38 protein-coding genes and 3 pseudogenes (1 of these 41 cut by a window edge) are annotated in these 57,671 nt (G+C 60.1%); 34 read left to right on the plus strand and 7 right to left on the minus strand.

Going from position 1 to position 57,671, the window contains the following annotated elements; translation table 11 throughout:
- From ACA044_RS00785 to ACA044_RS00805, 5 genes are all read left to right on the plus strand, one after another.
- Nucleotides 1-1,324, plus strand: partial view of an efflux transporter outer membrane subunit gene (locus ACA044_RS00785; RefSeq protein ID WP_497444737.1) — the 3' portion only. Its footprint begins 245 nt before the window's first position; the window shows 1,324 of its 1,569 coding nt (coding positions 246-1,569); its start codon lies beyond the left edge, outside the window; its stop codon occupies nucleotides 1,322-1,324.
- 126 nt (nucleotides 1,325-1,450) lie between these two features.
- A complete protein-coding gene (locus tag ACA044_RS00790; protein ID WP_497444738.1) occupies nucleotides 1,451-2,233 on the plus strand; it encodes an efflux RND transporter periplasmic adaptor subunit in 783 nt (260 codons plus the stop codon).
- Complete coding sequence (locus tag ACA044_RS00795) at nucleotides 2,230-3,549, plus strand: efflux RND transporter periplasmic adaptor subunit (protein ID WP_497444739.1); 1,320 nt, start codon at nucleotides 2,230-2,232, stop codon at nucleotides 3,547-3,549. Before ACA044_RS00790 ends, ACA044_RS00795 begins: the two co-directional genes overlap by 4 nt.
- The gene (locus ACA044_RS00800) at nucleotides 3,550-5,646 is read left to right on the plus strand and encodes a site-2 protease family protein (RefSeq protein WP_497444740.1); all 2,097 of its coding nucleotides are present in this window, start codon (nucleotides 3,550-3,552) and stop codon (nucleotides 5,644-5,646) included. It begins immediately after the preceding gene.
- A gap of 12 nt (nucleotides 5,647-5,658) precedes the next feature.
- Entirely contained in the window at nucleotides 5,659-6,156 is a 498-nt protein-coding gene (locus ACA044_RS00805; protein ID WP_497444741.1) for a GNAT family N-acetyltransferase, read from the plus strand.
- A gap of 145 nt (nucleotides 6,157-6,301) precedes the next feature.
- Here ACA044_RS00805 and ACA044_RS00810 read toward each other — a convergent pair whose 3' ends face one another.
- Together ACA044_RS00810 and ACA044_RS00815 are read right to left on the minus strand one after the other, a co-directional pair.
- Nucleotides 6,302-6,613, minus strand: a complete 312-nt coding sequence (locus ACA044_RS00810) for a DUF6916 family protein (protein ID WP_497444742.1) — start codon at nucleotides 6,611-6,613, stop codon at nucleotides 6,302-6,304.
- Between the two features lie 55 nt (nucleotides 6,614-6,668).
- Entirely contained in the window at nucleotides 6,669-7,256 is a 588-nt protein-coding gene (locus tag ACA044_RS00815; protein ID WP_497444743.1) for a phage tail protein, read from the minus strand.
- A 287-nt stretch (nucleotides 7,257-7,543) separates the two neighbouring features.
- Here ACA044_RS00815 and ACA044_RS00820 point away from each other — a divergent pair, with 287 nt between their 5' ends.
- The 7 genes from ACA044_RS00820 to ACA044_RS00850 all read left to right on the plus strand — a co-directional run bounded on the left by ACA044_RS00820 (nucleotide 7,544) and on the right by ACA044_RS00850 (nucleotide 21,883).
- Nucleotides 7,544-9,115, plus strand: coding sequence for a glycosyltransferase family 39 protein (locus tag ACA044_RS00820; RefSeq protein WP_497444744.1), 1,572 nt, complete (start codon nucleotides 7,544-7,546; stop codon nucleotides 9,113-9,115).
- Between the two features lie 149 nt (nucleotides 9,116-9,264).
- Nucleotides 9,265-10,110, plus strand: a complete 846-nt coding sequence (locus ACA044_RS00825; protein WP_497444745.1) for a sulfotransferase family protein — start codon at nucleotides 9,265-9,267, stop codon at nucleotides 10,108-10,110.
- 51 nt (nucleotides 10,111-10,161) lie between these two features.
- A complete protein-coding gene (locus tag ACA044_RS00830; protein ID WP_497444746.1) occupies nucleotides 10,162-18,024 on the plus strand; it encodes an Ig-like domain-containing protein in 7,863 nt (2,620 codons plus the stop codon).
- Nucleotides 18,025-18,065: 41 nt separating this feature from the next.
- Nucleotides 18,066-19,580, plus strand: a complete 1,515-nt coding sequence (locus tag ACA044_RS00835) for a TolC family protein (protein ID WP_497444747.1) — start codon at nucleotides 18,066-18,068, stop codon at nucleotides 19,578-19,580.
- Entirely contained in the window at nucleotides 19,564-20,169 is a 606-nt protein-coding gene (gene cysC / locus ACA044_RS00840; protein WP_497444748.1) for an adenylyl-sulfate kinase, read from the plus strand. Before ACA044_RS00835 ends, cysC begins: the two co-directional genes overlap by 17 nt.
- Nucleotides 20,166-20,951, plus strand: coding sequence for an aspartyl/asparaginyl beta-hydroxylase domain-containing protein (locus tag ACA044_RS00845; protein WP_497444749.1), 786 nt, complete (start codon nucleotides 20,166-20,168; stop codon nucleotides 20,949-20,951). Before cysC ends, ACA044_RS00845 begins: the two co-directional genes overlap by 4 nt.
- Nucleotides 20,939-21,883 (plus strand): sulfotransferase family protein, encoded by a 945-nt coding sequence (locus ACA044_RS00850; protein ID WP_497444750.1) that lies wholly within the window; start codon nucleotides 20,939-20,941, stop codon nucleotides 21,881-21,883. The genes ACA044_RS00845 and ACA044_RS00850 overlap by 13 nt, the downstream gene beginning before the upstream one ends.
- Nucleotides 21,884-22,002: 119 nt before the next feature.
- Here the strand turns inward: ACA044_RS00850 and ACA044_RS00855 are convergent, their stop codons facing one another.
- Both ACA044_RS00855 and ACA044_RS00860 read right to left on the minus strand, forming a co-directional pair.
- The gene (locus ACA044_RS00855; protein WP_008009522.1) at nucleotides 22,003-22,761 is read right to left on the minus strand and encodes a slipin family protein; all 759 of its coding nucleotides are present in this window, start codon (nucleotides 22,759-22,761) and stop codon (nucleotides 22,003-22,005) included.
- 2 nt (nucleotides 22,762-22,763) lie between these two features.
- The gene (locus ACA044_RS00860) at nucleotides 22,764-23,312 is read right to left on the minus strand and encodes an NfeD family protein (protein WP_497444751.1); all 549 of its coding nucleotides are present in this window, start codon (nucleotides 23,310-23,312) and stop codon (nucleotides 22,764-22,766) included.
- A gap of 211 nt (nucleotides 23,313-23,523) precedes the next feature.
- Here ACA044_RS00860 and ACA044_RS00865 point away from each other — a divergent pair, with 211 nt between their 5' ends.
- From ACA044_RS00865 to pgaD, 8 genes are all read left to right on the plus strand, one after another.
- The gene (locus ACA044_RS00865) at nucleotides 23,524-23,991 is read left to right on the plus strand and encodes an aminoacyl-tRNA deacylase (RefSeq protein WP_497444752.1); all 468 of its coding nucleotides are present in this window, start codon (nucleotides 23,524-23,526) and stop codon (nucleotides 23,989-23,991) included.
- 133 nt (nucleotides 23,992-24,124) lie between these two features.
- Nucleotides 24,125-24,370: a DUF2789 domain-containing protein gene (locus ACA044_RS00870; protein ID WP_497444753.1), complete on the plus strand. Its 246-nt coding sequence runs from the start codon at nucleotides 24,125-24,127 to the stop codon at nucleotides 24,368-24,370.
- Nucleotides 24,371-24,543: 173 nt separating this feature from the next.
- Complete coding sequence (locus ACA044_RS00875) at nucleotides 24,544-25,179, plus strand: NADH:ubiquinone oxidoreductase subunit N (RefSeq protein ID WP_497444754.1); 636 nt, start codon at nucleotides 24,544-24,546, stop codon at nucleotides 25,177-25,179.
- 299 nt (nucleotides 25,180-25,478) lie between these two features.
- Nucleotides 25,479-26,984 carry a YdgA family protein gene (locus tag ACA044_RS00880; protein WP_497444755.1) on the plus strand — a complete coding sequence of 502 codons (1,506 nt, stop codon included), beginning with the start codon at nucleotides 25,479-25,481 and terminating at the stop codon, nucleotides 26,982-26,984.
- Nucleotides 26,985-27,401: 417 nt separating this feature from the next.
- Nucleotides 27,402-29,882 carry a poly-beta-1,6 N-acetyl-D-glucosamine export porin PgaA gene (pgaA, locus tag ACA044_RS00885; RefSeq protein ID WP_497444756.1) on the plus strand — a complete coding sequence of 827 codons (2,481 nt, stop codon included), beginning with the start codon at nucleotides 27,402-27,404 and terminating at the stop codon, nucleotides 29,880-29,882.
- Between the two features lie 12 nt (nucleotides 29,883-29,894).
- Nucleotides 29,895-31,892, plus strand: coding sequence for a poly-beta-1,6-N-acetyl-D-glucosamine N-deacetylase PgaB (gene pgaB, locus ACA044_RS00890; protein WP_497444757.1), 1,998 nt, complete (start codon nucleotides 29,895-29,897; stop codon nucleotides 31,890-31,892).
- Between the two features lies 1 nt (nucleotide 31,893).
- Complete coding sequence (gene pgaC / locus ACA044_RS00895) at nucleotides 31,894-33,249, plus strand: poly-beta-1,6-N-acetyl-D-glucosamine synthase (RefSeq protein WP_497444758.1); 1,356 nt, start codon at nucleotides 31,894-31,896, stop codon at nucleotides 33,247-33,249.
- Complete coding sequence (pgaD, locus tag ACA044_RS00900; RefSeq protein WP_497444759.1) at nucleotides 33,246-33,773, plus strand: poly-beta-1,6-N-acetyl-D-glucosamine biosynthesis protein PgaD; 528 nt, start codon at nucleotides 33,246-33,248, stop codon at nucleotides 33,771-33,773. The genes pgaC and pgaD overlap by 4 nt, the downstream gene beginning before the upstream one ends.
- Before the next feature lie 49 nt (nucleotides 33,774-33,822).
- On the opposite strand, the gene ACA044_RS00905 is transcribed toward pgaD, so the two are convergent.
- The gene (locus ACA044_RS00905; RefSeq protein WP_497444760.1) at nucleotides 33,823-35,352 is read right to left on the minus strand and encodes an FAD-dependent oxidoreductase; all 1,530 of its coding nucleotides are present in this window, start codon (nucleotides 35,350-35,352) and stop codon (nucleotides 33,823-33,825) included.
- A 140-nt stretch (nucleotides 35,353-35,492) separates the two neighbouring features.
- Between ACA044_RS00905 and ACA044_RS00910 the strand changes: the two genes are divergently transcribed.
- The 6 genes from ACA044_RS00910 to ACA044_RS00935 all read left to right on the plus strand — a co-directional run bounded on the left by ACA044_RS00910 (nucleotide 35,493) and on the right by ACA044_RS00935 (nucleotide 39,600).
- Complete coding sequence (locus ACA044_RS00910) at nucleotides 35,493-36,053, plus strand: YbhB/YbcL family Raf kinase inhibitor-like protein (protein ID WP_497444761.1); 561 nt, start codon at nucleotides 35,493-35,495, stop codon at nucleotides 36,051-36,053.
- A gap of 88 nt (nucleotides 36,054-36,141) precedes the next feature.
- Nucleotides 36,142-37,878, plus strand: coding sequence for a vWA domain-containing protein (locus ACA044_RS00915; RefSeq protein ID WP_497444762.1), 1,737 nt, complete (start codon nucleotides 36,142-36,144; stop codon nucleotides 37,876-37,878).
- A gap of 17 nt (nucleotides 37,879-37,895) precedes the next feature.
- Complete coding sequence (locus ACA044_RS00920; protein WP_497444763.1) at nucleotides 37,896-38,477, plus strand: RNA polymerase sigma factor; 582 nt, start codon at nucleotides 37,896-37,898, stop codon at nucleotides 38,475-38,477.
- Nucleotides 38,474-39,094 carry a hypothetical protein gene (locus ACA044_RS00925; RefSeq protein ID WP_497444764.1) on the plus strand — a complete coding sequence of 207 codons (621 nt, stop codon included), beginning with the start codon at nucleotides 38,474-38,476 and terminating at the stop codon, nucleotides 39,092-39,094. The genes ACA044_RS00920 and ACA044_RS00925 overlap by 4 nt, the downstream gene beginning before the upstream one ends.
- Before the next feature lie 21 nt (nucleotides 39,095-39,115).
- Complete coding sequence (locus ACA044_RS00930) at nucleotides 39,116-39,385, plus strand: hypothetical protein (protein WP_497444765.1); 270 nt, start codon at nucleotides 39,116-39,118, stop codon at nucleotides 39,383-39,385.
- Nucleotides 39,382-39,600: a hypothetical protein gene (locus ACA044_RS00935; RefSeq protein WP_497444766.1), complete on the plus strand. Its 219-nt coding sequence runs from the start codon at nucleotides 39,382-39,384 to the stop codon at nucleotides 39,598-39,600. The genes ACA044_RS00930 and ACA044_RS00935 overlap by 4 nt, the downstream gene beginning before the upstream one ends.
- A 63-nt stretch (nucleotides 39,601-39,663) precedes the next feature.
- Here the strand turns inward: ACA044_RS00935 and ACA044_RS00940 are convergent.
- Nucleotides 39,664-39,783, minus strand: a pseudogene (locus ACA044_RS00940) (DUF3077 domain-containing protein); the annotation flags it as partial.
- Nucleotides 39,784-40,016: 233 nt separating this feature from the next.
- On the opposite strand from ACA044_RS00940, the gene ACA044_RS00945 reads away from it, so the two are divergent.
- The 4 genes from ACA044_RS00945 to ACA044_RS00960 all read left to right on the plus strand — a co-directional run bounded on the left by ACA044_RS00945 (nucleotide 40,017) and on the right by ACA044_RS00960 (nucleotide 51,071).
- The gene (locus ACA044_RS00945; RefSeq protein WP_497444767.1) at nucleotides 40,017-40,457 is read left to right on the plus strand and encodes a hypothetical protein; all 441 of its coding nucleotides are present in this window, start codon (nucleotides 40,017-40,019) and stop codon (nucleotides 40,455-40,457) included.
- Nucleotides 40,458-41,369: 912 nt separating this feature from the next.
- Entirely contained in the window at nucleotides 41,370-43,076 is a 1,707-nt protein-coding gene (locus tag ACA044_RS00950; protein ID WP_497444768.1) for a ShlB/FhaC/HecB family hemolysin secretion/activation protein, read from the plus strand.
- Between the two features lie 25 nt (nucleotides 43,077-43,101).
- Nucleotides 43,102-50,829 (plus strand): two-partner secretion domain-containing protein, encoded by a 7,728-nt coding sequence (locus ACA044_RS00955; RefSeq protein WP_497444769.1) that lies wholly within the window; start codon nucleotides 43,102-43,104, stop codon nucleotides 50,827-50,829.
- Nucleotides 50,826-51,071, plus strand: coding sequence for an Imm74 family immunity protein (locus ACA044_RS00960; protein WP_497444770.1), 246 nt, complete (start codon nucleotides 50,826-50,828; stop codon nucleotides 51,069-51,071). The genes ACA044_RS00955 and ACA044_RS00960 overlap by 4 nt, the downstream gene beginning before the upstream one ends.
- A gap of 206 nt (nucleotides 51,072-51,277) precedes the next feature.
- On the opposite strand, the pseudogene ACA044_RS00965 reads toward ACA044_RS00960, so the two are convergent.
- Nucleotides 51,278-51,730: pseudogene (locus ACA044_RS00965) on the minus strand (transposase); the annotation flags it as partial.
- A 372-nt stretch (nucleotides 51,731-52,102) separates the two neighbouring features.
- On the opposite strand from ACA044_RS00965, the pseudogene ACA044_RS00970 reads away from it, so the two are divergent.
- The 4 genes and pseudogenes from ACA044_RS00970 to ACA044_RS00985 form a co-directional block, all read left to right on the plus strand.
- Nucleotides 52,103-56,056, plus strand: a pseudogene (locus ACA044_RS00970) (DUF637 domain-containing protein); the annotation flags it as partial.
- Between the two features lies 1 nt (nucleotide 56,057).
- Complete coding sequence (locus ACA044_RS00975) at nucleotides 56,058-56,378, plus strand: MafI2 family immunity protein (RefSeq protein WP_497444771.1); 321 nt, start codon at nucleotides 56,058-56,060, stop codon at nucleotides 56,376-56,378.
- A 30-nt stretch (nucleotides 56,379-56,408) separates the two neighbouring features.
- Entirely contained in the window at nucleotides 56,409-56,885 is a 477-nt protein-coding gene (locus tag ACA044_RS00980) for a hypothetical protein (RefSeq protein ID WP_497444772.1), read from the plus strand.
- A 9-nt stretch (nucleotides 56,886-56,894) separates the two neighbouring features.
- On the plus strand, nucleotides 56,895-57,527 hold the full coding sequence (locus ACA044_RS00985) for a hypothetical protein (protein WP_030132570.1): 633 nt from the start codon (nucleotides 56,895-56,897) through the stop codon (nucleotides 57,525-57,527).
- The last annotated feature ends 144 nt before the right edge of the window (nucleotides 57,528-57,671 follow it).

Genomic DNA, 57,671 nt, shown 5'->3' on the forward strand with positions numbered 1-57,671 from the left:
CGCCAGTCAGGTCGCTCCCAACAAAATGGACGAACGCTGGTGGGAGGTTTTCCACGACTCGAAACTCTCGGCCCTGACTCAACGCGCCTTGACCGACAACCTCGACCTGAAACTCGCCAGCAGCCGCTTGCAGCAAAGCCGCGCCGCGCGCCAGGTGAGCACCGCCAACCGCTATCCCAATACCGCCGCCACCGGCAGCTACGGGCGTAAACGCAGCAGTGGTGAAGGCCTGAACGATCCGTCGGGCAATAATGGCGACTCGGCGTTCAACCTGTGGGACGCCGGTTTTTCCGCCTCCTGGGAACTGGATTTCTGGGGCCGTGTGCGCCGCGAAACCGAAGCCGCCGACGCCACTCTGGAAGTGGCGGAAAACGATCGTCGCGGTGTGCTGCTGTCGGTGCTCGCCGAAACCGCTCAGGACTACATTCAATTGCGCGGTGTGCAAAGTACCCGGGCCGTCACCGAGCAGAACCTCGACGTCGCCCGGCACAGCCTGAAACTCTCGCAATTGCGCCTGGCCGATGGTGTGGCGACGGATCTGGACGTCGCCGAAGCCGCTGCGCAAGTGGCGGCTATCGAATCACGTTTGCCGGCACTGGAGCAGCGTCAGTCGCAACTGATCAACGCACTGAGCCTGTTGATGGGCGAACCGCCGCAAGCGCTGTCCGCCGAGTTATCCACAGACACTCCCGTGCCGCAAACCCCGCGTCAGGTCGCCATCGGCTTGCCGTCGCAATTGGCCGAGCGCCGCCCGGACATCCGTCAGGCAGAAGCCCGTCTGCATGCCGCTACCGCCAGCATCGGCGTGGCCAAGGGTGACTTCTATCCGCGAATCACCCTGTCGGGCAACATCGGTTCGCAAGCCCTGCAACTGAGCGATTTCGGCTCGTGGGGCTCGCGCTCGTTCGGCATCGGCCCGCAATTGAGCCTGCCGTTGTTCGACGGCGGTCGCCTGCGCGGCATGTTGCACCTGCGCGAAGCCCAACAACAGGAAGCTGCGCTGGCCTATCAGCAAACCGTGCTGCGGGCCTGGCATGAAATCGACGATCAACTCACCGCCTACAACGCCAGCCAGTTGCGCCGCGACAGCCTCGCCGAAGCCGTGCGCCAAAACCAGATCGCCCTGCGCACCGCGCAACAGCAGTACGTCGAAGGCGTGGTGGATTTCGTCAACGTCCTCACTGTGCAAGGTGAATTGCTGGCGACCCAGCAGCAGTGGGTCGAAAGCTCGACCGGGGTGTCGTTGGCGATGGTGGGTTTGTACAAGGCGTTGGGTGGGGGATGGGAGTCGGTGTATCCGGTGGCAGAGATGGCACAGCGCTAATCTGGGGGATTTGTAAGGCAATTAATACTGATCAGCGAGCACGCTCTTTCAACCAATGATGGCCATCCAGCTTGACGCTCATCCCCGCTGTCATAGACTCCGCTCATCCGTCAGGGAGTTACGGTTATGCGGCGTTTTCGTATTTGGGTTATTGGATTGACCTTTGTAACGTGCGTAGTACAGGCGCAAACGCCTACGCCAGACGATCCCTTGCTGGAAAGCAGCGCGGTCGGTGGGAATACGTCAGCCAGCAGTGAAGCCCGTGGTGTGCTGCGAGCCCGGGATCAGGCGGTGCTCGCCAGCGAGTTGTCGGGGCGGATTGTCGAGTTGCCGTTCAGTGAGGGCGAGTCGTTCAAAAAGGGCGATACCCTGGCACGGTTTGACTGTTCGGCTTATCAAGCGCAGCTCAACGCGGCTCAGGCCGCCAACCGGGGCGCCGGTGAGGAGCTGGCCCATAACAGGCAACTGGCGGCGTTGAATTCGGTCGGGCGCTTTGAAGTGGCGCGGGCCGAGGCCAAGGTCAGCGAAACCCAGGCGCAATCTCAGGTTTATCAGGTTCAGGTCAAGCGTTGCAGCGTGGTCGCGCCGTTCGATGGTCAGGTCGTCGAACGCAAGGTCAAACGCTACGAAAGCGTTGCCGCCGGTACACCGTTGCTGGACGTGGTCGATAACCGCACCCTGGAAATTCATCTGTTGGTGCCGTCGCGCTGGATGGGCAAACTCAAGCCCGGCCAGACGTTCAGCTTTGTTCCTGATGAAACCGGTCAGCCGCTGGATGCCACGGTCAAACGCCTCGGTGCGCGAATCGATGAAGGCAGCCAGACCTTGCTGCTGGTGGCGGCGCTGCCCAACGCCAACGGTCTGTTGGCCGGCATGAGCGGAACGGCGCATTTCGCGGAGCTCAAATGAACGCCCCGGTGACGGGTGGCGCCGAACAGGTGTTTGCAAGGTTTCTTGACCTCGAACGCCAGACCCGCGCCGCTCGCAATCCTTCGCAACTGGCTTACAGCCTGGTCAATGACGGCCAGGCGCTGTTCGGTTTCCGCCATGCCGCGCTGCTGATCGCCGGCAAGGTACAGGCGGTGACCGGCGTCAGTGCCGTGGACCCGAATGCGCCGTTCGTGGCGTTTGTCGAGCAAGCGGTCGCGCAGCTGTTCAAGCTTGGAGTGCTGAAGCAGGCGCGGGTGATCACGCCCGATCTGCTCAGCGAATCCATTCAGGCCGACTGGCAAAGTCTGTCAGCCGCTCAGGTGTTCTGGTTGCCGCTGATCGATCACCAAGGCGAGGTGTTCGGTGGTTTGTGGCTGGCGCGGGATGTGCCGTGGAACCCTTCCGAGCAAGTGCTGCTATCGCAACTGGGCGACACCTACAGCCACGCCTGGCTGGCGCAGCAGCCGCGCAAACCCTGGCGACTGCGCTGGACGCGCAAGCGACAGGTGACGCTGGTCGCCGTGTTGTTGCTCGGGTTACTGATTCCGGTTCGCCAGTCGGTGCTGGCACCGGCTGAAGTCGTCCCATTGGGTGGCCGGGTGGTTGCGGCGCCGTTGGACGGGGTGATCGCCGAGTTCCTGATCAAACCCAACCAGACGGTGAAAACCGGCGACCTGCTGCTGCGCTTCGAAAGCACCACGCTCAAGGCTCAGGCCGATGTGGCCGGGCGCGCCCTGGGCGTTGCCGAAGCGGAACTCAAGGCCAACTCTCAACGCTCCTTTGCCGATGCCGAATCCAGTTCGAAAATCGATCTGCTGGCGGCCCGCGTCGAGCAGAAACGCGCCGAACGGGATTACGCCCGTGAACTGCTCAAACGCAGCGAAGTACGCGCCGAGCGGGACGGCATCGCGGTGTTCGCCGACGCCGAGCGCTGGACCGGCAAACCGGTGCAGACCGGCGAGCGGCTGATGGAAATCGCCGACCCGAACCAGGCCGAATTGCGCATCGAATTGGCCGTGGGCGATGCGATTGCCCTGGAACCGGGGGCGCAGGTCGCGCTGTTTCTCGACAGTGATCCGCTGCAGCGGCACCTGGCCAGACTCGAACGTTCGGCCTACGAAGCGCAGCCTACCGCTGCCGGGCAACTGGCTTATCGACTGGATGCGACGTTCGATGCCGCACCGCCACGCATTGGCTTGCGCGGCACCGCGAAAGTCTTCGGCGACCGTGCGCCGCTGGCGTTGTATCTGTTGCGTCGACCGCTGGCCGGGTTGCGTCAGAGCGTGGGCCTTTAGATGAGCCTGCCGAGCCTGCGGGCAGACCTGCAATTGTCGGCGGCGGCCCCCGCCCTGGACGGATCGCCGCGCTGGACCTTGGCCGACCCGGTGCGCGGGCGTTATTTCAAACTGGGTGCGGCGGCGATGCGCTTGCTGCGCCATTGGTCCTTGGGCGATCCCGAGCAAGTGCTGCGTGCCGCCAACCGCGAGCCGGGGTTGCCGCTCGATGGCGCGGCGCTTGAGCAATTGCTGGAGTTTCTGCGGGGCCACGACCTGATCAGCGCCCTCGACCCGTCGCAGCGCGCCAGTTACAGCCTGAAGGCCGCGGCTCAGCGCCAGAGCCTGTGGCAAATCCTGCTGCATCAATACCTGTTTTTCCGGATTCCGCTGTGGCGCCCGGACGCCTTTCTCAATCGCGTCTGGCCGTGGCTGGAGCGTTTTGGCCCGCGCGCATTGCGCTACGGATTGCCCGCGACGCTGGGGCTCGGGGTGTTTCTGGTGTCACGGGACTGGCAGCGATTCATCGCCACGTTTCCGCACCTGTTCAGCATCGGCGGGGCACTGGCGTTCGCTGTGGCGCTGTTTTTTGCCAAGCTGTGCCACGAGTTCGGCCATGCTTTCATGGCCAAACGCGCCGGTTGTCGGGTGCAGAGCATGGGTGTGGCGTTCATGGTGCTGCTGCCGATGTTTTACACGGACGTCAGCGACGCCTGGCGGGTCAACGATAGACGTGCGCGGTTGCTGATCGGTGCCGGCGGGGTGCTGGCGGAACTGGTGTTGGCGTGTATCGCGCTGCTTGCCTGGTCACTGCTGCCTGACGGCCCCGGGCGCACGGCGGCGTTCATGCTGGCCAGCGCGACTTGGATCACCACGCTGGTGATCAACCTCAACCCGTTCATGCGTTTCGATGGCTACTTCTTGCTCAGCGATTTCTGGGAAGTGGACAACCTTCAGGGGCGGGCCTTTGCCTTGTGCCGCTGGCGGCTGCGCGAGTTTTTGTTTGGCTACGCGGCCCCGGCGCCGGAGCCGTGGTCGCCGAAGATGCAGCGGCGTTTGCTGATCTGGGGATATGGCGCGTGGTTGTGGCGCGCGGCGCTGTTTTTCGGGATTGCGCTGGTGGTTTATCACCTGTTCTTCAAGGTATTGGGGATCTTCCTGATGCTGGTGGAACTGGTGTGGTTCATCTTCCTGCCGATCCTGAGCGAGTGGCGGCAATGGTGGAGCCGTCGCGAACAGGCGCATGCGCCTCGGGTACTGCTCAGCGGCCTGACGTTGCTCGGGTTGTTGTTGCTGCTGGCGTTGCCTTGGCGCAGCGCGGTGGAGTTGCCGACGATGCTTGAGGCAGGACGCGCCAGCGCCCTGCACGCGCCGGTGGCGGCGCGGGTCAAAACGGTGAATGTGCACGATGGCCAGGTCGTCGCTCCAGGTGAGGTACTGATTGAGCTGGAATCACCGGATCTGGACTCACGCCAGGCCATCGTCCGTCGCGAAATCCAGATCCAGCAGTTGCAGATGCGTCGTCAGGCCGGCCGCAGCGAAACCGCCGCTGACGCCGGAATCGTCGAACAGCGCCTGGCCGAAGCCGTGGCCGAATATCGAGGCCTGGCCGCTCAACGCGAACGTCTGCTGCTGCGCGCACCTCACGCCGGCAAGGTGCGTGATTTGCTGCCGCAGTTAGTGGTCGGTCGCTGGCTTTCGACCAAGGATCCTTTGGCACGGGTGGTCGAAGACGGCGCCCGGTTGCGCGGTTATCTGGCCGAAGCCGAACTCTGGCGTGTTGCCCCGGGAGCCCGCGGACGGTTCATCGCCGATGACCCGATGCACCCGGCAATCGCCGTGCAATTGAGCGAAATCGACACCAACGGCGTGGCTTATGTCGATCAGGAAGCGTTGACTTCCGATCATCACGGGCCGATTGCCGTGCGCCGGGATCAGCATCAGCGTGCCGAGCCGGTACAAGCGCAGTACGGCGCGCGGTTGAGCATCCTCGAAAATACGCCGACACCGGTGCAACCCTTGCGCGGCATTGTGGTGTTGCAGGGCAGCGGCGAGTCGTTGCTGGGCGTTGCCTGGTGGCGCATGGCGGCCTTGGGTGTCAGGGAAAGCGGTTTTTAAGGGAGAGCAGCGATGGCGAACAGCGATTCAGTGACAGCGGACGGTTTGGTGGTCAGGCCTTCGCGGACCAGCGATGGACCTTTTCAGCACAGCCTTTACCAGTCGGCGCGGCCGGATTTGCAGTGGGTCGACGGTGAGCAGGAGGTGGTTGAGCAGGTGGTTGCCCAGCAATTCAAGGTGCAGGAACAAGGGCTGGGGGAGAACTTCCCCAACGCCATGCATTACGTGATCGAGAAACTCGACACGGCCATCGGCGCGCTGACCACTGACTTCGGCCCCAATGAAATTCGCGTGCTGTACCTGGCGTTTATCCCACAGGCCCGAGGCAAGGGTTACGGTCGGACGGTACTGCAAGGCGTGCAGAAAGCCGCGCAACAAATCCGCTGCCCGGTGGCGACGGTGGTCTGGGCCAATAATCCCCATGCGCGCCAGCATTACCTGGCGCTGGGATTTCAGGTTGAAGAGCGCAGCCCGGCGGCGGAGCGGTTGGTGTGGTACCCACAGGGTTGAAAACACCGTCGATCAAACTGTGGGAGCGGGCTTGTGTGGCGAGGGGGCTTGCCCCCGTTCGAGTGCGCAGCGCTCGCAGATACTGGGTCCGCTGCGCGGCCCAACGGGGGCAAGCCCCCTCGCCACAAGCCCGCTCCCACATTGTTCAGTTGAACGCGATGTAGAAGTACCCCAGTTGCGGATCACGCCCCATGGCCGGTACTCGCGAAACAAAAATATTGTCTACCTGGCCCAGTTCCGGCAACTCCATCGCACACAACCCATCGACAAAATCGGTGGGTTGCAGGCTGTTGAACTCGACGCTGAACGGCATGCGCTCGCTTTTTGGCATCTGTGAGCGGGGCGTTTCTTCAAGGGTATCGATATGGATCGGCAATTCACTGCCATCGGGCAGCCGCAACGTCCCCGTCTTGCCCAGCAGTGCCTGAAAGTGTTGGCTTTGAACCTGTTGCAGCATGGCATCACTCCATCAAGCAAAAGTGGCCGGGGGATTTGAACCCCCGGCCAAATCCTCAGTTACGCGAAGGGAACAACCCATTCAGGGCGACGCTGAAGTTGAGCACCAGGAACGGGTTCATCACCGCCATGGGCAAACCGTTGCCGGCGGACGAGATTTCCCCCGTCACCGCGCTGGCTACGCCCTTGAGCGGCACGGCCGCGGCACCTTGCTGGTCGGAGTAAATACTCGCCGAGCCGGGCCCGCCGCCCGAGGCGCCGATGTACGAGTTGGTCGCAGTCGGGTTGGTGACCGGGTTGCTCGCCGGGCTGGCCAGTTGCAGGGTGGTGGTGGCCGTGAGCGCGGACAAGGCGTGGGTATGGTTGGGCAGGTTATTGATGGTCGCGGTGACGTTCTCAGTGCCGGAGACTTCGCCGATGACGCGTGGGGTCAGGCCCAGGCCATTGCCCTGGGCCATCGGCAGACGGCCTTGCAGGTTGGGCAGCATGAAATTGGTGGTGCCATTGCCTCCATAGTAGGTTCCCAGCAGTGAGAAAAGCGCTTGGTATTGTGAGATCCCCAGCGTCTGGCCGTTGCACAGGGCCCAGCCGTTAGGGGCGAAGTTAAAGGCGAAAGGTTGGATAGTGCCCATGAATACTTCCATTGTTCCTCATCCCTCAGGTTAGTGTCTGAAGCGTCACGTTGCAGGCCCGGTTATCCGGGTGATTGTTGTGATTCAGCCGACTCCATTCATCTCCGTGGCTGGGTCACGCCACGCCAAAGCGTAGACGTTGATCGGAATGATTGCCGGACGTCGTCCGTCGCAAGGCCAGCATCGACGACGGCCCCGCGCCTGTCCTACAGTGCTTGGGACGCTGGGTATTCACGGCGTCGCTCACTGGGTCGAAGCCCACCGGATCGAAGCTCACTGGGTCGAAAAAAGGGGAGGCAATGGAGGCGCGCAGAGAAACACCGCTGGGCGACACCCAGGACCCGCACGCAACGCCGGGGTCGTGGGCGGCTGCCCGCCGCTTGCTTCGATGGGCGCGGGAGCACTGGCTGTTGCCGATCCTGGCATTGGCCGCGCTGGTGCGTTTTTACGACCTGACGGCGGCGGCGATCTGGGGCGACGAAGGTTCCAGCCTGTTGCTGAGCCAGTATTCCCTGGCCGGAATCTGGCAGCACGCGGCCCATGATGTTCATCCACCCCTGTATTTCATGCTGCTGCATGGCTGGATCGAGCTGTTTGGCGACGGCATTTTTTCGATTCGCAGCCTGAGTGCGCTGCCGGGAATTGCCACGGTGGGGCTCGGCGTCTGGCTGGTGGATTTGCTCGCTACCCGCCGCGCCGCGTTGCTGGCCGGGGTCCTGCTGGCGCTGCTACCCACGGCAGTGCGTTACAGCCAGGAAGTGCGGATGTACTCGCTGCTGGGCCTGTGGCTGATCGGAGCCACGATCGCCCTGATGTATTGGATCAGGCAGCCGCAACGTACCCGCTATCTGGTGATTTACACCCTGCTGATGAGTGCGGCGTTCTACACCCATTACTTCACGGCGCTGTGCGTGCTCTGCCACTGGCTGTATCTGGGACTGATCCGCGTGCAGCCAGGGTATCGATTGCGGCACATTCAGCGCTCCGGCTGGTGGCTGGCCAATGCGGCCATTGTGGCGTTGTACCTGCCATGGGTGCCCAACCTGATCGATCTGCTCCAGCACATGGATCAGCTCAAGGCCAATGGCGATGTGGGCTGGGAGGCGCCCGTCACGCTCGGTTCATTGCCTTCGATGATCTGGTCGTTCCTGATCCAGGACGAGGGCGAGAACCTGCCCATACTGATTTTTATCACGCTGCCACTGGCGCTGTCGGCCCTGGCGGGCGTGGCGCTGGTGCGGGACCGTAGTGTTTTCCGTGGCAGTGCGCTGGCGGTGATCTACACCGTTCTCCCCTTGTTGCTGGTGTTTGCGGTTTCGTTCGTATCGCCGGTGTTCATCGAGCGTTACCTGACCGCTTATGCCCTGGGCGTGCCGATGCTTGTGGCGCTGGCCGTCGATCGCTTGTACGCAGACTTCAAGGTATTGGCGCTGGCAGTACTGATGCTGTTTGTCGGCCTCGAGATGGTGGGTTTGAAGAACAATGCCACGGTGGATACCGACGATCAGATCAGCGTCATGGTCAACTACGTGAACCAGCACTTCACCCTCGGCGACCGGATCGTCACCAGCGACATGCTCTGGTACCTGAGTTACGTCTATTACAACCGGACAGACACCCAACCGTTGCTGTACACGCCGCCGTTGGCCGATGGCAGGTCGAGCCGGCCGAACGCTTACGGTTTCGGCACGTTGGTGACCAATGATGTCTATCTGGATAACCTTGGCAGCTTGCCCAAAGACATTGGTCGGGTGTGGTTGATTGGTACCGTCGATGTGCCGGACGAGTTCGCCCCTTTGCCTGTGGGCTGGCAACGTGTCAGCGAAACCCGGGCGGGAGGCGCCGAGGCGCGCTTGTATGTACTGAAATAACCATGATTCAGCGCTTAAACGATTCATCTTGCAGGTCGTTATATAAATCTCTTTTTCCAGTCGATTTAGCTCCGATTTGATATCAAAGCACCACTAGTCGCAACGCTATTCATGGTCTACGCTCCCTCGTACAAAGGACTGAATGACGGGTGAATGGATTGCAACAGTTCCACTTTATCTCCGGCTTGCCGCGCTCAGGCTCGACCCTGCTTTCTGCCATTCTTTTGCAGAACCCTCGCTTTCATGCTGGCATGACCAGCCCCGTTGGCGCGCTATTTTCCGGTGTTCTGGAACAATGCAGCGCCGGCAGCGAATTTGGTGCGGTGATCGACACCGACCTGCGTCGTCGTCTGTTGCGCGGCCTGTTCGATTCTTTCTACGCCGACAAGGCCGACAAACCGGTGGTGTTCGACACGAACCGCCTGTGGAGTTCGCGCCTGCCGGCGATCAGTGATCTGTTCCCCCAAGCCAAGATCATTGCCTGTGTGCGCAATGTCGCCTGGGTCATGGACAGCCTTGAGCGCCTGTACCGCGCCAACCCCTTCGAAAACACCAAGCTGTTCGGCGATGCGGTCGAGCGCAACACGGTCTACAGCCGCTGCGAAACCCTGGCCCAGCGCAATCGGTTGGTGGGATTTTCCTGGGCCGCCCTCAAGGAAGCCTATTACGGCGAACACGCCGACTCGCTGTTGATCATCGATTACGACCTGCTGAGCCAGGCACCGGAGCGGGTGATGCGGCTGGTCTACGACTTCATCGGTGAACCCTGGTTCGAACATGACTTCGATCATTTGGCCTACGACGCACCGGAGTTCGACCAGGCCCTCGGCCTCTCGGGGCTGCACAAGGTGAAGGCCAAGGTCCAATTGCAGTCCAGGCGCACGATCCTGCCGCCGGACTTGTTCAAGCAGTACGCAGAGTTGTCCTTTTGGCTCGATGGCTCAGCCAGCGCCGCCAATGTCATTCGTATGAAAGCCGACGCCGCGATCAGTTGATCGCGGCGTTTTCATTGATGCGTCAACAAAGTTCGAGTCCGGGTGAGCAGCATGTGGTGGAGCAAAGGCAAGTCGCGGGTTACCAAAGGCGCACGAGCGCTGGCCTCGCCAATGATTATGTCCCTGGAACCACGCATGCTGTTCGACGGCGCGGTGGCCGCCACGGTTGCCGACACCGCCCAGGCTGACAGCCATACCACCGCCGAAGCAGTCAAGGCGCCGACTGCCGACCAGCCGCTCGCCAGCAAAGACACCCACGGCCAGGCCGATGCCACGCCAGCACCGGCCCCCGCTGCAGTGCCGGGGCAGAGCGTGGTGTTCGTCGATTCACGGGTCAAGGACGCCGACAGCCTGCTTCAGGGCGTCGCGCCCGGCACTCAGGTGATTGAGCTGGATGCCACCAAAGATGGCCTGCAGCAGATTGCCGATTATCTGGACGGCCATCAGGGCATCAGTTCGGTGCAGATCATCGCTCACGGCAACGCGGGTGATCTGTGGCTGGGCAATAGCTACCTGTCGGCCGACAACGTCGCGGCCCGCAGCGCGGTGCTGGCGGAAATCGGCAAGGACATGAACGTCGGCGGCGACATTTTGATCTACGGTTGCTACACCGCCGAAGGTGAGCGGGGCTTGAGTTTCGTCGACTCCCTGGCGCAAATGACCGGCCGCGACGTGGCCGCTTCCAGCAATCGCACCGGGCTGGGCGGAGACTGGGACCTGGAAATCGCCACTGGCAACATCGAAAGCGCCAACGTCCTCTCGACCACGGCCATGAGCGACTATCAATGGGGCCTGGCCACCTGGACAGCCACCACCAACGCCAACACGGGCGTCGGCTCGTTGCGTGCTGCCATCGCCTCGGCGCAGAACGGCGACATCGTCACCTTTAACAGCAGCATGACGGTGCAGCTGACGTCCGAACTGCTGATCAACAAGAACATCACCGTTGATGGCGACTTGAACAACGACGGCGCGGCTGACGTGATTCTCGATGGTCAGTACAGGACCCGAGTGATTGAAGTGACGTCTGGCAGTACCGTGACGCTCGATGGTCTGGTGATCACCCGTGGCCTGGTGTCGGGTACGGGCGGCAACGGTGGCTACGGTGCCACGGGCGCGATGGCCGGGGGGATTTTCAACGCAGGGATTCTGACCCTGAGCAACGTTACCGTGACCTCCAACGCTGCTTCCGGTGGTGGTGGCGGCGGCGGTGTAACAAGCTCGTTTTACGGCGGTGGCGGTGGTGGTGGTGGCGGTTTGGGCGGCCAGGGCGGCGGGCATGGCGGTTCGGCAGGTCCGGGTACCGGCACGTTGGGCGGCGGTGCGGGCGGCGGTGGCGCAGGTGGTTACGGCGGCGGTTATGACGCGACCCACATGGGCGGTCGCGGCGGTACCACCACTGGCGGAGCCGGCGGGCTGGGTGTTTCCTATTACAGCAACGGCGGTAACGGTGCGACGGCCACCAATGGCACGATTTCCATTGGTGGCGGTGGCGGCGGCGCCGGTTGGGACAAAGTGGGTGGCGCCGGCGGCAACGCGGTGGGCGGGATCTACAACGCCAGCACCGGCACCATGACCATCGTCGGCACGTCGACCATCAGCAACAACATTGGCGGCGGTGGCGGCGGTGGCGGTGGCGGTGGCCAGGGCAGCAATGCCAGCAATGGCGGCGTGGGCGGCCGGGGCGTCGGTGCGATCTGGAACAAAGGCACGCTGCTGATCACAGCAGCCAACTTCGCGGCCCTGGCCGGTAATGCTGCGGCCAGTGGTGCTGGTGGTGCCGCGCTGGGCGGGGGGACAACCGGCACCTCGCCGACCTCCGTCGCGACAATCTATAACGACGGTGGTGTACTCAATACCGCGTATTCGCCGCCGCCGACCGCAACCATTGTGGTGGCTGACACCACACTGAGCATCGGCGAAACGTCCTTGGTGACGATCACCTTCTCCGAGGCCGTGACCGGTTTCACCAATGCGGACCTGACCATCGCCAACGGCACCTTGAGTGCGGTAAGCAGCGGCGATGGCGGCATCACCTGGACGGCCACGTTTACACCGACCGCCAGTATTTCCGATACGACCAACGTCATCACCCTGGACAACACCGGGGTGATAAACGGTCTGGGCACCGCCGGCGTCGGCACCACCAATTCCAATAACTACACGGTCGACACCGTACGCCCGACCGCCAGCATCGTGTTTACCGATACGGCCCTCAGGGTCGGCGAAACGTCGCTGGTGACCATCACCTTCAACGAAGCGGTCACCGGCCTCACCAATGCCGACCTGACCATTGCCAACGGTACCTTGAGCGCGGTGAGCAGCGGCGACGGCGGCATCACCTGGACGGGGACCTTCACCCCGACCGCCAGCATCACCGATGCGACCAACCTGATCACCCTGGACAACACCGGAGTCAGCGACTCGGTAGGCAACGCCGGTAGTGGCACCACCGATTCGAACAACTACGCCATCGATACCGTGCGGCCGACCGCGACCCTTGTGGTGGCCGATACCAGCCTGAGTATTGGCGAAACCTCGCTGGTGACCATTACCTTCAGCGAAGCGGTCAGCGGTTTCACCAATGCCGATCTGACGATTGCGAACGGTACGCTCACTGCGGTGAGTAGCAGCGATGGCGGCATCACCTGGACGGCGACCTTTACCCCGACGGCCAGCGTCAATGACACGACCAACCTGATCACCCTGAACAACACCGGGGTCAGCGACCTGGCGGGTAACGCCGGCAGCGGCACCACCGATTCCAACAACTATGCGATCGATACACTCCGTCCGACCGCCACCATCGTGGTCGCGGACACGGCGCTGAGAATCGGCGAAACCTCGTTGGTGACCATCACCTTCTCCGAGGCGGTGAGCGGCTTTACCAATGCCGATCTGACGATTGCCAACGGCACGTTGAGCGCGGTGAGCAGCAGTGACGGCGGCATCACCTGGACGGCGACCTTCACACCCTCCGCGAGCATCACCGACACGACCAACCTGATTACCCTGGACAACACCGGGGTCAGCGATGCTGTCGGTAATGCCGGCAGCGGGACTACCGACTCCAACAACTATGCGATCGATACCGTGCGGCCAACGGCAACTATCGTGGTCGCAGACACGGCGCTGAGAATCGGCGAAACCTCTCTGGTGACGATCACCTTCAGTGAAGCGGTGAGCGGTTTCACCAACGCTGACCTGACCATTACCAACGGCACGTTGACCGCGGTGAGCAGCAGCGATGGCGGCATCACCTGGACCGGGACCTTCACGCCCTCCGCGAGCATCAACGACACCACCAACCTGATTACCCTGGACAACACCGGCGTGGCTGATCTGGCGGGCAACGCCGGCAGCGGCACCACCGACTCCAACAACTACGCCATCGACACGCTGCGCCCGACCGCCACGATCGTGCTGGCCGATACGACACTGACAGCGGGTGAAACCTCGCTGGTGACCATCACCTTCTCCGAGGCGGTGACCGGTTTCACCAACGCCGACCTGAGCATCGCCAACGGCACGTTGACCGCGGTGAGCAGCAGTGACGGCGGCATCACCTGGACCGCAACGTTTACCCCGACCGCAGGCATCATCAGCGCGACCAACGTCATCAGCCTGGCTAACACCGGCGTGGCCGATCTGGCGGGCAATACCGGCAGCGGGATCAGTTCTTCGGGCAACTACGCCATCGACACCGCCCCGCCGACCGCGACGATTGTGGTGGCGGACACTGCGTTGAGAATCGGTGAAACGTCACTGGTGACCATCACCTTCAACCAGGCCGTGACCGGTTTCACCAACGCTGACCTGACCATTGCCAACGGCACGTTGAGCGCGGTGAGCAGCAGTGACGGTGGTATCACCTGGACCGCCACGTTCACCCCGACTGCCAGCATCACCGATACGACCAACCTGATCACATTGGACAACACCGGCGTGCAGGCTGCGGCCACTGGCAACGTGGGTAGCGGCACTACCGACTCCAACAACTACGCCATCGACACCGTGCGGCCGACGGCAACCATCGTGGTCGCAGACACGGCGCTGAGAATCGGCGAAACCTCTCTGGTGACGATCACGTTCTCCGAAGCGGTGAGCGGTTTCACCAACGCCGACCTGACCATTGCCAACGGCACGTTGACCTCGGTGAGTAGCAGCGATGGCGGGATCACCTGGACCGCCACGTTCACACCTTCCGCGAGCATCAACGACACGACCAACCTGATCACCCTGGACAACACCGGCGTGGCCGATCTGTCGGGCAACGCCGGGAGCGGCACCACCGACTCGAACAACTACGCCATCGACACGGTGCGCCCGACCGCCACGATCGTGCTGGCCGATACCGCGCTGACAGCGGGCGAAACTTCGCTGGTGACGATCACCTTCTCCGAGGCAGTGACCGGTTTCACCAATGCTGACCTGACGATTGCCAATGGCACCTTGAGCGCGGTGAGCAGCAGCGACGGGGGCATCACCTGGACCGCTACATTCACCCCGACCGTCGGCGTGAATGACTCGAGCAACGTCATCACCCTGAACAATACCGGTGTGACCGATGGGGCGGGCAACACCGGCAGCGGCACCACCAATTCCGGCAACTACACCATCGATACGGTGCTGCCGACGGCCACCATCGTGGTGGCCGACACTGCGTTGAGAATCGGTGAAACGTCACTGGTGACCATCACCTTCAACCAGGCCGTGACCGGGTTCACCAACGCCGACCTGACGATTGCCAACGGTACATTGACCTCGGTGAGCAGCAGCGATGGCGGCATCACCTGGACCGCCACCTTCACCCCGACTGCGAGCATCACCGATACGACCAACCAGATCACATTGGACAACACCGGCGTGCAAGCTGCCGCCAGCGGTAACGTGGGCAGTGGCACGACCGACTCCAACAACTACGCCATCGACACCGTGCGGCCGACGGCAACCATTGTGGTCGCGGACACCGCGCTGAGAATCGGCGAAACCTCTCTGGTGACGATCACCTTCAGTGAAGCGGTCAGCGGTTTCACCAACGCTGACCTGACCATTACCAACGGCACGTTGACCTCGGTGAGCAGCAGCGATGGCGGCATCACCTGGACGGCGACCTTCACGCCTTCCGCGAGCATCAACGACACGACCAACCTGATTACCCTGGACAACACCGGCGTGGCTGATCTGGGGGGCAACGCCGGTAGCGGCACCACCGATTCCAACAACTACGCCATCGACACGGTCCGCCCTACCGCGACCATCGTCCTGGCCGACCCTACCCTGAGTGCCGGCGAAACCTCGCTGGTGACCATTACCTTCTCCGAGGCGGTGAGCGGTTTCACCAACGCGGACCTGAGCATCGCCAACGGCACTTTGACCGCGGTGAGCAGCAGTGACGGCGGCATCACCTGGACCGCGACCTTCACGCCAACCGTCGGCGTGAATGACTCGAGCAACGTCATCACCCTTAACAATACCGGTGTGACCGATGGGGTCGGCAACACCGGCAGCGGCACCACCAACTCCGGCAACTACACCATCGATACCGTGTTTCCGACAGCCACCATCGTGGTGGCCGACAATGCGTTGAGCATCGGTGAAACGTCGCTGGTGACCATCACCTTCAGTGAAGCGGTGACCGGTTTTTCCAATGCCGACCTGACCATTGCCAACGGCACCTTGAGCGCCGTCAGCAGTGGCGATGGCGGCATCACCTGGACCGCAACCTTTACGCCGACCAATGCCATCTCCGATACCAGCAACGTCATCACCCTGGACAACAGCGGTGTGCAAAACGGCTCGGGCAACGCCGGTAGCGGCACCACCGATTCCAACAACTACGCCATCGACACCGTGCGGCCAACGGCAACCATCGTGGTCGCGGACGCGGCGCTGGCGGTGGGTCAAACATCGGTGGTGACCATCACCTTCTCCGAGGCGGTCAGCGGTTTTACTACGGCCGACCTGACGGTGAGCAACGGTACCCTGAGCAATCTGAGCACCAGCGATAACATCACCTATACCGCAACCCTGACGCCGACGGCGAGCGTCACCGATTCGACCAACCTGATTACCCTGGACAACACCGGGGTGATCGATGTGGCCGGCAACACCGGCAGCGGCACCACGGATTCCAACAATTACGCCATCGACAGCCAACGCCCGACCGCCACCATCGTGTTGAGCGATACGACCCTGAAACCGGGGGAAACCGCCCTGGTCACCATTACCTTCAGCGAGGCGGTAACGGGTTTCGACAACAGTGATTTGAGCATTGCCAACGGCACCTTGAGCGCGGTGAGCAGCAGTGACGGCGGCATCACCTGGACCGGGACATTCACTCCGACTGCCGGGATTACCGACGCCAGCAACATCATCACCCTGAGTAACAGCGGCGTCTCGGACGTGGCCGGCAATACCGGGGCGGGCACCACCAACTCGGCCAACTATGTGGTGGAAACCCAGGTACCGACCGCTACCATCGTGGTTGCCGACAATGCCCTCAAGGTCGGTGAAACTTCGCTGGTGACGATTACCTTCTCTGAAGCGGTCAGCGGTTTCAGCAATGCCGACCTGACCGTAGCCAACGGCACTCTCAGCAGTGTTTCGTCCAGCGATGGTGGCGTGACCTGGACCGCGACCTTCACACCTACGGCCAGCGTGACGGACACCACTAACCTGATCAGCCTGGACAACAGCGGTGTGATCAATGCGTCGGGCAACAGCGGCGTGGGCGTGACCGACTCCAACAACTACGCCATCGACACGGCTCGCCCGACCGCGACCATAGTGGTCGCGGACAATAAGCTGGGCATCGGCGAGACCACCACGGTGACCTTTACCTTCAGCGAAGCGGTGTCCGGTTTCGACCTGTCGGACCTCAGCGTGGCCAATGGCGTGCTGTCCAACCTGGCCAGCAGTGACGGTGGTGTGACCTGGACCGCCACGCTTACACCGACCGCGAGCCTGAACGATGCGACCAACCTGATCCTGCTCGACACCGGCAATGTGCTCGACGTTGCGGGCAATGCCGGCGCCAGCATCGCCATTTCCAACAACTATGCGCTCGATGCGACTCGCCCGACCGTCACCATTGTGGTTGCCAACCCGATCCTGGGCATTGGCCAGACGACGTTGGTGACCTTCACATTCAGCGAGGCGGTCAGTGACTTCGATTTGTCGGACCTGAGCGTCACCAACGGCGAGCTGACCAACCTGGCCAGCAGCGACGGTGGCAAGACCTGGACCGGGACTTTCACTCCCACCGCGAATATCACCGACCCGAGCAACTTCATTGCGCTGGATACCAGCAATGTGACGGACCTGGCAGGCAACCTGGGCGCCAGCGTTGCAGTATCCAATAACTACGCGATCGACACCGTACTGGCGCCTCCCTTGGTCTTGACACCGGTGGTCGTAGCCGATCAGCCGAACGTGCCATTGCAACCGATCATCTTCACCCCACCCACTGGCGATCTTGGCTCGCCACTGAGCTTTTCCCCGCTGTTTGAACAACGGGTGATCGGCAACGGCATTCGCCCTCTGGGCGACATCTTCATGAACCACGGGGCGCTGACGCCGAGCTTTATCGCGCAGGTATTCAGCAGCAGTGAAAACGGTGGCGATGGCTCAGGCCAAGGCTTCCTCGGTTTTGGCGGCGGCGACGGCGGGGTCTTTGGCAGCAGCACGCTGTCGAATCTGTTCAATCAGGACACTGGCAGCGAGGGGGACTCGCTGAACGCCTTCGGCAATAACTCAATCAGGATGGGAGATGCTTCCCAAGGGCTGCGCGGCGTGTTTGGCGCACCGAGTCTTGGTCAGCAATTGCAACAACTCAAAGACACCGAGCAGCGGCAGGTCGAAAGCCTGGCCGCGGCTTTGCAACAGGTCGGCATCAGTGAAATACAGGCCTGAAAAAACCATTAAAAGCAGGGCGGCACCTGGGGGCTCCAAGGATGAAGAGAAGTCAGAAGTTATTCGGCGCCAGCTTGCTGGCGCTGGCGATCAGCGGGTGTGCAGTCACCAGTGAACCGATCGAACGCAGCGTCAGCCAACAGCGCGCCAAAAGCGATCTGCAAAACATGTACACGGGGCAGGAGCCTCTCAGCGGCCCACTGACCCTGCACCAGGCCATGGCCCGCGCGGTGAAGTACAACCTCGAAGGCCGGCTCAAGATCATGGAAGAGGCCTTGGCCAAGCGCCAACTCGACCTCGCCAGTTTCGACATGCTGCCACGCATGGCGCTGGACGCCGGGTACGTGGGGCGTAATAACGTAAACGCTTCCAGCAGTCAGAGCGTGCGCACCGGCACCCAGTCTCTGGAACCGTCGACCTCCCAGGACCGCGACCGTGAAGTGGCGGACCTGACCATGGTCTGGAACGTACTCGACTTCGGCGTCAGCTATATCAGTGCCAAGCAGCAGGGCGATCAGCGGCTGATCGTGCAGGAGCGTCGGCGCAAGGTGATCAACACCATCGTTCAGGACGTGCGCTCGGCCTATTGGCGAGCCATGGCCGCCGAACGTTTGCTCAAGCAGATCGACAGCCTGATGGCTCGGGTCGAAACCGCTCGCAACAACAGCCAGAGCATGAGCGAGCAGCGTATCGGGGATCCGATTCAGTCGTTGGGTTATCAGCGCTCGCTGATCGAAGCCACAAGGCAACTGGAAGAGCAACGCCGCGCACTGTCGCTGGCGAAAACCGAACTGGCGACCCTGATCAACCTGCCTCCGAGTACCAATCTGACGCTGGCGACCCAGGACGATTACGTCATTCCGGAACTCAAGGTCGACCTCGCCAGCCTGGAACAGGAAGCCCTGACCAGTCGGCCGGAGTTGCGAGAGCAGGATTACCAGACCCGCATCAGCGCCGCCGAAACCCGCAAAGCCATGCTGCGTCTGCTGCCGGGGCTGGAGTTCTCCGCCGGTGGGCATTACGACAGCAACTCGTTTTTGGTGGAGCAGGGCTGGGCGGATTACGGGGTGAAAGTCACTTGGAACCTGTTCAATGTGATTTCCGCACCCGCGGCGATCGACGTTGCCAAGGCCGGTGAAGAAGTCGCTACGGCGCGCCGGCAGGCGATGTCGATTGCCGTACTGGCGCAGCTTTACGTGGCCAACGCCAACTATCGCGAGGCGATGCGGCAGTTCAAGACCAATCAGCAACTGTCAGACATCGATGGGCAAATCGTCGGCCAACTGCGCAACCGCTATCAGGCGGCCGGGCTGGGTGAACTGGATCTGATCCAGGGCGAGCTGAACACCTTGCAGGCCGATCTGCGTCGCGATCTGTCTTACGCTGACCTGCGCAATGCTTACGGGCAAATCTTCGCCAGCGCCGGTCTCGATCCGCTGCCGGACGAAGTGCAATCGACTGAAGTCCAGTCCATCGCCACGGCGCTGGCCAATCGCGAAGAGGCGTGGGCGGCGGGCAACATCTCAGTGCCGGTGGCCCATGTCCCGGTCCAGTAACCTGCTGGCGCCGACGGCGAGCATCAGTCGCGCACAACGAGAGGCTCGCAACGGCCATCGTGGCACGGCGATTCTGCTGACCGGTTTGCCGGCCGCGGGCAAGTCGACATTGGCCCAGGCACTGCACGCCGAGTTGTTCGAGCGTGGTGTGCAGAGTGTGGTGCTCGATGGCGACGGACTGCGGGTGGGGCTCAATCGCGATCTGGGGTTTACCGACAGCGATCGCCTGGAAAACATCCGCCGCGCCAGCGAACTGGCGGCGCTGTTGGTCGAGAACGGGCAGATTGTGATTCTCGCGATGATCGCGCCCTTGGTGGAGTTGCGCGAAGTATTCGCCCGACGGTTGGGCGAGGATTACCGCGAAGTCTGGTGCAGCGCCTCGTTGGCGGTGTGTGAACAGCGTGATCCCAAAGGTCATTACGCCCGTGCCCGACGGGGTGAGTTGGCGGGGTTTACCGGTGTTTCGGCGCCTTACGAACCACCGCCGTGCGCATCGCTGGTGCTCGACACGGGCGCGCAGTCGGTCGAGGCCAGTCTCGACCGTTTGCTGACCTGGCTCGGCGAGTGCGCGGTGCTGCCGAAACGATGAGCCGGCCGGCATTCTCCCGCTTGCCGGTGACGGTGGATTTGCCGTTGCTGTTGCAGGCACTGGCGGCGATCGGCGAGGACGGCTGGCACGGTCATTTCAACAGCGCTTACTACGCCGGAGACTGGAGCGGCGTGGCGCTGATTTGCGCGGCCGATGCCATGACTGAACTGGCGCCCGGTCGCGGTGAGCCTTTATTGCGTGCGCCCTGGCAACAGGATGTTCGATGGCAGCAAGGGCTGCGGGATCTGCCGCTGGAGATCGTCTGCGCGCGCCTGTTGCGGCTCGGCCCGGGCGGGCGCATCCACGAACATCGCGACTATGACCTGGGCGAACCGGACGCTGATTTGCGTCTGCATATTCCGCTGCTCAGCCCTCCGCGGGTGGACTTTTTGCTGGACGGCCAACGCATGCCGATGGCCGCTGGCGAATGCTGGTTTCTCGACCTGTCGCGGCCTCATCGCGTGGACAATCGCGATACCCAGGCACGGATTCATCTGGTGCTCGATTGCCGGCCCTGTGCCTGGCTGGAGCAGGCGATTGTCGACGGACTGGCAACCACGCCGTCGCCGCAAATCGCTCATGACGCTTTTGCGCAGTTCAAGGCCTTGGTGGCCAGCGAACCGCCGTTGTGTAAGTCCTTGCAGGGTTTGCAGGACAACGAAGCGTTTATCGCCCGCACCCTGGAGCTGGCTGCCGAGCGTGGACTTGCGTTCACCCGCGAAGAACTGCGCGCAGCGATGCGCGACGGTCGCCGCCAATGGAATGAACAATGGAGCGCCTGAACCTCGAAGGCTGGTTGCCGATCCGCGTCTGGCAAGAGGGTGGGCAATGGCAAGTCGACTGGTGCTGGTTCGGTGACACGCGGCTGCATCAGCCGTTTTTTCGTGACGCGGTGGAAGACGCGCTACGGCTGCCGTTCAATCAGGCGTTTCGCCGAAAAACTGCATTGTCGACCCTCGCTGACTGGCAGGCTTGCAGCCCCGGTCTGGCCCCAAGCGCGTTTATCTTTCACGCCTCCCGCTGCGGCTCGACCCTGATCAGCCAGATGCTGGCGCAACTCGACAACCACATCGTCGTCAGCGAACCTGCGCCGCTGGATGCGTTGTTGCGCAGTGATTTACCCGCCGTCGAGCGCTGTGCCGCCATCAAAGGGTTGCTGTCTGCCTACGGACAACGTCGGCTGGGCGTGGAGCAACGGCTGGTGATCAAACTCGATGCCTGGAACATTGGTGAATTGCCGTTGCTGCGTGAGTGCTTTCCCGAAACGCCGTGGCTGTTTCTTTATCGCGATCCGCTGGAAATCGCCGTCTCGCATCTGCGTCGTCCGGGCATGCACATGGTGCCGGGGATGATCGGGGCGAGTGTGCTGGATGACGAGCTTGCGTTCAGCAGCCGTGAGAATTACATCGCCCGGCGATTGGGGCGGTTGCTGGCATCGGGGTTGGCGCAATGCCAGGCGTTCGATGGATGGGCTGTGAATTACAGCGAACTGCCGCAGACCATGGCGGGGCGGTTGGTAGCGTTCTTTGCGCTGGATATCGAGCAACGCAGGCAGGTGTTTGCGGCGGTGGGGCAACATGCCAAGCAGCCGTCACAGGTGTTTGTCGACGATAGCGATGACAAGCGTCGTGAAGCCTCGATGCTGCTTAACGAACACATACAACAATGGGCGCTAGAGCCTTATGAGGCTTTGGAGCAATGGCGCAAGATATGAGCGAAATGGCTTTTGTGGCAAGGGAGCTTGCTCCCGCTCGGCTGCGAAGCAGTCGCAGATTATAGGGCCGATACGCGACCCAGCGGGAGCAAGCTCCCTCGCCACAGGTCGTCGGTGCATCAAGGTTTTGACGACAAATCCGCCATCCCCTTGAGCAATTCGATCGGCAGCGGGAAAACGATGGTCGAACTCTTGTCCCCGGCAATCGAACTCAGCGTCTGCATGTAACGTAACTGCATGGCCCCTGGCTGGCGGCCGAGCATTTCGGCAGCCTGCATGAGTTTTTCCGAGGCTTGCAATTCACCTTCGGCGTGGATCACCTTGGCCCGACGTTCCCGTTCGGCCTCGGCCTGTTTGGCGATGGCGCGAATCATCGATTCATTGAGGTCCACGTGCTTGATCTCGACGTTGGCCACCTTGATGCCCCAGGCGTCGGTCTGCGCATCGAGCACTTGCTGGATGTCGACGTTCAGGCGTTCCCGTTCGGCCAGCAATTCATCGAGTTCGTGTTTACCGAGCACCGCCCGCAAGGTGGTCTGGGCCAGTTGGCTGGTGGCCATGAGAAAGTCTTCGACCTGAATGATCGCCCTTTGCGGGTCGAGCACACGGAAATACAGCACCGCATTGACCTTGACCGAGACGTTGTCGCGGGTAATCACGTCTTGCGGCGGTACGTCGAGCACCACGGTACGCAGGTCGACGCGAACCATTTGCTGGACCACCGGAATCAGCAGGATCAGGCCAGGGCCCTTGACCTGCCAAAAGCGTCCGAGCTGGAACACCACGCCGCGTTCATATTCGCGCAGGATGCGGAAGGTCGACCCCGCCAGTGCAATCAGTAATAACAGCAGCGCGGCAAAACCCAGTTGCAGGCCCATGACTATTCTCCGCCATCATTATTCATTGCGGGCGCCGCGTCAGCCGCGGCCACTTCCAGCAGTAAGCCCTTACGTGCCACCACCCGGACCTGTTGTCCCGGTCGCAGCGGTGTCGAGCTCGATACCTGCCATTGCTCGCCTTGCAGGTGCACCCAGCCGATATAAGCATTGCCAGCCTGCAATGACGTTACCGGTGTCACGCTGCCGAGTAATTCGTCATCGCCGCTGACATTGCGGCGCGGGCGGGTTTTCAAGGCGTGGATCAGCAGGAAAGTCAGCAGCAGTGCGCTGATCAGCCCCAGACCGATCATCAACGGAACAGGGACCTCGGTATTGGTCAGAATCACTGCGCCGATCACGAACATCACAATGCCGCCCAGACCGACCACGCCATAATTGGGCAAAGCCGCCTCGGCGATCAGAAATGCAATGCCGAACGTGATCAGCCAGATTCCGATGGGGTTGGGAACCAGCAGGACGACGGCGTCCGCTGCGAAAACCGTTCCGCTCAAGGCCAACAGCAGCGCAATTGCACAGTAACGAGTGTTCACTTGACCCTCCGGGAGAGTCGTCCGTCCACGAGCCGTTCGTGGCTCTGTATACAAGTCTAGTTGAGCCAGCAGTTGTATGAATTCCGACCCGTTGTCGGCAGCGTCCGACGGGCAGATTTCCCGCCAGATCCCATCGGCGGGCCTAGACTTTTAATGGAGACAAAAGTTAACCATCGTCCGCGATTCGTTGCTGCGGACACCGAGGTGCATCATGCGTATGGCAAAAACCGTGCAGAACAGCCTGGAAAAGGCTCACTGCGAATATGACATCGTTTCCCACCCGCACTCGGCCAGTAGCCTTGAAACGGCACGGCTCGCGGGCATCCCTGCCGAACGGGTCGCCAAATCGGTGATCCTTGACGACCATCACGGCCACTATTTGATGGCCGTGCTGCCCGCCAGCCGTCACCTGGACCTGAGCAAAGTACGTGGCAGTAATGAATGGCAAGTCACCCGGGAGAGCAACCTGCCGCACCTGTTCGATGATTGCGAACGCGGCGCCGTGCCTGCATTGGGCGAATCCTACGGGATGGACATGGTCATCGACCCACTGCTGACCCGGCAGAAAGACATCTACCTCGAAGCCGGCAACCACAACAACCTGGTACACATGAGCGTGCCGGAATTCTTGAAAATGGTGCCACATGCCGAGGTGTGCGAGTTGAGTCTGTCGGCGTAGCGTCGACATAACCGCCGTCATCGCGGGCAAGCCCACTCCCACAGGCATTGCGAAAACCCTGTGGGAGCGGGCTTGCTCGCGAATAGCCGCGCCGCAGTCACCCATCCAATAGGCGATTACGAAGGAGCCACACATGGAATCCCCTACCCATAGCCTCCCCTCCCTGTTCAAGCAACTCGGCCTGCCTGATGACGCCGAAAGCATTGATAAATTCATCGCTACCCATTCACCGCTCAAACCCGAACTGCACCTGGCGGACGCGTTTTTCTGGAGCGAGAGCCAGGCAGAGCTGCTGCGTGATGAAATTCTGGAGGATGCGGATTGGGCGGAGGTGGTGGATCAGCTGGATGTGCTGTTGAGGCAGGGGCGGGGGGTGTAAAAAATCTGAGCAGAAACTTTGTACGACCGAGCCAAGAAACGCTGATAGTGGAAAGCAGACGAACGCAAGGTTAACAACCCGGCAAACCCTGAGGCCGTTGCTATGCTTTGATTTGATGGGGGCGCGCGGCGAACCCGTCGATCAAGGCTTGCGTTGGTCATGGGGATCTAATAATGAAAAACCCTTATGCTCCCGGCTTCTGGTGCGCCATTGCGGCATTGGTTTTGCTGTCGGCCACCTATTTCTACGGCGTCATGCTGGCCCACCAGCTCGACAAGGCGCTGATATTCCTCGACAGCGCCGCGGCGCTGATCGCCGTGATGGCCATCGTGATGGTTGCCTGGGCTTCACTCCAGGGCCAGCGCATCAAGAAACGACAACTCGAACAAGGCAAGACCCTGGTGCTGATCTGGGACACCAAGGTGGCTTTGCGTCGTGTCGAAACGGTGTTCGACCGGTATTTCTGGGGCAGTTACTGGCAACCGGGGCGAACGTTCCAGGAAGTCATGGGCGAACTCACCGGCACGCCGCTGGAAAAAAGCCTCGAAACCTTGAAGAAACAATGCCTGGCGCTGGACAAGCAAGTGGCCGACGAGGGCTGGCACTGGCTCAACAACGCCCGGGAACTGTCCGATGTCGCCAACGCCATGGCCCGCGAACGCTATCAACTGGATTTTTGCGACCCGCGCTCGGAAGTGACCGGCGGGGCGGTGATCAATCGGGATTTTGAAGTGCTGGTGTATACGTGGACCGCACGGTTGAAAAGCTTCGATCATCAGCTTGATGAAATTGAAGTGCAGTATTCATAAGGTTGTATTGGCAGGGCTGACGCCTTCGCGAGCAAGCCCGCTCCCACAGGTTCAGCGCAATCCTTGTGGGAGCGGGCTTGCTCGCGAAGGCGATCGAATGACCGCCGAAACGCTCGACCCCTGCCAGTTGTCCACAGGCAGCAACATCCCATAGACACTCTTTCACCTTTAAATCATTGGGCCGCCCTGCGGCGCAAATGCTAATCTCCATCCCGCTTTTAGCGCAGTCGTGACCGCAACCCGTCGTGGGTTCAGGGAAGACGACCACCCTTTCAACAACGGACATTGTCGGGTACTTCATGAATAAATCAGCAGGCGTGCTTCTAGGAATTGTCGTGGCCATCGGTGCAATCAGTGCCGGCGGTGCGTGGTACACCGGCAGCAAACTGGATGGGGTGCTCAATACCTCGATCGCCGATGCCAACAAAGAGCTGCAAGCCGCGCTGGCAGGTTCCAACGGCACGGCGTCGCTGGAGCTGGTCTCGCTGGACCGCCATGTGTTCAGCAGCACCGCGCACTACCGCCTCAAGGGCGAGGGCGAGATGTTTGGTGAAGCGCCGGTCGAGTTGCTGTTCGTCGACCGCATCGAACACGGCCCGCTGCCGTTCTCGCGCCTGGTGTCGCTGAAGTGGTTGCCGGTCCTGGCCACCAGTCACTACGAGCTGGAAAAGACCCCGCTGACCGAGAAGTGGTTCGCTGCCGCCAAGGACAATTCCCCGGTCAAAGGGGTGGTCAACATCGGCTACGACAATTCCACCAAGGGCACCCTCGAATTTCTGCCGCTGGAAACCGCACTGGATGACAAGTCCAATCTGACGTTCTCCGGGTTGAAACTCGATGTAGCCGCCAGTGCCCAGGCGCAAAAGGTCAAGGCCGACGGTTATATGGACAGCCTGAAGCTGACCACCGTGGCCGAAGATCAGACCCCGGTGCAGGTAGAGCTCAACGGCTTGACCGTGGCCAGTAACCTGAACAAAAGCACGTACGGCTATTACGTCGGCGAAAACACCGTCGAGCTGAGCAACAGCAAAACCACCTTCGGCGCCAAGCAGTCGGTACTCGGTTTCAAGAATTTTGAAATGAAGAACCAAACCGAGGAATCGGGCACCAACGCTTCGGGGCGTGCCGATTACAAGGTCGGTGAAGTGTCCTTCAACGGCAAGGTTGTCGGCTCCGCGCAAATGGCCATGAGCCTGAAGAACCTCGACATCCCGTCAACGATGTCGCTGATGCAGATCTACCAGACCAAACTGCAACCGTATGAGAGGGCCGCCGCTGAAGCCGCTGCCACCGGTGAGCCGACACCAGAGCTGAACCTGACCCCGGCCGAAGAGGCGCAGGTCAAGACCGGTCTGGAGAAACTGCTGGCCGCCGGTCCCCAGGTGGCCCTGGAAAACCTGTCGTTCAATACCAGCAACGGTGAAAGCCGCGCCAAGCTGGTACTGGACCTGACCAAACCGCAATCCATGGACCTGCCGCCAGACCAGTTGGTCAAGCAATTGATCGCGTTGCTGGACTTCAACGTGCTGGTATCCAAGCCAATGCTCGTTGACGTGCTCACCATGCAGTCGCAGATCGACGGTCAGACCGACGCCAAACTCATCGCCGATCAGGCGAGCGCAACCGCCGACATGTTCAGCAGCATGGCGGTCGGCACGCAACTGGCGAAACTGGACGGCAACAACGTTGTCACCACGCTGCACTACGCCAACAATCAAGTGGACTTCAACGGCCAGAAAATGACCGTCGAAGAGTTTGTCGGTTTTGTGATGAACAAAGTCGGCGGCGCTGGCGCGATCCAGTAAACCGCAGGTTTCACCGCAACGCCCGGCCTCTGCGACACGCAGACGCCGGGCGTTTTGCTGTCTGGTGTATCGAAAGGAGGTGAGGGGGAGGCGACCCTGATGCCAGTCAGTCAGGCGCAACCCTTGTGGGAGCGGGCTTGCTCGCGAAGGTGGCGGCACAGTCAACATTGATATCGCCTGACACACCGCTTTCGCGAGCAAGCCCGCTCCCACAGGTTCCGCACCTTGACTGACTGGCATCAGAGAAGGCCCGAATGTAACGAATCTGAACAATTATTGCGGCCTGAATAGTTGACCGCGCCTTGCGTGCAAGATGCGCCCCGATAAAGCCTGGCCGGGTCATTTCGATCCGGCTTTCCGTTACGAGTGGGCAACGAGGGCATTGCGACCCGGCTGGCCATGTAAGGATGCTGACGAATGCCGCGCACTGCTGGTCCCTTTATTCATCGTGGTTTACGCCCCTTGTTTCGCATTGCGCTGTTCAGCCAATTGCTGTGGCCGGCGCTGGCGTGCGCCGACACCTCTTACGACCAAATGGTTCGCGATGCACGGGCCGGCAACTACACGCCCGCGTTGACTGTGTTGCGTCAGATGCCGGTGAACCGGGCCACCACCGGCCAGATCAGCGATCACTTGCAGATCGCCAGTTGGGCCGGTCTGGACGCCGAAGTGGTCCAGGTCTATGAAACCCAAGGGCACAATCGGGCGCTGCCGGTTCAGGCGTTGACCGCTACTGCGCGAGCCTACCGCAATCTCAAACGCTGGGATTCGGCGACCCAGGTGTACAACAAGGCCCTGACCCTTACGCCACAAAACCCCGACCTTCAGCTGGGGCTGGCGATGACTCAGGCCGATGCCGGCAAACCTGACGAGGCCGTTGCCCGCACCAGGGCGCTGGTGGCCGCGAAGCCGGATGATCCTGCCCGCCGCTTGGCCCTGGCCTACGCCTTGACCCGCGCCGGTGCCACCTACGATGCATTGTTTGAATACGACCAGGCCTTCATCCGCGCCGGCAGCAAGCCTGAAGTCGCTCAGGAATACGTGATTGCCCTGCAACGCGCCCGTTTGCCGGAACCGGCCTTGCGCCTGGCGCGTCAGCGGCCGGGGCTGCTGGATCCGGTCACGCTGCGACGCCTTGAAGGTGACCTGGCCGCAGAACGTGTGCGCCTGGCCGAACTGGCCACTCGCAGCGAAAAAGAACGTTATGTAATCGCCGATCGAGCCCTGGCCGATTACGACCAGCTACTGGCTACCTGGACGCCGGACCCTCAGGCCCACGATGACGTCATCCGCTGGCGAATCGACCGCATGGGCGCCCTGAAAGCCCGTGCGCGCACCGCCGATGTGATCGCCGAATACCAGAAGCTGCTTGCCGAAGGCGTGAAGATTCCGACCTACGCCCTGCGTTGGGTGGCGTCGTCTTATCTGGACCAGCGTCAGCCGGAAATCGCCACAGATTTGTATCGTCAGGTGCTGGTGGCACCGGATGCCGATGTCGGCGACCGCCTGGAAGACAGCTCCGCGCTCTATTACGCCTTGCTCGAAAGCGATAAGGCCGATGAAGCGCGCCAGGTCGCCGAAGACCTGGCCAGGACCCAGAAGCCGCGGGTCGAGCTCAAGGGCTTGCCGGTGGGTAATCCCAACGATGAATGGATGGACGCGCAGCAACTCGCCGCCCAGGCCGGCACCTACGGCGCAGATCTGCCCTCGGGCGAGCAGCGTTTGCAGACGCTGGTGGATCAGGCCCCGGGCAACCTCGGCCTGCGTCTGGCCCAGGCCGATCTCTACCTTGCCCGGGACTGGCCACGACGCGCCGAGAATCAGCTCAAGGAAACCGAGAGCATGGCTGCGCGAGACGTCGGGCTGGAAATTGCTCAAGGCCACACCGCCATGGATCTGCAGGAGTGGCGGCAGTTGGATGCGCTGACCGATGATGTGGTCGCGCGTTTCCCGGACAACCGTCAGGTGCAGCGTTTACAGCGTCAGCGTGAAGTCCATGACATGGCCGAATTGCGAGTGGAGGCCTACGGCGGCAAGAGTTTTGGCGGTGGCAACGGCGACGTCGGGGCGGTCAACGGCAGTCGCGATTTCGGCATCGAAACCACGCTGTACAGCCCGCCCATCGATGAAGACTGGCGCCTGTTCGCCGGTGCCGGTTACGCCACCGGCGACTTCCAGGAAGGCACCGGCCACCATCGCTTTCAGCGCGTCGGGTTTGAACGTCGGACCCGCGACATGACCCTGGAAGCGGAAGTCTCCAACCACTCCTACGGCTTCAGTGACAAACAGGGCGCGCGTCTGGCGATTGCCCGAGACATCGACGATCACTGGCAGTACGGCGGCAGCCTCGAGTACCTGTCGGCGCAAACACCGTTGAGGGCCTTGAACAGCGACATCACCGCCAATGGCGGCAGCGGTTTCATCCGCTGGCGCGCCAATGAAAGCCGTGAGTGGAAACTGGCGGTCAGTCCCTCGCACTTCAGCGACGGCAACAACCGTGTCGAAGCCTTGCTCACCGGTCGCGAGGGTGTTTACCGCGCGCCGGGGTTGCAAGTCGATCTCGGCCTGGAGGTCGGCGCTAGCCGTAACTCCAAGTCCGACGACGTGCCGTATTTCAATCCCGAATCCGACTTCAGCGTGCTGCCGACGGTGAACGTCAACCACGTGCTCTACCACCGCTACGAAACGTCCTGGAGCCAGCAGTTCCAGGCCGGTGCGGGCACCTACAGCCAGCGCGATCACGGAACCGGCGGTATCGCCCTGCTGGGTTACGGCCAGCGCTACAGCTGGAACGACGTGTTCGAGGTCGGCGGCCTGCTGAGCGTGATCAACCGGCCTTACGACGGCGACCGCGAAACCGATCTGCGCCTGCTCGTCGACCTCACTTACCGCTTCTAGAAGAGTTTGAAGATGCCTTTTACTTCGCGTTTCATCCTTTTGCTGGGAGCGCTGTTGATCAGTGCCTGCGCCCAGCAAGCCCCGGCCTTCGCGCCGCCATCCGAACGCCCTGTACCGGCCAATGAAAAGCCTTGGCCGAAAAACCATGTGCTCGGGATCGCTTACCACGATGTGGAAGACCGTGACCCCGATCAGGCGCTCGTGGCCGTGCGCACTGAGCGTCTGCTCGAGCAACTGGCGTGGCTGCGGGAGAACAACTACAAGCCGGTCACTGTCGACCAGGTCATGGCTGCTCGCAACGGCGGCCCCGAGCTGCCGCCACGGGCAATCATGCTGAGTTTCGACGACGGTTATTCGAGCTTCTACACCCGCGTGATGCCGGTGCTGCGCGCCTATAACTGGCACGCCTTGCTGGCGCCGGTCGGGGTGTGGATCGATACGCCGCTGAACCAGCCAGTGGATTTCGCCGGCACACCGCGCAAGCGCTCGGACTTCCTGACCTGGGAGCAGATCCGCGAGGTCTCCCGATCCGGCCTGGTGGAAATCGCTGCCCACACCGACGCCAGCCACAAAGGCGTGTTGGCCAACCCACAAGGCAACTTGCAACCGGCGGCCGCGACTCGGCGCTATGACGCCGTTACCGGGCGCTATGAAACCGAAGCCCAATTCCAGGCCCGGATACGCGCCGACGTGGCGGCCATCTCGGAGAAGATCCGCAAGGTCACCGGTTACAAACCGCGTGTCTGGGTCTGGCCGTACGGCGCGGCGGATGGCACGTCGCTGCAAGTGGTCAGCGAACAGGGTTATCAGATGGCCCTGACCCTGGAAGACGGCCTCGATGCGCTCGATAACCTGATGAGCAGCCCGCGCTTTTTGGTGGCCTCGGATCCGGATGGCCAGCACTTCGCCAATAGCATGGTCTCGGTGCAGTCCGAATCGCCGATGCGGGTGGTGCATGTGGACCTGGACAACGTCTACGACTCGGACCCGGCCCAACAGGAAATCAACCTCGGCAAACTGATCCAGCGCATGGCCGACATGGGCGCCAACACGGTGTTCCTGCAAGCCTTCGCCGACCCTGTGGGCGATGGCCTGGTGCATTCGCTGTACTTCCCCAACCGTCACCTGCCGGTGCGCGCCGACCTCTTCGACCGCGTGGCCTGGCAGTTGCGTACTCGGGCTAACGTCAAGGTCTTCGCGTGGATGCCGGTGCTGAGTTTTGCCCTGGACTCGAAGTTGCCACGGGTCACTCGCTGGGACCCGAAAACCGGTACTACGTCGATCGATCCGGATCAGTACAAGCGCTTGTCGCCATTCGATCCAAACGTGCGGCGCATCATCGGTGAAATTTACGAGGACGTGGCGCGCCTGACTTCGATCGACGGTGTCCTCTATCACGATGACGCGGTGCTGTCGGACTTCGAAGACGCCGGCCCCGAAGCCCTGAAGGTCTATACCGCCAACGGTCTGCCCGGTTCGATTGCCACCCTGCGCGACGATCCAGCCATGCTGCAACGCTGGACGCGGTTCAAGAGCCGTTACCTGATTGATTTCACTCACGAGCTGACCGCCAAAGTCCGCGCCATTCGCGGCCCGCAAGTGAAAACGGCACGCAATCTTTTTGCCGAGCCGATGCTCAACCCCGAGAGCGAAGCCTGGTTCGCGCAGAACCTTGACGACTTCCTGGGTGCCTACGACTGGACGGCACCGATGGCCATGCCGCTCATGGAAAAACAGAGCCTCCAGCAATCCGGCCCCTGGCTTGAAGCACTGGTGGCAACGGTCAAAACGCGCCCCGGCGCACTCGATCGCACGGTGTTCGAATTGCAGGCCCGCGACTGGACGAAAAGCACCGACGCCGACATCGACGGTGAACAGTTGGCTGACTGGATGGGGCGCCTCAAGCGTCAGGGCGCCACCAGTTTCGGCTACTACCCGGACAACTTCCTCGAGAACCAGCCGGACCTGAAAACCGTGCGGCCCGCGCTCTCCAACAAGTGGAATCCATAACATGCTGGATAGACTTCTGGCCCTACTGGTTTTGGCGATCGTTCTCGGGGTTCCCCTTGGGCTGATCTTCCTGGTCACCGGGCAATTCCTGATGGACTTCGTGTTCTTCTATCCCCTGTTCATGTCGGGGCTGTGGATCGCCGGTGGCCTGTATTTCTGGCTGCACTGGGAGCGGCACTGGCCGTGGCAGGACAATACTTTGCCGCCACCGCTGGCCGGCGAACCGCTGATCTCGATCCTGATCCCTTGCTACAACGAGGGCGACAACGCCGCCGATACCATCCACGCGGCGCTGGCCCAGCATTACCCGAACATCGAAGTGATCGCGATCAACGACGGCTCCAAGGACAACACCGCCGCGGTGCTCGACGCACTGGCGGCGCAGGATCCGCGTCTGCGGGTGCTGCACCTGGCGGAAAACCAGGGCAAGGCCGTGGCCCTGCGCATGGGCGCCATCGCGGCGCGTAGCGAGTATCTGGTGTGCATCGACGGTGACGCGCTACTGGCGCCGAACACCGCGGCGTATCTGGTGGCGCCGATGCTCGACAATGCGCGACTGGGCGCCGTGACCGGCAACCCGCGAATCCGCACCCGTTCGACCCTGGTCGGCCGCGTGCAGGTCGGCGAGTTCTCGTCGATCATCGGCCTGATCAAGCGCACCCAACGGGTGTTCGGGCGGATTTTTACCGTTTCCGGGGTGATCGTCGCCTTCCGTCGCACGGCCCTGAACCGGGTCGGCTACTGGAGCCCGGACATGATCACCGAAGACATCGACATCAGTTGGAAGCTGCAGCTGGATCACTGGAGCATTTTCTACGAGCCCCGCGCGTTGTGCTGGATCCTCATGCCGGAAACCCTCGGCGGCCTGTGGAAGCAGCGCCTGCGTTGGGCCCAAGGCGGCGCCGAGGTGTTGTTCAAGAACATCCGTGGCATCTGGCAATACCGCCATCGTTACCTGTGGCCGCTGCTGTTCGAATACTGCCTGTCCACGGGTTGGGCCTTCACCTTTCTGCTGTCGGTGATCTTCTGGGGCGTCGGCAAATTCGTCGACATGCCGTCCGCCATTGCCGTCGATCACCTGATGCCACCGGCCTTTACCGGGCTGGTGTTGGCGGTGGTCTGCCTGGTGCAATTCGCGGTCAGCATCCTGATCGACCGCCGTTACGAAAAGGGCCTCGGGAAGACCATGTTCTGGGTGGTCTGGTATCCGCTGGTGTTCTGGCTCATCAGCCTGCTCACCACCTTGGTCAGCTTCCCCAAAGTGCTGTTCGGCCAACATCAAAAGCGCGCGCGCTGGGTCAGTCCGGATCGGGGCATCAAGCCGCTGAATGACGATGAAGAGGAGGTCATCCAATGAAAATCATCAGAACCCGGCAGCGGCCCTTTCTGGTCGTGGTCGATGTTTTCTTCACCGTGCTGGCCTGGATCGGGCTGCTGTATTTGCTGGAGCGGGGTCTGTGGCCTTTGATCGATACCCATGACGGCCCGCGCCTCGATGCGTCATTTTTCGACGCCCTCGGCACGTTGCAGATTTACCTGTGGGTGGCGCTGTTTAACGCGGTGATCCTGATCGGTTGGGCGCGTTATCAACAGCGCAAAAGCAAGCGTTTCGCCCAGCGTCGTTTGCCGGCGCCGGTGGTGGATGATCAGGGGCTAAGAAAAAGCTTCAAACTGTCTGGTGACCGGCTGGAGAAGCTGCGCACGCCGGGCTCGATGACGATTCACAACGATCAGGAGGGGGATGTCAGTCATGTCGTTACGCACTTGTTCCCGGTCGATCCGGCCCAACTGCCGTCGCCTTTGGCGCCGTTGGAGCATCCGCGGGTGATCCGCTTGCCAGCCGAAGCTGACGACAATCGAGAGCCACTGAGCCGGGTCTGAGCCTGGCACGCTCCTATACCGGGGGAGTGTGGAGCATTGAAGAGGCCTGTCAGCCGAAATCCCGAATCAGCCGCCACGCTTCATCCACCGACAGCGGCTGTTTCATCCGTTCGGCGAGCATCGCCATCGCCCGCTCCTGATCGCAGGCCACCGCCGCCGCTACCACGCCGTTCTTGCCAAACAGGCCAATAAAGGGCGGATGCTCAGGGTCGCCCTTGAACTCAACCTCGTCCCAGGCTTCGGCGTGTCCGAGGTAGTCGTAGTTTTTGCCGAAGTGCCAGGTCCAGAAATACGGCACGTCGAGGTAGCGCTCGTCGCCGCCGAGCATATTCGCCGCCGCAATTCGCGCCTGTTGCTGGGCCAGGCGCCAATGCTCGATGCGTTGGGGCTGGCCGTTGAGCGGGAAGGTCGCGATGTCGCCGACGGCCCAGAGCCCGTCCGTCACGCGCATCCCGCCGTCGACCTTCAGTGACTGATCTTTTTCTTTTGGCAGATCGGCAAACGGGGCCGTTGCCGGGGTGACGCCAATGCCGACCAACACCAGGTCCGCCGGCAAGCGCTGACCGTTGTCCAGCAGCACCGCTTCGACTTTGCCTGCGCCTTCGATCTTCGCGGCTTCGCCATCCGTATGAAACACCACGCCGTTGGCCTCGTGCAGGGCACGAATCGCTTTGCCGACGGCGTCGCCGAATTGCGCCTCGAAGGGGATGGCATGGCGGGCCAGAACGGTGACGTCCAGGCCGTATTGGCGCAGGGATGAAGCGGACTCCAGGGCAATGAAACTGTCGCCAACGATCACTGCGCGTTGCCCGGGTTTTGCAGTCGTCAGAATCCGCTGCGCCTGCGCCTTCGAGCGCAGCACGAACACCTGTGGCAGGTCGGCGCCGGGCAGCGACAGAGGCTTGGGTGTGCCGCCGGTGGCGATCACTGCGCCGTCATAGCTCAGCGATTGGCCATCGGCCAGGCGCAGGGTCCGGTTCGATGTATCCAGGCCCGTCACTTCGCCGTTTATCCGTTCAATGCGCTGTTCGCGATAAAAGCTTTCATCCCGCAGCGGCGGGACTTCGTCCGGCGGCATCTCCCCGGCAATCACGAATTTGCTCAATACCGTACGGTCGTAACCGGCTTCGGCCTCACGGTCGATCAACAATACCCGGCCGCCGAAACCTTTCTCCCGCAGTGCTGCCGCACAAGCCGTACCGGCGGCACCAGCGCCGATGATTGCAAAGGTCCGCTTATCGTCCGCCGGTGGTGTGCTTGGGGTGTGCATCGGCTGATCGTCGACCCAGACCTCATCGTCGCGGACTTCGAGCGGATAGCGCAGCAGACTGTCCAGGGACGGTGGTTCGCACAGCGCGCCGTCTTCAAGCCGGTAAGCCGCCTTGTGCCACGGGCAGATCAGCCGACCCTCACACAGCGCACCTTTGGCCAAGGGGGCCCCGGCGTGGGGGCATTTGCCCTGATAGGCGCGCAATTGATCGCCGACCCGCAGCAAGACGATTTTGGTCTTATCGATCCGGACTTCAAGGCCACGGTCTTGGGGCACATCGGCGAAACGGGCGACGCGGTGCAGTGCCATGATCGATCTCCAGGCAGGTGTTTCACTTAGGAGTTTGGCGCCTATACCGAGGTTCAGCCAATTCCCGCTGCCACCGCACGAACGGTCCGGCTATAGTTTGCGAGCCGACGACGGCCCCACCCGCACAAAGGTGCTCCGGTATGACCCGATTGACCTCTTTGAACCCTTGGCTGGCGGCCGTTGCAGTCGCCCTTTGCGTGCAGTTTCCGGCACAGGCCCAAGAGCGTTTCACCCTCAGCATTCCCGGTGTTTCGGACAATCGCCTGTTCACGGTGGCGGAGGCCAGCGATGCCAGCGGTTGCGGCGGCAAAAACCAGTCCCCGGCCCTGAGCTGGAACGCCGGCCCCCCAGGCACCCTCAGCTACGCCATCGTCATGCACGACCCGGACGGCCAGAAAGGCCTGGGCGTCGATCACTGGATTCATTACGGCATCAAAGCCACGACACGTCAGATCCCGGCCGGCGTCGGCGCCAAATCCGCCCTCGAAGGCGTGGGCGGCACCAACATCAAAGGCACCACCACCTACATCGGCCCTTGCCCGCCCGTCGGTGACAGTTCCCATCACTACATCATCCAGCTCTACGCCCTGGACCTGGCGCCAGAGGCCTTGCCCGCCGGCCTGACCCGCGCGCAGCTGATGGAACAGATCAAAGGCCATGTGCTGAAAAACAGCAGTGTGGTGCGGCGTTATCACCGCTGAAGATTTTTGCACTTGGGCTTAACCCGAACGGATCGGGCTGTCCGTCTCAGAGGATGAATGAGTCAATTTCCTCCTGAGGTCAGCCCCCATGTCCCTCCCTCTGCATTTCCTCCGCCCGGCCGCCCAGGGTTTCGCCGCCGGGTTGTTGCTGGCCGTTGCCGGTTGCGGCGCTTCATCCACGCCAGACTCTGAGACGGACAGCCCGCCAGTGGTTGCGCCCCCGGCTCAAAATGCGCCGAAAGCTGAAGCGTTAGTGCGTCGTGAGGCGGCCATGGCAGACACCGCGCTGGCCAAGCACAGCTCACGACCGGCGCCGTTGGTCGCAATCGCGCCAATGCCCGCCGGTGAGGCTTATCCACAGGGCTATCGGGATGAGCAGCGGGAGCAATATCAGGCGCTGGCCGATAACCCGATTCACAGCGTGGCCGAGGCGCCGGTCTCGACCTTCAGCGCCGATGTCGATACTGGTGCTTACGCCAATGTCCGGCGCTTGCTCAATCAGGGCCGCTTGCCTCCCGAGGGGGCGGTGCGGCTGGAAGAAATGGTCAATTACTTCCCCTACGATTACGCCTTGCCCACTGATGGCTCGCCGTTTGGCGTGACCACCGAGCTGGCGCCATCACCCTGGAACCCCCATACACGCTTGCTGCGTATCGGCATCAAGGCGTCTGATCGCGCAGTGGCGGAACTGGCCCCGGCGAACCTGGTGTTTCTGGTGGACGTGTCCGGCTCGATGGACCGCCGCGAAGGCTTGCCCATGGTCAAAAGCACCCTGAAATTGCTGGTCGATCAATTGCGCGAGCAGGACCGGGTTTCTCTGGTGGTGTATGCCGGAGAGTCTCGCGTGGTGCTGGAACCGACGTCCGGACGGGAAAAAGCGAAAATTCGTACCGCCATCGATCAATTGACTGCGGGCGGCTCGACCGCCGGCGCGTCGGGTATCGAACTGGCTTACCAAATGGCCCAACAGGCGTTTATCCCCAAAGGCATCAACCGCATCCTGCTGGCCACCGACGGTGACTTCAACGTCGGCATCAGTGACTTCGACAGCCTCAAGCAAATGGCTGTGGATAAACGCAAGACCGGCGTGTCCCTGACCACCTTGGGTTTTGGTGTGGATAACTACAATGAACACCTGATGGAACAACTGGCTGACGCTGGCGATGGCAATTATGCGTACATCGACAACCTGCGCGAGGCGCGCAAGGTGCTGGTGGATCAGCTCGGCTCGACCCTCGCGGTGGTGGCGAAAAACGTGAAACTGCAGGTGGAATTCAATCCGGCCCAGGTCAGCGAATATCGGCTGTTGGGCTATGAGAATCGCGCCTTGAAACGTGAGGATTTCAGCAACGACAAAGTCGACGCCGGAGAAATCGGCGCAGGGCATACGGTGACGGCGTTGTATGAAATTGTGCCCAAGGGCGAGAAGGGCTGGCTGGAACCGTTGCGGTATGGCAATCCTGCGGCCGATGTTTCCGCAAAAACCGGAGAATTGGCGATGCTGCGGGTACGTTATCAGTCGCCTGAAGGTGGGAATAGCCGCTTGATCGAGCGGCCAATCCTGAAGGGTGAGGCCGGCCAGCTTTCGGCAGCCAGCGATGATCTACGCTTTGCCGCTGCCGTCGCTGCCTTTTCCCAGCAGCTCAAGGACGGGCGTTATACCGGTGAGTTCAGCCTGAAAGACACCGAAGCCCTGGCCCGTGGCGCACGGGGTGATGATCAATTCGGCCTGCGCGGTGAATTCGTGCAACTGGTGGAGTTGGCGCAGAGCCTGCGAACCTCGACCGCCTCCAATCAACAGCCCAACGACAACCGGATAGAGTGACAGAGGCCAGCGCTGACATGTCCGATTCTGAAATCAGCTCCGCCGCCAGCAGCGATGAATCGCTGCTGGCGCGCTATCGCTCGGGCGACGGGCCGGCGTTCGAAGTTTTGTACACCCGTCATCGCCAGGGCCTGTATCGATTCCTCCTCGGCCTCAGCGGCAAGCCCGAACTGGCCGAAGAGGTGTATCAGGAAACCTGGCTGAGCCTGATCCGCAGCACCAGTCAGCCACAAGGTCGGGCGAACTTTCGTACCTGGCTCTACCAGATTGCCCGCAACCGACTGATCGATCACTGGCGCAAACACGGCATCCACAACCCGTTGCACGACAGCTACGACGAACAAACCCACGCCCTGATCGATGACGCCGCCGACCCCGAACAACTGCTGAGCCTGAGCCGCGACAGCCAACGCCTCGAAGCCGCCCTGCAAACCCTGCCCGCCGACCAGCGCGAAGTGTTCCTGCTGCGCGCCCACGGCGACCTCGACCTGCCGCAGATCGCCACCCTCACCGAAACTCCGCTGGAAACCGTCAAAAGCCGCTTGCGCTACGCCCAGCAAAAACTGCGTCGGCTGCTGGCCGAGGAGGTACTGACATGACTGACGCCAAACAAACACCGTCATCGCCTGACGATGAAGTGCTCAAGCATTTCCGCGACCACGCAACCGGCGAACCACCAGCGCATCTCGATGCCTTCATCCTCGCCACCGCGCACCGCGAAGCCCCCGCACCGAAGCCGAACCTGTGGCAACGCTGGCTCCGCGCCTGCCAGCAACCCCGCTGGCAAGTGGCATTCGCCAGCCTCGTTGGCGTGGCCCTGATGCTGGCACTGGTGCAACGCACACCGGAACAACTGCCGAGTTACGACTTCGCGCCCGCGCCCAAAGCGTCCGCCCCGGCCGCCAAACCGGAAACCGATGCCCGCTTCCAGGATGAACCGGCCGGCACTATGTCCGCTCCTGCGCCTGCTGCACCGATGGCTGAGTTTTCTGCACCGTTGCAACGCGAGTCGATCAACAGCGAAATGGCCGACGAAGCAAAACTCAGCAAACGCGCAGCCGCGCCGGCCAAGTCACTGGATGATCAATTACGTGAAGTGATACGCCTGCAAGATACCGGTCAGACCCAAGCCGCCGAGGCGCTGATGGCGACATTGCACAAGCGCTTTCCCAAAGAAAACCTCACGGCCCGACTCAAGGATTTGCAAAAGAAATGAGGTGAACAGTGGTCGGCAAATTTGGCATCGACACCCGAAAGCGCGCACTATCGGCCCATAGCCGATGCGTTGGAGGATGTCGTGGCACAAAAAATCGACCGCATCGCCCAAATGCTCAACTGCCCGGTGAAGGGTGAGGAACTGCGGCGAGCAGTGACAGAGAGTCGTAAGGAGTTTCTTCTAGCGAAGCAGGAGGAAGATGATCTTGCGGAAGACGCCCTTGATGATGAGTTGATCGAGGACGAAGAAGACGATGATGAGTACGACGAGTTTGATTGGACGACAGAATGAAAAAACCGCTTTGGCAACCCGTTGCCGTTCTCAACCATAACCGTCCTGCTGCTCACCCTTTGCCGCACACGGCCTATCAGCAACGAGCCGCAGAAATATGTGAGTCTATTGGCGTCAGCCGTAATGACCCACGTCCGGCTATTCCTGCCGAAACACTATTTGCCGAGCTTGATGCGCTCATTGATGAGGTTGAAGCAGAGCGTAGCCGCCGATGAAAACACTCACCCAAAAATTGCAGGCCCCGAAAGATCGGGACGCATTTCAAGGGTGAGTCGCCGCTATTTTGCAGCTTGTTGCGTCGTTGTTTGCGGTGGTCGCGTCAAAACTTTCACCACATCATCAATCACTGCCTTACTCATCGCCGTCAAATAGTGCGCGGCCCAGGCGTGGCGGTCTTCAGAATCAACCAGAAGAGGGATGGTTCTGAAGGAGGCGACTTCGAGGACGATAAGGTCTTGACCGGGGGACATAACGCAAAAACAGCTTCGGCGGTTTTTTATCAGTAGCAGGTGTTCGGTTAAACCGAACAACTGCATTCTCAAGTGGCTCGCCCGGCATGGCAGTAGTGGCGTTCTGCTGCTATACAGCACAAGAGCGTATTCAGTGCCTCGTCAAATAAAAGGAGTTCACGATGAAGGTTCTTGCAGGGTTGGTCGGAGGTTTAATATTAGCCATTCTTGTTTCGATGCTCATAGTTATCGCAATCGCAGCATCGCCAAGTGTTAGCGGATTGAGAGGAGCCATTGCTTTCTTCGTAACATGGATCATTGCAGTAGCCATAGCTGTTTACGCTCCCACTCCTGGCAAGGCATGGCGTCGACTTCTAATCGCCTCAGGCATCGCTGCATTCATGCTCCCCTTATCCGGTATCATTTTCACGGGTAGCCATATCGCCGCCATTAGTGGCGCTCACTCGGGCGCGGAAGCGGCAGGAGCAGCCATCGGTGGCACCTTGGTGAGTGGCTTTCTAGGGTTTGTTGGCTTCTTCCTAGGGGTGATCTTCCTCATCATCGGCTTGTTAGTGGGGCGAGATAAGCAAATCGTTTACATTCAGCCGCCACCAAATTCATAAACAAGCCCAATTGAAGGCCGCTCCTCCACGATTTTTGTTTTGTATTGAGAATCGAGCTTTCGGAGCGATAAGCGTCGGCATTTTCAAGAGTGATTACCGATATTTTGCTTGCGGGTCGGATGCGGCGTGGCCAACTTCTAGCCAGACGCCCTAAATGCTGCGCCCACAAAAAAGCCCCAGACCCTGCGGTCTGAGGCTTTCTCGTTTCTACATATGGTGCACCAGGCGGGATTCGAACCCACGACCCCTGCCTTCGGAGTCCTAAAAGTCGACGTTTAGAATCAATACGTTAGCGGGGATTAGCTGGTAAATCAATGGGTTGTGATAGCTGGGGTTAGCTGTGTTTCGCCCCGGTTAGCGGGGGGAGTGTGGCAAATTTGTGGCATTTTCCCCTCTCAGCGATAGGCTACGGATTCTAGCTAACCTATTTCGTCGGTTCGAATTGACTGCCCCTAGCTCCATTCCATATGCCCGTGTCTGGACGACCGAGTTGTAGCGCGGATGCCGCCCCTTGTCGGCTATGGGCCTTGATCTGGTATAGGCAGAGCTATCGGCCAAAAGCTGCCAGTCGGAAGCGTCTCAAGCGTTATCCACTGGCGAGATTCATAGTCTATCTCACCTCGGTGCAGCACAGTCTGTATGTATGTAGCCGCGATCATTCGCATTTTTCTGTTGTAGTTTCTGACGTGTTTTGTAAGACGCGTCTCTTTTTTGTGTAGAAAATTCCCGCTCTCTTGAACCAAAAGCGATATGCCGGGTCTGGTGTGCGCGTGGTTTTGCGCATCAGCAGCGTGAGTGTTTTTTGGAGTAAACCTGGGTCTTCAGGTGCTCCCTAAGATGAAGGTTAAAGGCCGGCATTTGGTTTTTATCTGCTCGCGAGCTCGCTGTCATTTTCGTATCGAGGGATCGAACATGTTCTCACCCGCCCATTGGGCGAGGTTGTGCCTGGCTTTGCTGTGCCTTTCTCCGCTGAATCTTGCTCACGCCGCCCCCACCCCCGGTGAAACCGATCTGATCCGCGAACGTCAGGATCGCTTGCTCGAAGAGCAGCGTCGGCGTCTCGAAGAGCTCAAGGAATTACCCGGCAAGGAAGCCAAACCCACGCCACCGACGGCCCCGGCCGACGCCCGTTGTTTCCCGATCAAGGACATTGAGCTCAAAGGCGCCGACAGTCTCTCGGACAGCGATAAAGATCGCCTGCTCAAGCCTTATATCGGTCAGTGCCTGGGTGTCACGCAGCTCAACGAGTTGCTGAAAGTCATCACCAATCACTACATCGAGAAAGGCCTGGTCACTAGTCGGGCCTATTTGCCGCAGCAGGATTTGTCCGGTGGGCATCTGCAAGTGCTGGTCGTCGAGGGCCGCTTGGAAGGCCTGAAAGGCGCCGAAGGCAGCGGTCTCTCCGAGCGGGAACTGGCGATGAGCTTTCCCGGCAAGCCGGGTGAGTTGCTCAATCTGCGGGACATCGAACAGATGGTCGATCAACTGAACCGTTTGCCGTCCAACCATGCGCAGACGGAGCTGACGCCGGGGCAGAATATCGGTGGCAGCGAAGTGCTGGTCAAAAACACCCCGCAGAAGCCCTGGCGTGTTGGTTTGTCGCGGCATAACGATGGCCAGAAGAGCACTGGCGAGCAGCAATGGGGCACCTCCTTCGACTGGGACAGTCCCTTGGGCCTGGCCGATCAATTGGCCTTGCGCGGCGGCCACGATGCCGTCAGCGACCATCAGAAAACCTCGCGCAATGCCATGCTCTATTACAACCTGCCCTTTGGCTGGTGGAACCTGAGCTACACCTACAGCCAGAGCGAATACCGCGCCTTGGGCCAGGCCAACGGTTTCAATTTCAAGCAGAGTGGCGACAGCCAGAACCATCAGTTGCGCCTGGAACGAGTGATCCATCGCGATGCCCTGAGCAAGACCTCCCTCAACACCGGCCTGGCTTACCTGCGAACCAATAACTTCATTGAAGACAGCAAGCTCACTGCCAGCAGCAATCGCATTAGCGAGGCGCAGTTCGGCATCAACCATGGGCGACGGGTTGGCAATGCGTTCGTCAACCTCGACCTGGGCCTGCAGAACGGTATTGGTGCCCTCGATGCCCAGGGTAATCACGACCCGGGACCGGGCCTTCCGGATGCGCGCTATCGCAAATACACCGCCACTCTCAGCTATTTGCAGCCCTTTGTGCTGGGTGGCGAGTCCTTCAGTTTCAGCAGCCTGATGACCGGTCAGCGCAGTGAAGACGTGCTATTCAGCCCTCAGCGCATGAGCTTGGGCGGACAATCGTCGATCCGTGGTTACAAGGACCAGTCCTTGTCCGGCGACAGCGGTGGCTACTGGCGCAATGATCTGCGCTGGAGCCGTCCCGTGACACTGGAATGGCTACGCCCGGTGTTCGCCGAATACGGCACCAGCCTCGGTTACGACCAGGGTGTAATTCGTGGCGATCGCTACAACGGCGATCAGCACGGGCGCCTGTCGAGCAACTCGCTGGAGTTGTTCGCCCGCGGTGAGCACCTGAGCGCCAGCGTGACCTTCGCCCACTCTCTGGAACGCCCGGACACCTTGACCGAGCGCGAAGCGCCGATCTATTTCCGCGTGGATTTCTTCCTCTAAATTCTGCTTTAAACGAGATTCGATCATGGACGTTCGCCACTACGCCTTCCTCGCTGGCCAGCACTCTGCTGCGGTCAAACAACGCGAGCACTTCTGGGGCATGCCCAAGCGCGGTCTGGCATTCCTGTTGGCCAATGTCATGTTCTGGCAACCGATGTGGGCCCAGGCGGACGGCATCGTGGTCAGCGCGCCGGGCACCAGCCTCGGCCAGGCCGGCAATGGCGTGCCCATCGTCAACATTGCCAAGCCCAACGGTAGCGGCCTGTCTCACAACCAATTCAAGGATTACAACGTCGGCAGCAACGGCGTGATCCTCAACAACGCCACCAACGCCGCCCAGCCCACTCAACTGGGGGGGATCATCCTCGGTAACCCGAACCTTAACGGCACGGCCGCCAGGACCATCCTCAACGAAGTCAACGGCGGCAATCCCAGCCAGTTGCGTGGCTACACGGAAGTGGCGGGGCAATCGGCCCACGTCATCGTCGCCAACCCTTACGGCATCAGCTGCAACGGTTGCGGCTTCATCAACACCCCGCGAGTCACGTTGACCACCGGCAAACCGGTGCTGGATAACGGTCGGCTGGATCGCTTTCAGGTCGATCAGGGTAGCATCGCCATCGAAGGCGACGGGCTGAATGCCAGCAACGTCGACCGCTTCGAAATCATCACCCGCAGCGCCAGGATCAACGCCGAGATCCAGGCCAAGAACCTGACCATCATCGCCGGTCGCAACGACGTCAACGCCGACACCCTCAACGCGACCGCGCGCGCCGATGACGGCAGCGCCAAACCGGGGTTGGCCATCGACTCCTCGGCCTTGGGTGGTATGTACGCAGGCGCCATCAAACTGGTGGGCACTGAGGCCGGGGTTGGCGTGAAGCTGGACGGCAAGATGGTTGCCAGTGGGGGTGATATCCAGCTTGATGCCAATGGGCATTTGAGTTTGGCCGAGATGGCCGCTGCCGGTGCTATCGATATCCAGGCGAAAAGCCTGGAAACCCGTGGACAGGTGTACGCCGGTAGCCGGTTGGAGGTGAAGACCCAGGGTGACCTGACCAACCAGAAAAACCTGGTGGCGCGCGACAGCATTCGCCTGGACAGCGGCGGCACGCTGAGCAACAACGCAATCATCGAAGCCGGGGTCAATGCTGACAACAGCCGCAACACCTCGGGCGATATCACTCTTACTGCAAAACAGCTGAACAACGGCGGCAAAACCGTGGTCGCCAGTCGCGACCTGAATGTCACGACGACCGCCGCGCTGAACAACCAGGGCGGTACGCTCAGCGGGCAGCGCATGACCACGGTCACAGCCGACGTTGTGGATAACCGCAACAAAGGCCGAATTCTTGGCAACACCGAACTGCATCTGAACGCCAACCAGGTACTGAACGCCCAGGGCGGTCTGATCAATAGCCAGGGCATTCTGACTGCCAACCTGGGCCATCTGGAAAACAATGCAGGCGAATTATCCAGCCTGAACAGCGCGACCCTGATCCTCGGCAGCCTGGACAACCTGACCGGCCTGGTCATGGCCGGCAAAAACCTCGATATCACCAACACGGGCACGATCAACAACCAGGGCGGTGAATTGTCCAGCCAAGGCGTCATGACCGTGCGCACCGGCAGCCTGGACAACAGCAACAAAGGCACTGTAGCTGCCAATGGCAAGTTGCGGATAAGCGCTACCGGCGCGGTCAACAACGCCGACAAGGGCCTGATCGCCAGCCGCGGTGCCGGCGTCGAGTTCGATGCCGCCAGCCTGAACAACGTCAAGGGCACGCTGCAAGGCAAGGGTCTGGTGACCGTGGATGTCACGGGTGATATCGATAACCAGAGCGGCAGCATCATCGCCCAGGACGCCAACCTGAATGTCTTCGCGACCAACCTGGATAACCGTGGCGGCGTGCTGTCCAGCGTCAAGGCCGCGCTGGAGGCACGGGCCACGGGTGTGCTGAAAAACGGCTATGACGTGAACCGTCAGGGCGGCACGATCCAGGCTCAAGGGCTGAACATCAAAGCCTTGGCTGGGCTGTTCAACGACGGCGGGCGCCTGGCCGCACAAGCCGGCGATGTCGTGATCACTAACGCGGCTGCGGATATCAATAATCGCAACGGCGGTATATATGCCACGGGAAAGGTCCAGGTCATTGGCCGGGACATGGACAACAGCAGCGGCGGGCAGGTCAGTGCCAATCGCATCGACTTTGACCTTTCGGGCGCACTGAACAACAACGCGGGCATCATCGAAAGCCAGGACAGCCTGGATATTCTCGCCGCCAGCCTGAGCAACCAGAAAGGCCAACTGCGCACCCTGGGCAAGAGCAGCACCACGGTGTTCAACATCGGTGGCTTGTTCGACAACAGTGACGGCACCCTGGAAACCGCCAGCCAGGATGTGGGCCTGGACACCGGCAGCATCCAGAACGTGGGTGGCAAGCTGTTGCACACCGGCCTGGGATTGTTCGGCATCAGCCAGGTCAACCTGGGGCAGGCGGGTGGACAGCTGGTGACCTACGGCAACCTGACTGTGACGGCTGACCGCTGGACCAACAGCACGGCGATCCAGGCCGGGCATCTGGTCGTTCATGTTGACCAGTTGACCCAGACTGCCACCGGCCAGCTGCTCAGCGCCAATAGCATGGAAGGCCGTGGCAGCAACTGGCGCGTTGATGGCCTGATCGGCAGCGATGGAGCCATCGACCTGCAACTGACCGGCGAATATGCAGGCAGCGGCCGCTTGAGCAGCCTGGGTGCCTTGGAGCTCAAGGCCGCGCTGATCAATCTGGAAAAAAACGGCAGTATCGCGGGCGGCGGTACCACAACCGTGCAGGTCGATGGTGTACTCAACAGCTACGGCCGGCTGACCTCGGCGGCAGACATGAGCGTCACTGCCGCCACGATCAACAACTACGGCACCCTCGGCAGCGCCGGGGCGCTGGGTGTAACGACCGGCGATTTGCTCAACGAGCACGGATTGATTTTCAGTGGCGCCGATACCCACCTGCGCGTAAACAGCCTGACCAACCGTTACGCCGACATCTACAGCCTGGGCAATCTGAGTATCGATCGCGATGGGCTCGGCACCCGCGCCCGCAGTATCCTCAACAGTTCCGGCACGTTGCAAAGCGACGGCAACATGCGCCTGGCGGCCAGCACGATCGACAACGTCCGCGAGGTCTTGACCACCAACGACGCCGGCATCTACACCGCCTCGATCAGGGAAGTGGCCTGCATCGAAGGGGTCAACGCCGGTGATTGCAGCGGTGGCAAGGAAAACCACGTCTGGCAGATCGTCCAGCGCGACAAGTTCGAAGTCACCGCGGCCAGCGCGGCCTCCAGCATCACCACCGGCGGAAACCTGGATATCCAGGGCGACACCCTGACCAACCGGAGCAGCAGCATCGGGGTCGGCGGTGCATTGACCGCCAATCTGGTCAGCCTGAACAACATCGGTATCGAGACCGGCGAGACCGAAACCTCGCGCACCTTCAGGTCCGAACGCACGCGCAGCCCGGGTGGCTGGCGCGCTGCCGCGAATGACTTCACCAACAAATACTGGTTGCAGAGCCCGGGTTACAACGCCAACGATCTGGGCGGCCTCGAAGCGGCGATGAGCCGCTTCATCGGCATGACCGAGCGCGAAATCCCTTCGCTTCGCACTCAAACGGCCTCCACCGATAGCCAGACCTACGCGGCGATTATCCAGGCTGGCGGCGCGGTCGATATCCGCACCCAGGGCAACGCCGACAACCGCGTCGTGCGTGGCGGCTACAACTACGTCGGCGCCGGGCCGCGTACCGACACCCAGTCCGACAATGCCTTCTCGACCCGCATCAGCGTCAATCGGCAGCTAGCCCCGAACCTGACCCAACAGCAGGTCGATCCGCTGGCCTTGCCGGGTTTTGACTTGCCAACCGGGCAAAACGGTCTGTTCCGCATGAGCGGCGACGGCTCGACGGCGCCGACCCAGGGCGCCGGCCTGCTGCAGGTGCGCGGGCTGGCTGACCGGTCGATCAGGTCCAATCCGCACAAGTACCTGATCGAGACCAATCCGGCGCTGACCGATATGCGCCAGTTCATGAGCTCGGACTACCTGCTGAAAAACCTGGGCTACGACCCCGACCTCGCCGCCAAGCGCCTGGGTGACGGTTTCTACGAACAGCGACTGATCCAACAGGCCGTGATCGCCCGCACCGGCCAACGCTTCCTCGACGGCCAGACCTCCGACGACGGCATGTTCAAGTACCTGATGAACAACGCCATCGCCAGCAAAGACGCCCTCAACCTGTCCCTGGGCGTCAGCCTGACCGCCGAGCAGGTCGCGGCCCTGACCCATGACATCGTCTGGATGGAAACCCGGACCGTGAACAACCAACAGGTGTTGGTGCCGGTGCTCTACCTGGCCCAGGCCAACAACCGCCTGGCGGCCAATGGCGCGCTGATCCAGGGCGCCGATGTCAGCCTGATCGCCGGCAAAAACCTGAACAACGCCGGCACCCTGCGCGCCTCCAGCAACCTGAGGGCCACGGCTGGCGACAGTCTGGTCAACAGCGGCTTGCTGGAAGCGGGTAATCGGCTTGAGGCGCTGGCGAGCAATAACCTCACTAACAGGGCCGGCGGGATCATCGCCGGGCGGGATGTCAGTGTTGTTGCCCTTACCGGCGACGTGACCAACGAACGTACCGTTACCACCCACGAAAGCAGCAGCGGCTACCGCACCGAACGCACCGACTTCATCGATAGCGCGGCCCGCATCGAAGCTGGCAACAACCTGACCATCAGCGCCGGGCGTGACATCAACAATGTCGGCGGTGCGCTGAAAAGCGACGCTGACACCACCCTCAATGCCTCGCGCGATGTCAATCTCGTCGCCGCCGAACGCATCACCAGTGGCACTCGCGGCCGGCATCGTGACCAAGACATCAAGCAATACGGCTCCAGCCTCGACAGCGGCCGCGACCTGACCGCCAATGCTGGCCGCAACCTCTCCGTCGTCGCCAGCCAGATCGATGCCAAGCGCGACGTCGTCATGGCCGCCAAAGAAAACTTGACCCTCGCCTCGGCTGCGGATGAGCAGCACTCCTACGGCAAGAGCAAGAAGGTCACCAGCCAAGAGGATCATGTCAGTCAGGTAGCTTCGACGGTCAAGGCGGGGCGTAACGTTGCCCTGAGCGCGGGGCAGGATCTGGCGCTGATCTCCAGCAAGGTCAACGCTGCAAATGAGGCCTATTTCGTGGCGGGTGGCAAGCTTGAGCTGCTGGCTGCGCAAAACAGCGACTATTCGCTGTACGACATGAAGAAGAAAGGTGGTTGGGGGAGTAAGAAGACTCAGCGGGATGAAGTGACCAAGGTTACGCATGTGGGCAGCCAGATCACCACGGGTGGTGATTTAGTACTGCTCAGCGGGAGTGACCAGCGTTATCAGGCGGCCAAGCTGAATAGTGGTGATGACCTGACGTTGCAGAGCGGCGGCTCGATTACCTTCGAGGGCGTTAAGGATCTGAGCCAGGAAAGCCATACAAAGAGCGATTCCAGTCTGGCTTGGAACTCGATGAAGGGTAAAGGCCACACCGACGAAACCTTGATTCAAAGCCAATTGCAGGCTCAGGGGAACTTGGCCATCAAAGCTGCCGATGGCTTGAATATCGATATCAAACACATCAACCAAAAAACCGTCAGCCAGACCATCGATATCATGGTCAAGGCTGATCCCAAGTTGGCGTGGCTCAAGGAGGCCGAGCAGCGAGGGGATGTGGATTGGCGGTTGATCAAGGAAACTCACGAGTCGTTTAAATACAGCCACTCGAGTCTGGGGCAGGGCGCGATGCTGGCGATCATCATCATCGTTACCGTGCTGACGGCTGGTACTGGAACCGCCGCTACAGTTGGCGCTAGTGCTGGCACCGCAGCTTCTGGGGCGGCAGCGGCGGCAGGTGCGTCAGCTGCCACGGCTGCGACTGTAGGCGCCGCTGCATCGGCTGCCGCAACGGCGAGCTTTTCGGCGGCAGTCGCGCAAACGGCAGTCAGCACGATCAACAACAAGGGTGATCTGGGGGCGACCTTCAAGGACGTCTTTTCATCAGAAAGCCTGAAAGGCTATGTGATCGCCGGGATCACGGCTGGTTTTACCAAGGGCGTTATCGATCCCGCGCTCGGCGGTAATACGGTGCCGTTTAATAACCTCACAAGGGGGTTTGATTTAAATACTCTTCAAGGAGTGGGTGGTTTTGCGCTGCATGCCGGGGCTCAGGGTGTTGCGGGAGGAGTCATCAAAACCGCCATCAATGGAGGAAGCTTCGGTCAGAACCTCGAAGATGGGCTGGTTTATCAGGCGGGTACTGTCGCAGCAGCCACAACGTTCAATTTTGTCGGTGGTTATGCGCAGGACCATTGGCAATCCGCGAAGAATGCGGGTGATACCACAGGCATGGCCATGTGGGCCGAAGGCGGGGTCGCTCGTACTGTCATGCACGCGTTGGCGGGGGGAGCGATTTCCAGTGCTACCGGTGGTGACTTCAAGACCGGCGCCATTGCAGCGGGTGCCAGCCAAGCCATGGCTGGAGAACTTAATTCCATTTTCGATACACAGCCTGAGCTACGACAAGCGGTTTCTCAGGTTGTCGGTTTGACGGCGGCCGGTCTTGCTGGTGGCGATGTCGAGAAAGCCTCTTGGGTCGCATTGATGGCTGACGAATACAATCGTCAGCTTCACCAGAAAGAGACAGTTGCACTTGAGAAACTACAAAAGGAAACGCCTGAAAAAGCTTATGAACTGAAAGCGGCTGCGTGTGCTTTGGTTCATTGCTCCGCCTCGGTACCTGTGGATGATCGAAACTACCAAGCTGTTAAAGCGCTTGAAGCGGACGGAAAGGGGTTCACAGGTGCACAAAGTGCGCTGATCGCTACCGGGGCCTATGACGAGTATTCGAAGTGGGACCAAGCCAACGATGATTTGCTCCTTAACGATAAGGAACTCAGACAGTCATCCCAGGCGAGCCGCGCGGTACTCGGCGCGATAGGGGCTGCGGCAGGATTTGGCGGCGCGATACTCTCCACGCCAGCTTGTGTCACTGGAGCCGGTTGCGCTATACCTGCGTTCTCCGGTTTGGGCGGCGCAGCGTCGTTTGTTGATGGATGGCAGGCCACTGGGCAGTTGTTTGCTCCTTACGATTACACGCAAGGAAGCAGGGTACTCGCCTCTTTCAACAGCGCTACCTATCCTGGTGATGTAAATCCGCTCCGCGACTATGGAACCGAGGCCGCTAAGGCTGCGATGGAAATCGCGCTGCTCAAGGGGGCGGGGAAGTATCTGGATGGGAATGGGGCGTCGGTACTGGTTTCGGGGGTTAAAGGGGGTGCAAAAGGCGTATCGACTAATCCAAATGAGGCGTTTTTCTGGTCTGGTCGAACTGATGGGGTTGGTGGTGCAGATATAGCCCAGCAGATTGCTACGCAACAAGGAGGAACAACCCTTGAAGCATTGATGGCCCAACGTGGTATACAAATGCCAGCATGGGACGCTACAAATCCAGTCGTTGTGAAGGCATGGCAAGACATCTCTGCTCAGTATGCAAATGGAGTTTCTGGGACCGTGCGTGCAGTAATCGGACAGAGTTTACGTCCCGGAAACGTGTGGGAAACAGCAGAGTTGCCTGCGTTGATGAAAAATCCTAACGTAGATAAAATTATTACTATCGATCCTGTAACAATGGGCGAGAAAGTTATTTATGTGAGGGGTGAGCTGTGATTCTTGAAGTCTCTCGAGGTCATATCAAAGTAAAAATTGGAGATAGAACGGCGAGCGCTCAAGGCGAGATGTTCTTTCCTGGTAACGATAAAATGGGCTTTGTGGTGTATAGAAACTCCATGAGGTTTTGGGACGTGCCTAACCAACATCAGATTATGACTTCCGAGGATATCGATACGGTTATCTCTGATATTCAGGCCGATTTTTTCAGGGGAGGGCATACCTTAGAGGTCGAGAATTAAAAAGGTGCAAAGTGAATTCGTGGCTGCTCCTGTTAATTTAGTATTACCAACGAACACATCTCAAGTTGGGAGATATGCGGGTAGAACTGACATAAGCTATCGTCAGGCTTCTGAAATAAATGCGGCCTTCCCTGAAGGGTGGTCTCCACCATATAAACCGGGTACGAAAGATAAACGGGGACTGACCCTGAGGGATCCCCACAAATCTACTCCAGCGCCTGCGCCTGTTGATGTACCTCGGCTCGCAACGCGCGCTCAAGTCTCTCCAAGGTTTTTCGAGAGTTTGAGCCGCGTCTGCTGCGCCAGTATTCCAAGCCCAGTCGCCATAGCGACAACACCCGCCGGCGTTTAAGGCTATTGCTTTGAAAACGATGTTCATGACCCGCTTCGCGGGCCTGCAACCCCGTTAAACAAATGATGTAGTTGGCCAAAGCGGAGATCAGTAAAAGCACTTCGATTCGGCGTGGACAGTGACTCCGGTGGTGAGTCACGCCGACGCCGAATTGCTCGCTTTTTACATCCCTGAAGCCTTCTTCTATCTGCATACGCTGCTTGTAAATAGCCACGATTCTCGATGGATTCCATTGATCCTCCGGTAGGTTGCAGGCCAGGAGCCTGGGAGCATCTACCTGGGCTTGATCGATCCGGGCGGTGCGGTCAATGAGTACAACAAGTACAGCGCCAAATACGTGCCGTTATACCGGCGGGCCAATGGCGGTTACTTCTACCAACAGGAGAGCGGATTAAGCACCGAGCTCAACCCTGATTACGATCCGTCGAAAAACCTGCCGGTGCCTGAAGCGGTCACTAAATATGGGGTTTTTTCGGCCACGCAAACCGCCAGCACCGGTAAAAGCATCAACGCCGTCATTCAGTCCGGCGGCAATACGACCATCAATGCTTCGACCTCTCTCAACAACAGCGTACAAACGGTCAACGCGCCCATCGTCACCAGCGACAGCAAGGTGGACGCCACCGGCACCCAACGTGCGACCACCCCGTTTATCGTCCACCTCAACAGCCAACTCCCACCGGACCTGGCCCAACAACGGGTCGATCCCCTGACGCTGCCGGGCTTCGTGATACCGCAAGGCCAAAACGGCCTGTTCCGCCTCAGCACGCAGGGCACCGCTTCTGGCGCCGCCAACAACGGTCCGCAAAGCTGGACCATGGGCGGTGCCAGCGTCACCCCGACCCAGCGGCAGCAAACGGTACCGGTCGCCAGCGCCGTCACGATCAACCGTGTCCAGGGCTTACCGGCCAGCAGCGTTCAATCCAAACCGCAGAAGTACCTGATCGAAACCAACCCGGTACTCACCGACCTCAAGCAATTCATGAGCTCGGACTACCTGCTGTCGAGCCTCGGTTACGACCCGGACAACAGTGCCAAACGACTGGGCGATGGCCTCTTCGAGCAACGCCTGATCCAGCAAGCGGTAGTCGCCCGCACCGGCCAACGCTTCATCGACGGCCAGACCAGCGATGAGGGCTTGTTCAAATACCTGATGAACAACGCCGTCGCCAGCAAAACGGAGCTCAACCTGTCGCTGGGCGTCAGCCTGACCTCCGAACAAGTCGCGGCGCTGACCCATGACATTGTCTGGATGGAAAATGCCGAAGTGAACGGCGAGCAAGTGCTGGTGCCGGTGCTCTATCTGGCCCAGGCCAACAACCGTTTAGCACCCAACGGCGCGTTGATTGCCGGCAACGACATCACCCTGATCGCCGGCAAGGACCTGAACAACGCCGGCACCTTGCGCGCCTCCAACAACCTGTCGGCCACCGCCACCAACGACCTGGTCAACAGCGGCCTGGCGGAAGCCGGTGAACGGTTGACGCTCAAGGCCGGCAACGACCTGACCAATAAGGCGGGCGGCATCATCGCCGGTCGTGACGTCTCACTCAGCACCACCCGGGGCGACGTGATCAACGAACGCACCGTCAGCAGTTACGACGACCAGAACGGTCAATGGTCCTGGTCCCAGGGCTTTGCCGACAGCGCGGCGCGGATCGAAGCGGCCAACACCCTGACCATCGATGCCGGGCGCGACTTCAACACCATCGGCAGCGTGGTCAACAGCCGGGGTGAGCTGACGATTAAAGCGGGCCGGGACGTGAACATCGTGTCGGCGCAGTTGGCCAACAGCATCACGGATGGTCGGGATCATAACGATGCGTCGGTGACTCAGCTTGGCTCGCAAGTATCCGCGGGTCGCGACATGACCATTACCGCTGGCCGCGATCTGAGCGCCATTGCCAGTCAGATCGATGCCAAAAACGACATCAAAATGAGCGCCGTCGGTGACTTGACGCTGGCTTCGGCGGCGGATGAACAGCACTCGTACGAAAAAACCAAGACGGTCACCAAGCAGGAAGACCACGTCAGCCAGGTGTCCACGGAGATTACTGCGGGGGGCAGTGTTGCCCTGAAGGCGGGCAAGGATTTGACGCTGATCTCGAGCAAGGTCACCGCCGGGGACGAGGCCTACCTGGTGGCCGGTGACAAGCTCGAGCTGCTGGCGGCGCAAGACCGTGATTACACGTTGTATGACATGAAGAAAAAGGGCGGCTTCGGCGCCGAGAAAACCCAGCGTGACGAAGTGACCGATGTGAAAAACATCGGCAGTGAAATCACCACTGGCGGCAACCTGAACTTGGTCAGCGGTGGGGATCAGCGGTATCAGGTGGCGAAGCTGGAGAGTGGTAAGGACATCACGCTGGACAGTGGTGGAAACATTACGTTTGAAGGGGTGAAGGACCTTCATGATGAGAGCCATATCAAGAGCAGCAACAGCCTGGCGTGGACCAGCGCCAAGGGTAAAGGTAATACCGACGAAACCTTGCGTCAAAGCCAACTGGTGGCTCAGGGGCAATTGGTTATCAAGGCGGTCGACGGTCTGAAGATCGATATCAAACAGATCGACCAGAAGTCGGTGAGTCAGACCATTGATGCAATGGTGCAGGCAGATCCGCAACTGGCGTGGCTGAAAGACGCCGAGATGCGTGGGGATGTGGATTGGCAACTGATCAAGGAGACACACGAGTCCTTTAAATACAGCAACTCCAGCCTGGGTCAGGGCGCGATGTTGGTGATCATTATCATTGTGACCGTACTGACGGCGGGGGCAGCTAGTGCTGCGGTGGCTTCTGCCAGTACAGCGATGGGAGCTACCGCCGGTGGCACCATGGCAGCTGCTTCTGCAGCCACCGCGGCAACAGCCACTGCTGCTGCCACCTCGGCTACTGCCGCGGGATTGGGTAACGTGATCGCAGCGGGCATGTTGACCTCAATGGCTAGCACTGCGGCAGTCAGCACGATCAACAACAAGGGCAATTTGGGTGCTGCATTTAAAGAAACATTCAGTAGCGACAGTCTAAAGAATGCCGTTATCGCCGGTGCTACGGGGGGCTTTACTCAAGGCGTTATCGATCCCATGCTCGGCGGCCATACGGTGCCGTTCAACAACCTCACAAAAGGTTTTGATCTAAGTACGCTTCAGGGAATTGGTGGCTTTGCCCTGCATGCTGGGGCTCAAGGCATTGGGGCGGGAGCTATCAAAACAGCTATTAATGGTGGAAGCCTTGGCCAGAATCTGAAAGAAGGACTGGTTTCCCAAGCCGGGAACGTCGTTGCTGCTACAGCGTTCAATTTTGTCGGCGGTTATGCGCAGGAACACTGGCAGATCGCGAAGAACGCGGGTGATACCGCAGGCATGGCCATGTGGGCCGAAGGCGGTATTGCCCGCACTGCCATGCATGCGTTAATGGGAGGCGCGGTTTCCAGCGCAACCGGTGGCGACTTCAAGAGCGGTGCCATCGCAGCAGGTGCCAGCCAAGCCTTGGCTGGAGTACTCAATGCCACCTTCGATGCCCAACCTGAGCTACGGCAAGCGTTTTCTCAGATTGTCGGTTTGACGGCTGCCGGACTGGCTGGCGGCGACGTCGAGAAAGCCTCATGGGTGGCGCTGATGGCTGACGAATACAATCGTCAGCTCCATCAGAAAGAAACTGTCGCGCTTGAGGAGCTGCAAAAAGAGTCGCCAGAGAAGGCTTATGAACTCAAAGCGGCTGCATGTGCTTTGGTGCATTGCGCCGCCTCGGTACCCGTGGATGACCCGAACTATCAGGCGATCAAAGCGCTTGAAACTGATGGGCAAGGTTTCAAGGATGCTCAGAGCGCGTTGTTCGCCACTGGCGCATTTGACGAATACTCGAAATGGGATCAGGTCAATGACGACCTGCTGCTCAACGATAAGGATCTCAAACAGTCAGCACGGGCCAGTCGTGCGGTACTCGGGGCAATAGGGGCTGCTGCAGGATTCGGTGGTGCGATACTCACCACGCCGGCTTGTGTGACCGGGCTCGGCTGCGCTATACCTGCTTTCTCGGGGTTGGGTGGCGCGGCCTCCTTTGTTGATGGGTGGCAGGCCACGGGACAGTTGTTTGCTCCCTACGATTACACTCAAGGAAGTAAGGTTCTCGCGTCTTTTGACAGTGCTACGTACCCTGGTGACGTGAACCCGCTTCGTGACTATGGAACTGAGGCGGCGAAGGCAGCGCTGGAAATTACGTTGCTCAAAGGGGCTGGGAAGTATCTAGATGGGACTGGGGCGTCGGTTCTGGTTTCGGGGGTTAAGAAGGATGGTGCGGTTGTAGTTGATGGTGCAAAAGCGACAGGCAAACTGCCTGTTCCCAACGATCTTCCGACAAATATCCATGCAGGACAGCAGGGGAAACATATCAGAGGCCACAATAACTTTGAGGAAGGACGTAGTTATTTTAATAATGGCGTCGACCCGGCTGAACTTTTAGGTGGAGTCCACAGTGGTAAATATCCGATTATTGGTGCCGGGGCTCGTGGTAACCCAATTGTGGATTTTGGAAGACCGATAGGTATTGACGGGCGGACAGGGCAGCCTGTAACCAAAGGTCAAGTCCACTATGGGAAAAATGGTGCCCATATTGTTCCAGATGCGAGGAACTGAGATGCTATTCGCGACAAAATTGCCGGATTGGCTCGTGGCGTGCTTCCGCATTGCGCTACTTGGCGAGATATACCCTAATATTAGAGCCATCGCCGTCGGATATCATGATAGTGGTTTTGTGCTAATTCGATACTATCTTGATCGTCAGCCAACAGACTTTGATTTGGAGAGCCTGGAGGTTGTAGCTACAAATTTAGATGCACTGGGAGGGAAAGAGCAGGCGATCAACAAAATTGATATCCAGTGCGTGCATGCAGCGGCTGCTAAGCGAGATTTAGATCCGATTAGTGGATTTGTATACTCTAGGCGAGAGCACGAATAAAATGGTGCAAAAGGGCCAGGTCAGATCGTTGTGCGCAGCGATAACGAATTCAGCGCAACGGTCAACGGAAACGGCAAACCCAAAGCGTATATCAATGAAAACGGCGATTTGGTTCCACCCAACATCAATGGGACTGGCAGCGTCCAAACGCACGTGCGTGGTGGCAATTCTGAGAATTCGCCCTATATATCTGTTACTGATCCAATTGCAACGTCGAACCCGAAAAACTATGGTACTGATAAAATTGAGATCGACGTTAAGTGCTTGCAGCAGGACATTGATTCCGGCGCACTGCCAGATACCAAATTTTTGACGAATCAACAGGTGACAGCGGAATTGCAATCGAAAGTGGACGCAGCCCGTGCAAGGTATACAAGAAACCCATCTGAGAATAACAGCGATTCGTTGATTAACGCGGAGAGAGATCTGGGGAACGCTAAGCGCGATGGTGAATGTTTGATTATGGGCTGTGTGCCGGCCGACTATATTAAAAGAGTAAAAAAATAGGTATTTTTTATGGAGCCGAAAACATACGAACTGTTAAATAGCATTCCAGAGCATGCAGATTATGCCGTGACGGCAGGAGATTTGGATCCAGAGGATATCCCACAGGAAAGAATTGACGCTGTGCTGGATTTGCTCCGTCATGCGAGTAACAATGAGGAGCAATTCTTGGCTGCGAAACTACTGACCAGTTGGGGCGTCTATGAAGGCTTGATCGCTTTGGAAGGGAGTATGGAAAAACCCGAAGGCATCGAAGGAACCTATTCCCATCGACTATATGGGTACGACGACACTTATCGTCAAATACTCTTAGCTGTTACTCGGTATTTTTCCAATGTGGCTGATCGTGGGGAAGTCGAGGCGGCTAGAGTCCAGATCTATTCTCCGCTATCGAAGATTATTACTTTGGCGAGTAGTAAACCGTTCGAAATAGCCAAGATTTTTGATTTCGTGAAGAGGAAGAACTACTCAGAGTATGTGCCTCTTGTTGAAGAGCATCTTGTCGCCATAATTGATCATCCCGAAGTGCATGGCTGGAAAATTTATGATGCTATTGATTTTTTGATGAGTTTTAATCCCGATTTCATTGCGTCTTTATTGAAAGAGAAAAACAAGTCAATTGATGATTTTAGGCCTGTGACATAAGGGCGATAGCCTCGGTGCAAAAGCAACCGTACCTTCGAAAACGGCGGTTCAAGAGCTTGAGGTCGATTCCTATAAAAATCTTAAAGCAAGAGAAGTTGTTGGAGATGGTCTAGAGCACGATCATATCCCTTCATTCGCTGCGTT

It is taken from the genome of Pseudomonas sp. LBUM1673 (genome assembly GCF_059695645.1).

Coding starts and splice junctions, on each gene's coding strand:
- ACA044_RS00875 (WP_497444754.1), top strand. CDS start 24,544: ATGAAAAACCCTTATGCTCCCGGCTTCTGGTGCGCCATTGCGGCATTG.
- pgaD (WP_497444759.1), top strand. CDS start 33,246: ATGAAAATCATCAGAACCCGGCAGCGGCCCTTTCTGGTCGTGGTCGAT.
- ACA044_RS00820 (WP_497444744.1), top strand. CDS start 7,544: ATGGAGGCGCGCAGAGAAACACCGCTGGGCGACACCCAGGACCCGCAC.
- ACA044_RS00905 (WP_497444760.1), bottom strand. CDS start 35,352: ATGGCACTGCACCGCGTCGCCCGTTTCGCCGATGTGCCCCAAGACCGT.
- ACA044_RS00910 (WP_497444761.1), top strand. CDS start 35,493: ATGACCCGATTGACCTCTTTGAACCCTTGGCTGGCGGCCGTTGCAGTC.
- ACA044_RS00805 (WP_497444741.1), top strand. CDS start 5,659: ATGGCGAACAGCGATTCAGTGACAGCGGACGGTTTGGTGGTCAGGCCT.
- ACA044_RS00795 (WP_497444739.1), top strand. CDS start 2,230: ATGAACGCCCCGGTGACGGGTGGCGCCGAACAGGTGTTTGCAAGGTTT.
- cysC (WP_497444748.1), top strand. CDS start 19,564: ATGTCCCGGTCCAGTAACCTGCTGGCGCCGACGGCGAGCATCAGTCGC.
- ACA044_RS00810 (WP_497444742.1), bottom strand. CDS start 6,613: ATGCTGCAACAGGTTCAAAGCCAACACTTTCAGGCACTGCTGGGCAAG.
- ACA044_RS00845 (WP_497444749.1), top strand. CDS start 20,166: ATGAGCCGGCCGGCATTCTCCCGCTTGCCGGTGACGGTGGATTTGCCG.
- ACA044_RS00815 (WP_497444743.1), bottom strand. CDS start 7,256: ATGGAAGTATTCATGGGCACTATCCAACCTTTCGCCTTTAACTTCGCC.
- ACA044_RS00975 (WP_497444771.1), top strand. CDS start 56,058: ATGCTATTCGCGACAAAATTGCCGGATTGGCTCGTGGCGTGCTTCCGC.
- ACA044_RS00870 (WP_497444753.1), top strand. CDS start 24,125: ATGGAATCCCCTACCCATAGCCTCCCCTCCCTGTTCAAGCAACTCGGC.
- ACA044_RS00920 (WP_497444763.1), top strand. CDS start 37,896: ATGTCCGATTCTGAAATCAGCTCCGCCGCCAGCAGCGATGAATCGCTG.
- pgaC (WP_497444758.1), top strand. CDS start 31,894: ATGCTGGATAGACTTCTGGCCCTACTGGTTTTGGCGATCGTTCTCGGG.
- ACA044_RS00950 (WP_497444768.1), top strand. CDS start 41,370: ATGTTCTCACCCGCCCATTGGGCGAGGTTGTGCCTGGCTTTGCTGTGC.
- pgaA (WP_497444756.1), top strand. CDS start 27,402: ATGCCGCGCACTGCTGGTCCCTTTATTCATCGTGGTTTACGCCCCTTG.
- ACA044_RS00830 (WP_497444746.1), top strand. CDS start 10,162: ATGTGGTGGAGCAAAGGCAAGTCGCGGGTTACCAAAGGCGCACGAGCG.
- ACA044_RS00835 (WP_497444747.1), top strand. CDS start 18,066: ATGAAGAGAAGTCAGAAGTTATTCGGCGCCAGCTTGCTGGCGCTGGCG.
- ACA044_RS00880 (WP_497444755.1), top strand. CDS start 25,479: ATGAATAAATCAGCAGGCGTGCTTCTAGGAATTGTCGTGGCCATCGGT.
- ACA044_RS00985 (WP_030132570.1), top strand. CDS start 56,895: ATGGAGCCGAAAACATACGAACTGTTAAATAGCATTCCAGAGCATGCA.
- ACA044_RS00935 (WP_497444766.1), top strand. CDS start 39,382: ATGAAAAAACCGCTTTGGCAACCCGTTGCCGTTCTCAACCATAACCGT.
- pgaB (WP_497444757.1), top strand. CDS start 29,895: ATGCCTTTTACTTCGCGTTTCATCCTTTTGCTGGGAGCGCTGTTGATC.
- ACA044_RS00855 (WP_008009522.1), bottom strand. CDS start 22,761: ATGGGCCTGCAACTGGGTTTTGCCGCGCTGCTGTTATTACTGATTGCA.
- ACA044_RS00865 (WP_497444752.1), top strand. CDS start 23,524: ATGCGTATGGCAAAAACCGTGCAGAACAGCCTGGAAAAGGCTCACTGC.
- ACA044_RS00850 (WP_497444750.1), top strand. CDS start 20,939: ATGGAGCGCCTGAACCTCGAAGGCTGGTTGCCGATCCGCGTCTGGCAA.
- ACA044_RS00955 (WP_497444769.1), top strand. CDS start 43,102: ATGGACGTTCGCCACTACGCCTTCCTCGCTGGCCAGCACTCTGCTGCG.
- ACA044_RS00915 (WP_497444762.1), top strand. CDS start 36,142: ATGTCCCTCCCTCTGCATTTCCTCCGCCCGGCCGCCCAGGGTTTCGCC.
- ACA044_RS00925 (WP_497444764.1), top strand. CDS start 38,474: ATGACTGACGCCAAACAAACACCGTCATCGCCTGACGATGAAGTGCTC.
- ACA044_RS00800 (WP_497444740.1), top strand. CDS start 3,550: ATGAGCCTGCCGAGCCTGCGGGCAGACCTGCAATTGTCGGCGGCGGCC.
- ACA044_RS00945 (WP_497444767.1), top strand. CDS start 40,017: ATGAAGGTTCTTGCAGGGTTGGTCGGAGGTTTAATATTAGCCATTCTT.
- ACA044_RS00790 (WP_497444738.1), top strand. CDS start 1,451: ATGCGGCGTTTTCGTATTTGGGTTATTGGATTGACCTTTGTAACGTGC.